General features: G+C 48.9%; 51 protein-coding genes, 5 pseudogenes, 1 riboswitch and 1 other annotated feature (2 of these 58 running past the window's edge). Of the genes and pseudogenes, 7 read left to right on the top strand and 49 right to left on the bottom strand.

All coding sequences use genetic code 11. The annotated features are described in order from the left end of the window. The 12 genes and pseudogenes from L0M14_RS04740 to L0M14_RS04685 form a co-directional block, all read right to left on the bottom strand. A protein-coding gene (locus L0M14_RS04740; protein WP_235121071.1) for a class I adenylate-forming enzyme family protein crosses the window boundary here: on the bottom strand, positions 1–333 show its beginning. Its footprint begins 1,290 nt before the window's first position; only the first 333 of its 1,623 coding nucleotides appear in the window; it begins with the start codon at positions 331–333; its stop codon lies beyond the left edge, outside the window. A 1-nt stretch (position 334) separates the two neighbouring features. Beyond that, positions 335–595 carry an acyl carrier protein gene (locus L0M14_RS04735; protein WP_235121070.1) on the bottom strand — a complete coding sequence of 87 codons (261 nt, stop codon included), beginning with the start codon at positions 593–595 and terminating at the stop codon, positions 335–337. Positions 596–607: 12 nt separating this feature from the next. Further along, entirely contained in the window at positions 608–1,735 is a 1,128-nt protein-coding gene (locus L0M14_RS04730; RefSeq protein WP_235121069.1) for a BtrH N-terminal domain-containing protein, read from the bottom strand. An 8-nt stretch (positions 1,736–1,743) separates the two neighbouring features. After that, a pseudogene (locus L0M14_RS04725) lies at positions 1,744–3,155 on the bottom strand (bifunctional metallophosphatase/5'-nucleotidase). 220 nt (positions 3,156–3,375) lie between these two features. Next, a complete protein-coding gene (locus L0M14_RS04720; RefSeq protein WP_235121068.1) occupies positions 3,376–4,200 on the bottom strand; it encodes an ABC transporter permease in 825 nt (274 codons plus the stop codon). A 6-nt stretch (positions 4,201–4,206) separates the two neighbouring features. Next, positions 4,207–5,979, bottom strand: a complete 1,773-nt coding sequence (locus tag L0M14_RS04715) for an ATP-binding cassette domain-containing protein (RefSeq protein WP_235121067.1) — start codon at positions 5,977–5,979, stop codon at positions 4,207–4,209. After that, complete coding sequence (locus L0M14_RS04710) at positions 5,970–6,254, bottom strand: acyl carrier protein (protein WP_235121066.1); 285 nt, start codon at positions 6,252–6,254, stop codon at positions 5,970–5,972. Before L0M14_RS04710 ends, L0M14_RS04715 begins: the two co-directional genes overlap by 10 nt. A gap of 215 nt (positions 6,255–6,469) precedes the next feature. Beyond that, on the bottom strand, positions 6,470–7,120 hold the full coding sequence (locus tag L0M14_RS04705) for a response regulator (RefSeq protein ID WP_235121065.1): 651 nt from the start codon (positions 7,118–7,120) through the stop codon (positions 6,470–6,472). A 132-nt stretch (positions 7,121–7,252) separates the two neighbouring features. Beyond that, on the bottom strand, positions 7,253–8,902 hold the full coding sequence (locus tag L0M14_RS04700; RefSeq protein WP_235121064.1) for an alpha-amylase family glycosyl hydrolase: 1,650 nt from the start codon (positions 8,900–8,902) through the stop codon (positions 7,253–7,255). Further along, positions 8,899–9,747, bottom strand: coding sequence for a sugar ABC transporter permease (locus tag L0M14_RS04695; RefSeq protein ID WP_235121063.1), 849 nt, complete (start codon positions 9,745–9,747; stop codon positions 8,899–8,901). The genes L0M14_RS04700 and L0M14_RS04695 overlap by 4 nt, the downstream gene beginning before the upstream one ends. Then, a pseudogene (locus L0M14_RS04690) lies at positions 9,744–11,077 on the bottom strand (carbohydrate ABC transporter permease). The gene L0M14_RS04695 and the pseudogene L0M14_RS04690 overlap by 4 nt, the downstream one beginning before the upstream one ends. Before the next feature lie 249 nt (positions 11,078–11,326). Continuing rightward, positions 11,327–12,652, bottom strand: coding sequence for a sugar ABC transporter substrate-binding protein (locus tag L0M14_RS04685; protein ID WP_235121062.1), 1,326 nt, complete (start codon positions 12,650–12,652; stop codon positions 11,327–11,329). Positions 12,653–13,249: 597 nt separating this feature from the next. Here L0M14_RS04685 and L0M14_RS04680 point away from each other — a divergent pair. After that, positions 13,250–14,275: a LacI family DNA-binding transcriptional regulator gene (locus L0M14_RS04680; protein ID WP_235121061.1), complete on the top strand. Its 1,026-nt coding sequence runs from the start codon at positions 13,250–13,252 to the stop codon at positions 14,273–14,275. 14 nt (positions 14,276–14,289) lie between these two features. Then, positions 14,290–16,263, top strand: a complete 1,974-nt coding sequence (locus tag L0M14_RS04675) for a glycoside hydrolase family 15 protein (protein WP_235121060.1) — start codon at positions 14,290–14,292, stop codon at positions 16,261–16,263. A gap of 161 nt (positions 16,264–16,424) precedes the next feature. Here L0M14_RS04675 and L0M14_RS04670 read toward each other — a convergent pair whose 3' ends face one another. The 31 genes and pseudogenes from L0M14_RS04670 to L0M14_RS04525 all read right to left on the bottom strand — a co-directional run bounded on the left by L0M14_RS04670 (position 16,425) and on the right by L0M14_RS04525 (position 45,141). Beyond that, positions 16,425–17,687 carry a glycoside hydrolase family 18 protein gene (locus tag L0M14_RS04670; RefSeq protein ID WP_235121059.1) on the bottom strand — a complete coding sequence of 421 codons (1,263 nt, stop codon included), beginning with the start codon at positions 17,685–17,687 and terminating at the stop codon, positions 16,425–16,427. Positions 17,688–17,878: 191 nt separating this feature from the next. Continuing rightward, entirely contained in the window at positions 17,879–18,070 is a 192-nt protein-coding gene (locus L0M14_RS04665) for a CRISPR-associated endonuclease Cas1 (RefSeq protein WP_235121058.1), read from the bottom strand. Between the two features lie 151 nt (positions 18,071–18,221). Beyond that, positions 18,222–19,403, bottom strand: a complete 1,182-nt coding sequence (locus tag L0M14_RS04660) for a DNA sulfur modification protein DndB (protein ID WP_235121057.1) — start codon at positions 19,401–19,403, stop codon at positions 18,222–18,224. Next, entirely contained in the window at positions 19,403–20,539 is a 1,137-nt protein-coding gene (locus L0M14_RS04655) for a DNA sulfur modification protein DndB (protein ID WP_235121056.1), read from the bottom strand. Before L0M14_RS04655 ends, L0M14_RS04660 begins: the two co-directional genes overlap by 1 nt. Positions 20,540–20,609: 70 nt before the next feature. Then, positions 20,610–21,785, bottom strand: coding sequence for an LL-diaminopimelate aminotransferase (locus L0M14_RS04650; protein WP_235121055.1), 1,176 nt, complete (start codon positions 21,783–21,785; stop codon positions 20,610–20,612). 34 nt (positions 21,786–21,819) lie between these two features. Continuing rightward, positions 21,820–22,941, bottom strand: a complete 1,122-nt coding sequence (locus tag L0M14_RS04645; RefSeq protein WP_235121054.1) for a site-2 protease family protein — start codon at positions 22,939–22,941, stop codon at positions 21,820–21,822. A gap of 4 nt (positions 22,942–22,945) precedes the next feature. Continuing rightward, positions 22,946–23,310, bottom strand: a pseudogene (locus L0M14_RS04640) (arsenate reductase family protein). Positions 23,311–23,655: 345 nt separating this feature from the next. Next, positions 23,656–24,600 (bottom strand): RluA family pseudouridine synthase, encoded by a 945-nt coding sequence (locus L0M14_RS04635; RefSeq protein WP_235121053.1) that lies wholly within the window; start codon positions 24,598–24,600, stop codon positions 23,656–23,658. Then, positions 24,597–25,166 carry a cob(I)yrinic acid a,c-diamide adenosyltransferase gene (locus L0M14_RS04630; RefSeq protein ID WP_235121052.1) on the bottom strand — a complete coding sequence of 190 codons (570 nt, stop codon included), beginning with the start codon at positions 25,164–25,166 and terminating at the stop codon, positions 24,597–24,599. The genes L0M14_RS04635 and L0M14_RS04630 overlap by 4 nt, the downstream gene beginning before the upstream one ends. Before the next feature lie 18 nt (positions 25,167–25,184). Next, positions 25,185–26,816 carry a cobyric acid synthase gene (locus L0M14_RS04625; protein ID WP_235121051.1) on the bottom strand — a complete coding sequence of 544 codons (1,632 nt, stop codon included), beginning with the start codon at positions 26,814–26,816 and terminating at the stop codon, positions 25,185–25,187. Further along, the gene (gene cobD / locus L0M14_RS04620; RefSeq protein ID WP_235121050.1) at positions 26,806–28,047 is read right to left on the bottom strand and encodes a threonine-phosphate decarboxylase CobD; all 1,242 of its coding nucleotides are present in this window, start codon (positions 28,045–28,047) and stop codon (positions 26,806–26,808) included. The genes L0M14_RS04625 and cobD overlap by 11 nt, the downstream gene beginning before the upstream one ends. A gap of 19 nt (positions 28,048–28,066) precedes the next feature. Then, positions 28,067–28,219, bottom strand: coding sequence for an adenosylcobinamide-GDP ribazoletransferase (locus L0M14_RS31400; RefSeq protein WP_311198834.1), 153 nt, complete (start codon positions 28,217–28,219; stop codon positions 28,067–28,069). Positions 28,220–28,269: 50 nt separating this feature from the next. Further along, positions 28,270–28,947, bottom strand: a complete 678-nt coding sequence (cobS, locus tag L0M14_RS04615) for an adenosylcobinamide-GDP ribazoletransferase (RefSeq protein WP_311198833.1) — start codon at positions 28,945–28,947, stop codon at positions 28,270–28,272. Continuing rightward, complete coding sequence (gene cbiB / locus L0M14_RS04610) at positions 28,923–29,885, bottom strand: adenosylcobinamide-phosphate synthase CbiB (RefSeq protein WP_235121049.1); 963 nt, start codon at positions 29,883–29,885, stop codon at positions 28,923–28,925. Before cbiB ends, cobS begins: the two co-directional genes overlap by 25 nt. Then, positions 29,885–30,244: pseudogene (locus tag L0M14_RS04605) on the bottom strand (bifunctional adenosylcobinamide kinase/adenosylcobinamide-phosphate guanylyltransferase); the annotation flags it as partial. The gene cbiB and the pseudogene L0M14_RS04605, both read right to left, overlap by 1 nt. A gap of 357 nt (positions 30,245–30,601) precedes the next feature. Continuing rightward, positions 30,602–30,709, bottom strand: a pseudogene (locus tag L0M14_RS32195) (bifunctional adenosylcobinamide kinase/adenosylcobinamide-phosphate guanylyltransferase); the annotation flags it as partial. Positions 30,710–30,809: 100 nt separating this feature from the next. Beyond that, the gene (gene cobT / locus L0M14_RS04595; RefSeq protein WP_235121048.1) at positions 30,810–31,862 is read right to left on the bottom strand and encodes a nicotinate-nucleotide--dimethylbenzimidazole phosphoribosyltransferase; all 1,053 of its coding nucleotides are present in this window, start codon (positions 31,860–31,862) and stop codon (positions 30,810–30,812) included. A gap of 24 nt (positions 31,863–31,886) precedes the next feature. Beyond that, a complete protein-coding gene (locus L0M14_RS04590) occupies positions 31,887–32,663 on the bottom strand; it encodes an ABC transporter ATP-binding protein (RefSeq protein WP_235121047.1) in 777 nt (258 codons plus the stop codon). A gap of 5 nt (positions 32,664–32,668) precedes the next feature. Beyond that, positions 32,669–33,706 (bottom strand): FecCD family ABC transporter permease, encoded by a 1,038-nt coding sequence (locus L0M14_RS04585; protein ID WP_235121046.1) that lies wholly within the window; start codon positions 33,704–33,706, stop codon positions 32,669–32,671. Further along, positions 33,707–34,762 carry an ABC transporter substrate-binding protein gene (locus L0M14_RS04580; RefSeq protein ID WP_235121045.1) on the bottom strand — a complete coding sequence of 352 codons (1,056 nt, stop codon included), beginning with the start codon at positions 34,760–34,762 and terminating at the stop codon, positions 33,707–33,709. A gap of 163 nt (positions 34,763–34,925) precedes the next feature. Next, positions 34,926–35,122, bottom strand: a riboswitch (cobalamin riboswitch). A gap of 63 nt (positions 35,123–35,185) precedes the next feature. Next, positions 35,186–35,716: a hypothetical protein gene (locus tag L0M14_RS04575; protein WP_235121044.1), complete on the bottom strand. Its 531-nt coding sequence runs from the start codon at positions 35,714–35,716 to the stop codon at positions 35,186–35,188. A gap of 66 nt (positions 35,717–35,782) precedes the next feature. Beyond that, positions 35,783–36,049, bottom strand: a complete 267-nt coding sequence (locus L0M14_RS04570) for an aspartyl-phosphate phosphatase Spo0E family protein (RefSeq protein WP_235121043.1) — start codon at positions 36,047–36,049, stop codon at positions 35,783–35,785. A gap of 67 nt (positions 36,050–36,116) precedes the next feature. Continuing rightward, positions 36,117–37,316: an aminotransferase class I/II-fold pyridoxal phosphate-dependent enzyme gene (locus tag L0M14_RS04565; protein WP_311198832.1), complete on the bottom strand. Its 1,200-nt coding sequence runs from the start codon at positions 37,314–37,316 to the stop codon at positions 36,117–36,119. A gap of 14 nt (positions 37,317–37,330) precedes the next feature. Further along, the gene (locus L0M14_RS04560; protein ID WP_235121042.1) at positions 37,331–37,822 is read right to left on the bottom strand and encodes an Lrp/AsnC family transcriptional regulator; all 492 of its coding nucleotides are present in this window, start codon (positions 37,820–37,822) and stop codon (positions 37,331–37,333) included. Between the two features lie 192 nt (positions 37,823–38,014). Next, on the bottom strand, positions 38,015–38,275 hold the full coding sequence (locus L0M14_RS04555; RefSeq protein ID WP_235121041.1) for a hypothetical protein: 261 nt from the start codon (positions 38,273–38,275) through the stop codon (positions 38,015–38,017). Between the two features lie 126 nt (positions 38,276–38,401). Then, a complete protein-coding gene (gene cysK, locus L0M14_RS04550; RefSeq protein ID WP_235122816.1) occupies positions 38,402–39,358 on the bottom strand; it encodes a cysteine synthase A in 957 nt (318 codons plus the stop codon). Positions 39,359–39,384: 26 nt separating this feature from the next. Then, the gene (locus tag L0M14_RS04545) at positions 39,385–40,704 is read right to left on the bottom strand and encodes an MFS transporter (RefSeq protein ID WP_405030819.1); all 1,320 of its coding nucleotides are present in this window, start codon (positions 40,702–40,704) and stop codon (positions 39,385–39,387) included. Positions 40,705–40,808: 104 nt separating this feature from the next. Beyond that, positions 40,809–41,345, bottom strand: a complete 537-nt coding sequence (locus tag L0M14_RS04540) for a hypothetical protein (RefSeq protein WP_235121040.1) — start codon at positions 41,343–41,345, stop codon at positions 40,809–40,811. Positions 41,346–41,459: 114 nt separating this feature from the next. Next, entirely contained in the window at positions 41,460–41,879 is a 420-nt protein-coding gene (locus tag L0M14_RS04535; RefSeq protein ID WP_235121039.1) for a DUF350 domain-containing protein, read from the bottom strand. Positions 41,880–41,959: 80 nt separating this feature from the next. Continuing rightward, complete coding sequence (locus L0M14_RS04530) at positions 41,960–42,637, bottom strand: PspA/IM30 family protein (protein ID WP_235121038.1); 678 nt, start codon at positions 42,635–42,637, stop codon at positions 41,960–41,962. Between the two features lie 137 nt (positions 42,638–42,774). After that, positions 42,775–45,141, bottom strand: a complete 2,367-nt coding sequence (locus L0M14_RS04525) for an endonuclease MutS2 (RefSeq protein WP_311198831.1) — start codon at positions 45,139–45,141, stop codon at positions 42,775–42,777. Between the two features lie 245 nt (positions 45,142–45,386). On the opposite strand from L0M14_RS04525, the gene L0M14_RS04520 reads away from it, so the two are divergent. Beyond that, the gene (locus L0M14_RS04520; protein WP_235121037.1) at positions 45,387–45,752 is read left to right on the top strand and encodes a phage holin family protein; all 366 of its coding nucleotides are present in this window, start codon (positions 45,387–45,389) and stop codon (positions 45,750–45,752) included. 188 nt (positions 45,753–45,940) lie between these two features. Then, entirely contained in the window at positions 45,941–46,318 is a 378-nt protein-coding gene (locus tag L0M14_RS04515) for a cupredoxin domain-containing protein (RefSeq protein ID WP_235121036.1), read from the top strand. A 238-nt stretch (positions 46,319–46,556) separates the two neighbouring features. Here the strand turns inward: L0M14_RS04515 and L0M14_RS04510 are convergent, their stop codons facing one another. The 4 genes from L0M14_RS04510 to pheS all read right to left on the bottom strand — a co-directional run bounded on the left by L0M14_RS04510 (position 46,557) and on the right by pheS (position 52,526). Further along, complete coding sequence (locus L0M14_RS04510; protein WP_235121035.1) at positions 46,557–47,114, bottom strand: CvpA family protein; 558 nt, start codon at positions 47,112–47,114, stop codon at positions 46,557–46,559. A gap of 3 nt (positions 47,115–47,117) precedes the next feature. After that, positions 47,118–48,914, bottom strand: coding sequence for a cell division protein ZapA (zapA, locus tag L0M14_RS04505; protein WP_235121034.1), 1,797 nt, complete (start codon positions 48,912–48,914; stop codon positions 47,118–47,120). Between the two features lie 92 nt (positions 48,915–49,006). After that, on the bottom strand, positions 49,007–51,463 hold the full coding sequence (gene pheT / locus L0M14_RS04500) for a phenylalanine--tRNA ligase subunit beta (protein ID WP_235121033.1): 2,457 nt from the start codon (positions 51,461–51,463) through the stop codon (positions 49,007–49,009). Positions 51,464–51,491: 28 nt separating this feature from the next. Then, positions 51,492–52,526 (bottom strand): phenylalanine--tRNA ligase subunit alpha, encoded by a 1,035-nt coding sequence (gene pheS / locus L0M14_RS04495; protein ID WP_235121032.1) that lies wholly within the window; start codon positions 52,524–52,526, stop codon positions 51,492–51,494. 165 nt (positions 52,527–52,691) lie between these two features. Beyond that, positions 52,692–52,958, bottom strand: a binding site (T-box leader). Between the two features lie 202 nt (positions 52,959–53,160). Between pheS and L0M14_RS04490 the strand changes: the two genes are divergently transcribed. Continuing rightward, the gene (locus L0M14_RS04490) at positions 53,161–53,589 is read left to right on the top strand and encodes a MarR family winged helix-turn-helix transcriptional regulator (RefSeq protein WP_235121031.1); all 429 of its coding nucleotides are present in this window, start codon (positions 53,161–53,163) and stop codon (positions 53,587–53,589) included. A gap of 24 nt (positions 53,590–53,613) precedes the next feature. Further along, the gene (locus L0M14_RS04485; RefSeq protein ID WP_235121030.1) at positions 53,614–55,227 is read left to right on the top strand and encodes an MDR family MFS transporter; all 1,614 of its coding nucleotides are present in this window, start codon (positions 53,614–53,616) and stop codon (positions 55,225–55,227) included. Between the two features lie 66 nt (positions 55,228–55,293). Here the strand turns inward: L0M14_RS04485 and lepB are convergent, their stop codons facing one another. After that, positions 55,294–55,815: a signal peptidase I gene (gene lepB, locus L0M14_RS04480; protein ID WP_235121029.1), complete on the bottom strand. Its 522-nt coding sequence runs from the start codon at positions 55,813–55,815 to the stop codon at positions 55,294–55,296. Between the two features lie 163 nt (positions 55,816–55,978). On the opposite strand from lepB, the gene L0M14_RS04475 reads away from it, so the two are divergent. Then, positions 55,979–56,902, top strand: a complete 924-nt coding sequence (locus tag L0M14_RS04475; RefSeq protein WP_235121028.1) for an aldo/keto reductase — start codon at positions 55,979–55,981, stop codon at positions 56,900–56,902. Positions 56,903–56,932: 30 nt separating this feature from the next. Here the strand turns inward: L0M14_RS04475 and L0M14_RS04470 are convergent, their stop codons facing one another. Then, positions 56,933–57,671: the 3' portion of an energy-coupling factor ABC transporter ATP-binding protein gene (locus tag L0M14_RS04470; RefSeq protein WP_235121027.1), read on the bottom strand. It continues 92 nt past the right edge of the window; only the last 739 of its 831 coding nucleotides appear in the window; its start codon lies off the right edge, out of view; the stop codon is at positions 56,933–56,935.

Genomic DNA, 57,671 nt, shown 5'->3' with positions numbered 1-57,671 from the left:
TTCCGACAATGTCACAAGCACATGCGGTCTCGTCTGCTGTATGATCTGGACGCACCTTGCTTCGCCATACTTGGCGGCGAGCGGCACGATGACCATGTTCAATGACAAGCAGGCCAGCACCAAACAGGCTTCATCCACAGGCCGATTCTCAAGAATCGCCACCCTGGCGCCGAAGGGAAGCTGCTCCCTCAATTGATCGGCCAAGCTCCGCACATAGGCGCCCATCTCCCCATAACGAAGCGTCGTTCCGTCAGAGTAAGACAATGCAGGACGTGCCGCATGCTTATGAAATGCTGCTTCCATCAGCCCCCAGAGACTCAGCCGATGGCTCATGTCAGCTCACTTGCCCCGCTAGTGTTTTCCCAACGAGCGCCGTCAAATCGCCAATGCTTCGAAGACCCTCCATGCCCAAATCCGACTCATCAAACGTAATGCTGCAGCCCTCTTCAATGAGTACGAGCAGCTCCACGTATTTAATGGAATCCACACCTAAATCGGACAAAAGCACTTCGTCGTTCAGCTCTACCTGCTCTACACCTGCTGCTAGTCCTTGCAGCGCCTCTTTAATTTGATTTTTAATCTCCATATTCGTCATCGTATATCCTCCTTAGATTGCTAATGATCCAGCACCTATACTCTGAATAGCACGCTTTTCCAAATCCATAATCGCTTGCAAATGTTTATCCAAGTCATCAATCAGCTTCAACGATTTCGTGATTCCCAGCTTCAGACAAACGTTTGCACAAATGTCCCAACGCTTTGCTGATTCTTCCAATGCCTCGCAGGCTGCATTCGTCGCCGCTTCCGGGAGCAGCTCGCGGATCGTCTCCAGATACACCTTAAAGCGTCTTCGGCTTCTGGCGATTACTTTGAGGTTTTGATTCAAGTACGAACGGAAGAAGTAGACAAAACGTTCATCCACAGCGCCTTCCTTTCGTCTCAACAGCCCCTGCCGAAAAGCATCGATTCTCTCTAGCCCGCAAATCTGTCCCAAAATGACCTCTCCACCCTCCATCCGTCGGCAGCTGCGGTTTACTACATCCAACAGCCTTTCTCTCGTCAGTTGAACAGGACGAAATTCATCCATCTCAATCCAAAGATTTCGAACCGGCCTGTTATAGCTCCCGGCAATCGGATTGGAGCACGGGGTCAACGCTTGTCTAGATCTGCGTATGTCCTCCTTCGGGATCGTCCCCAAGAAGTTCGTTCCGCTCGAAAGCTCATATCTGTCGAACACCTCGTACACGCCCTGCTCATCATCATAGCCCGTTATGACGATCGCATGAAGTCCATGCTCCTTGCCGCAAGCAGGATGATAAGGCATATCGTACAAATCTACAAAGACAATGACTGGCTTGTTCTCATCCAGCAGCTCTCTAAGCCGCTTGTCTGCAGCCTCACCGTCGTCGTGAATGTTCATGCTGATCTGAATGCGGTCATGAACCGGCGGTAATTCCCTTCCTTCCCGGTAATACTGAGTTGCAGGCAAATAAATAAATTCGAAGGAAGTGTTCAGCTGTTCCTCGGAGAACTCAACCGAATTGGCAAAATGGAATAAGAAATTTGTTCCGATAAATCCGGTTTCTTGCTCGTACATAAACGATAAGTAATCCGCCAAAACCAACCGAGGGTCGTAGCCCATCCGGGTTAGCAAGGAACCATATGCATTGTTAAAGCAATCGCTCACATACGGCTCAAAATAGCGCGGCACGTCTTGAACAGACTTTTTCCCCATATTCCCTCCTATTTGTATCTCTCATTGGTAATCGTGATTCTTCCCTCCGTTTGCGGCGACACTGTCCCCTTGCTTTTCACATATTCTGCCAGTACATCCCGCAGCAGTCCTCCACGGCTGATCATTTTGGCGCCCTCGAATTCCTTGTAGTTATCGCCTCCATTGACCAGATAATCGTTAACGGCCACTTTGTACAGCTTATCTTTATCAAGCGGCTGTCCATTCATGGTCACGCTGATCAAACGCTTACCTGCTTGCTTGGAGCCGTCAAAGGAATAGCTGATTCCGGAGACCTGCAGGAAACCGCCGTTACTGGAACCGATCGGCCACTCTCTGAGTCCTCTTTCGAGCGCTTCGTACACCTTTTCGCCTTTCACCTCGACGGTTACAAGTGAATTAACAAACGGCAGCGGCTTGCCGATCGTGTACAAGGACAATTCGCCTTTCGGGATACTCTCCCTGATTCCCCCCCATTGAGCAGGGCTAGATCAGCTTGTCCTATCTCCTTCATAGCATCCGTGATGAGGTCCGCCAAATTCGTTTCCTTCGATCGGACTTGGGAGCGAATACCGTTAAGCTGCACATCGCTGGAGCCCACGACCTCTTTCCCTTGCTCAAGCGCAATCGCATGATATTTATTGGCAACTTCAGCTACTGCTTGGTCCTCTTTGGACCGGTCTTTCGTTTGATAGGTGCTCCACGCGACCTTGGCGACCTTACCATCCTTGAAGTACATATCAGCTAAGCCCACATGCGTACTGTAAGAGCCTGGTTCCGCCAGATAGGTTTGGTTCACCTTGTCTGCCTTTTCATACAGCCAGTGATGATGACCGCTTAGGATAAAATCGATACCGGAAACCTTCTTGATCAGCTCTTTATCCAGATCATCCCCCAGGTGCGACATCAAGATGATGGCATCGACATGCTGTTCCTGCAGCTCAGCGATGACCCTGCGTGCCGCCGTCTCTTGATCCTCGAACGTAACGCCACTGGGATCCAACACGTTCATGTTCGACAATGCTTCAGGGACCGTCAACCCAAACAGACCGATTTTTTTGCCGCCTACTGTAACGATCTTGTAGGACTCGAAGGCCGGCTTACCGTTCTTGTAGACATTCGCTGTCAGCATAGGAAATTTCAGTTGATCCTTGATTTCCATGGCCCGGTCGAAACCGAAATCCAAGTCGTGATTGCCGAGAACCATCGCGTCGTACCCCATCAGGTTAGCTGCTTCAACAACACCCTCACCCTCATTGATGTTCGCTTCATTCGTACCGTGGAACATGTCTCCGCTGTCCAGAAACAAGGAGTTCGGATTCTTGGCGCGAAGCTCGTCCGCAATTCCTTTCAGCAGCGGCATGCCCATCTCCGTACTGACTTCATCCAGCGTATAATATCCGCCGTTTGCTTCGTCATACATCAAATGCCCGTGAACATCTCCTGTGTTGATAATGCTGATTTTTTCATCGTAGTAGCCCAGTGCTAGTAGCACGTCTTGAACGTTTACTTTTTTTACGGTGTAGTACACGGAAACTCCAATTAAAATCACAGCAATCACGATGATATTCGTATATTTTTTCAAAATTCATGATCCTCCCACTAAGCTTCCATCAAATAAACCCCTCTGTATAATCCTCTTCCTAGAACAAAGCGTTCCCTGAGCTCGAATATCGCTTAGCCCCCGTTTTCCAAAACCAGTATACGAGGATGAACATGACAACGCCGACGAGCGGCGACAAATACATACAGCCTTCCCAGAATGAGCCCATCTCACTTTTTCTTAAAAAATATTGCGCAGGGAAATAATTGACGAACGAGAATGGCACAACAAAAATGAGCAATTTCTGTATCAGTCCAGGATAAAAGCTGATCGGATACCCGGCAATCCTTCTAGAATTAAAGAAAATGAGATTGCGCAAATTCTCCGTACGTATCACCCAAAAGCTGAAGCAAGCCGACAGCAGGAAGATGGCTGCCTGTATGATCGCACCGCCAATCAAGGCCGCTATGTAGTACAGACTGTTCTGCCAAGTCCACTCGATGCCGACGGAGAAAGCTGTATTCATAAAGAGCAGCACACCTACGATGCCGTGTCCCAGTGTAGCCGGATAATCAACCCTAGAAGCAATAATCTGGAACATCAAGCCCAGAGGCCGGATGAGCAGCCGGTCAAATTCTCCGGAGTAGACCATCTGATCGAAGTCTCTGATTCCCGAGAATAAGAACACAAACAAACTGTAGGATAAGAATAAAAAGCTGTATAAAAAGAACAATTCGTTCATTTCCCAACCCTTAATGTGAAGAAATCGAGTAAGAATGAGGAACATGACGATGACACTGATCATTTCCCTGAAGCAGATCGCAACCGTGATTAACGTCCGGTCGAATTTGTACTCCAGCGTTGTCTTCAAGCTCAGTATGGAATACTTATAGAACACGACCAGCAGGTCTAGTAACGACTTCATTCGAGATCACCCCCCTTGTACGACTAATTTTTTAGCAGCCGCTTTCCACAGTAGCTGCCCCAGTCCAAAAAGAATCAACACCCAAATGATTTGCCTTGTCATGGCCCCTATGATTTCTTCCTGGGGAATCATGCCCAAGTAGATACGGATCGGTGTATAGAACATGGAATCGAAGGGAGTGAGCTGAATAAAATCAGTGAGCCAAGAGGGCATAAACCACAGTGGGATTAATGCGCCTGAGAAGATCATCACCGCAGCATCCTTGATCGTAACGAGACTGAAGGTCCAGTAAAACCAGAAGGAGCTAATCCAGACCAGAAAGTTCAGCTGATACAGGACCAAATAACCTAGAATGGCGCTGAGTATGAAGTAGAGCAACATGGCGAGAGAGAAAGGAGGCAGCAGTTTGAATAGAAAAATGGAGATAATCAGTGCGGGTGCAAGCTGCATAATGAGACGGAACAGAGTTGTTCCGATGCTATGAGAGAGAACGTACATTCTGAAACTGATCGGCCTTAGTAAATCCGAGGAAATAAGACCGCTCCTAACCTTGGATTCAATCAGATATTCATCCATCATGTACACCACTTGCATGAGAAAGGAGAGCACGATGTACGTCGCCAGAATTTTGAATTGAACTCCATCCAGCGTCTCCTCTTCCTCATAAATCGCCTTCCAGATGGAAATGTTGACGAATATCATGACGAGCGCGTTGATGACCCCGGCGAAATAATCCATCCGGTAGACCAGGTTGTTCTGAAAGGATTTCTTAGCAAACTCCAGATAAACTCTTATCAAGGTGAATTCCCCCTGGTAAATATCCCGAATGACGCTATCGATTTCAGGCTCCTGCACCGTCAGATCGAGAATGCTGTATCTTTGGGAAATCTGATTGATAAGCTGTGAAACCTGAACCTCATTCTTTTCGAAGCGAAACCATTTCTTGTTATCCTTCTCTTCGATCAGTTCCGCGCCCGGCACTATGACCTGAGGATAACGTTCAGCAAATTCTACAGCCAAGATGCGGCTGCCGCCGTACAGATCTTTGATTTCCGCCACGCTTCCGTCGTAAATCTTCTTGCCATGGTCAATAATGATCATGCGTTGGCAGGTCTTCTCGATATCCACCATATCGTGGGTCGTAAACAGCATGGTTGTGCCTTTTTCCTTATTGACAGTTCGAATGAATTCTCGAATATTCTCCTTAGCGACGACGTCAAGTCCAATCGTAGGCTCATCGAAGAAAATAATATCGGGATCATGCAGCAGCGCAGCAGCGATATCGGCACGCATCTTTTGCCCTAAGCTCAGCTGACGTACGGGATGCTTCATAAATTCATGCAGGCCGAGAAGCTCGCTGAACAATTGAAGATTGCTCCGATAGACCTGATCAGGAATTTTATAAATATGCTTGAGCAAATCATACGTATCCGCCACAGGCAAGTCCCACCAGAGCTGTGTTCGCTGTCCAAACACGACCCCGATGCGGGAAGCATTCTTCTTGCGGTCCTTATATGGGGATAACCCGCCCACCTTAATCGTTCCGGAAGTTGGGACCAAAATACCGGTCAACATCTTCACGGTAGAGGATTTACCAGCTCCGTTAGGACCTATGAATCCGACAGTTTCACCTTTCTCAATCGAAAAGGAGACGCCGTCAACAGCTCGCTTGGTCTGATATTCCGGAATCAAAATACTTTGAATTGAGCCTAATAATCCCTTCTTCCTTACATTTAATTGGTATTCTTTGACCAGATCGACCACCTCGATCATCGGCATGCTTCTTCCTCCTTGATCCCCGCAGATGGCTTGTCCAGCTTTCGCATCACAATCTCACTCAATTTAGAAATGGTGTTCAACTGGTCCAGCAGAAGCTCGTCATCATGAAACACGACGCCAAAATGCTCCTCGATCTGAATGACAATGTCCATGCAATTGATCGAATCCATCCCTACGGTGTTTAAAGGTTCATCTGGACCCATACTTGAGACCTCTTGAGCCTCCAATTTTAATACGGATGTAATGATGCCCTTTATAGCTTCCGTTTCTGTCATTACCCCCTACTTCCTTTCTATCGAGTATGCCAGGTATTTGTGACCCCTCAGTAACCTGAGAAGCGATCACCTTACCTGTAGTACAAATTATACTTGCTTACCGAAAGAGAACTAGATGCCCTGCGTAACGATTCATTGTCCTTGTGGCCAATTCATACGCCTAAAAAAAGGAAACGCAGCTTATCCTTAGTCCTTGTTTCCTACGTATACTCCGTCTAACTAACCAGTCTGTTACGAATGGCATATACGACCAATTGGATCCTGTCCCTCACCTCCAGCTTTTTGAGAATGCCGGAAATCGTATTCTTGATCGTGCCTTCCGAGACAAATAAGCTCTTGGCGATCTCCCTGTTTTCCTTCCCCTCCACAATATGCCGGATGATGTTGATTTCACGCTCCGTAAGAGGAAGCGCAACTTTATCCTCACTCAGAAAGCTAGTCTGCTTATAAAGATTCACATGCTCGACGATCCCCTTTAGTGCATCCTTATGCATGATGCTTAGCCCTGTAACTGCACTTTTCACGGCCATGATTAGCTCATCGGGGCTGATATCCTTCAGAATATACCCATTCACGCCATGATGGATGGCTTGAACCATCAGCTCGGCATCGCTGCAGCCGGTAAAAATCATGATTTTTAGAGAGGGGAACTTGTCCTTAATTCGTTTGATCCCTTCTACACCATCCAGGCTTGGCAAAGAAATATCCATCACAATCATGTCGGGCTGCAGTTGCGTGCAGAGGTTCATCGTTTCCAGAGCGGTACGGGCGTACCCCACAACCTTAATTTCCCTTTCCCTTTCCAAAATCAGCTTAATACCTTCGCTCATAATTTTGTGATCATCGGCCAACACGATCTTAATCATATGTCCTCCTTTTGGTTACCCTCGTAATCTGACATGTAGGAAGCAGTTCAAGATTTTGTATAAACAAAAAAAAAGCAGCCCCAAAACTAGCAATGAGACTGCACCTCTAAGTTGTAGGAGTATGTAGTTAGGTTACGGTTTGAGTACAACCGTACTATAGGGAGGAAGCGTTACATTGTTATCCGCAAGGGCGGCTTCTGTGTTCGTAGAAAAGGAAAGCTGGTTAAAAGCATCTGTAGAACGATGATTCAAAGTAACCGTTAGCTTCTTTCCCGAAATATTGTGTAAGACAAGTACTGTTTCGTGGTCGGTCATACGCAAATAGGAAACAACACCTGGCGTGTTCACCTCATAGCTGCCGATGTCACCGTCCCGCAGAGCAGGCTCCTTCTTGCGTAAGTCAATCAAATTTTTGTAAAAGTTCCATAGCGAGTCCGGGTCCTTTCTCTGCACTTCAACGGATGGTCTGGATCTGCCTCTGTTGGACAGAATGGGCTCCCACGTCGTTTGGCCCTGCCCTTTTTCCGACTCACTCCATAGCATCGGTTCGCGTTTGTTCTCGTCCGCCCCTCTGCCCTGCATACCGATTTCATCGCCATAATAAACAAATGGATTGCCAGGCAGTGTCAATAATAGGGCCGCCGCCATCTTGGCATGTTCCAGATTGCCGTTAAAGCTGCTCATCACACGATCCATATCGTGGTTTCCTAGGAAAGTGGCATCCACGAAGCTGCCGCCGGATTCCTGATAGAATGGCTGATAGCTGCGCTTTACTAGTTCTGCCAAATCCTCGGTTTGTTCGGAACTTACAATTGTACGAAGTGTCTTATTGAGGTCGAAGTCGAAGGTTGAATTGAAGGCGTGGTTAACATAGGGGGCAGCGACGGAAGCGCTATCCCATACTTCCCCTACCAGGTAAGCATCAGGATTGACCTCATTAAGGCCTTTACGGAATTCCTGCCACCATGCTTGGTTCTTGGCGGCAATTTCTTGGCTGCCCGAGGATGATTTCAAGTCGTCGTACACGTGCTTAGCCGCATCCAAACGGAAGCCGTCAAAGCCCAGCTTCAGCCAAAACTGTCCCACCTGAACGAGCTCATGGCGAACGTCCGGATTATCGAAATTCAAATCAGGCATCCCCTCGGAAAATACGCCCAAGTAGGAATCGCTGCCTTTCTTATGCCAGGCTGAACCGCCTGTAGCGCTTTGTTCGCCTGAATTGTATGCGTCCAAACCCTCCTGCCAGGTATACCAATTTCGGTGCGGGCTGATCTTGTCTGCGGCCGAATCGAGAAACCAAGGGTGCTTCGAGCTCGTATGATTGACGACTAAATCCATGATTACCTTGATGCGGCGTTTATGCGCCTCCTGAATAAGATGTTGGCAATCGTCCATGGTGCCGAATTGTGGATTGATGCTGTAATAATCCGTAATATCATAACCGTGGTAGCTCGGAGAGGGCTGAATCGGTGTCAACCAGATCCCTTGTACACCAAGATCGGATAAATAATCCAGCTTCTCCTCAATTCCCTTGAGATCACCGATCCCGTCCCCGTTGGAATCATAGAAGGATCTTACAAAGATCTGGTAATAGACAATGGAGGGCTGCACATCCAGAATTGAATCGAATCCAACCTCATCTGGAGTCTTACCAGGAGACTGTCCTGCAATCAGATCGGGAGCCTCTGTCGGTCCCATCGTCCCACAGCTTGAAACGAGCCAAGCAGCGAGGACGAGGGAACCGAGCACAGCCCCTTTTTTTCGAGACCTTATCCGCTTCATCCTTTATTGGCTCCAGCAGTCAAGCCATCAACCAAATTGCGCTGCAGGAAGATGAATAAAATTGTGATCGGAATCGCAATCAGCACGGACGATGCGGCGAACAATGTGAAGTTCGAGCTTTGATTATTGCCCACTACCTGATCAAAGAGGCCTACGGCCAACGTCCATTTGTCTCTGGAACGGAGCACCAGACGTGCAAAGATAAAATCAACCCATGGTCCGACGAAGGAGGTCAAAGCAACATAGGTGATCAAAGGCTTCGATAGAGGCAGCATGATCCGGGAAAAAATCGTCATGTTGTTGGCTCCGTCAATCTTAGCCGCCTCATCCAGGCTGCGTGGAATGGCGTCGAAGAAGCCTTTCGCCAGAATAGTGGTGAACAGTGGTGCTCCTGCCGCATACACGATAATAATAGCCAGGTGAGTATTTAATAAGCCCATTTCCTTAAGCAGAATAAATAGCGCAATCAAGCTGAGGAACCCCGGAAACATATTAAGAACTAGAATCATGGACAATGTAAGGCTGCGCCCTTTAAAACGGAAGCGTGAAACCGCATAACCGCACAGCAAGACCAGGAAGGTGCCAAGCACCATGGAAATGGTGGCGATTTTCAGCGTATTCAGATACCATTGACCGAACAAAAAGCTCTTGGAAGTAAAAAGGATTCGATAGTTATCGAGCGTAAAGCTTTCGGGAATTAATGTCTTGCTATAAAGGGACCGACCAGACCGAAACGAGCCAAGAACGATCCATAACGCTGGATACAAGCTACAGATAGCCAGAATAATGAGCACAATATAACTGAGACTTAGCCGTGTGAGGTTTGCGAGTCGTTGACCGATCATTGAATCATGTCCTCCTCTCTGAATGAACGGGATCTGCGGAAATTCCAGATGGAGAAGGTTGCTACAATAAGGAAAATAATGATCCCAATAGCTGAGGCAATATTATATTTCAACTGATTCAGCGTCAGGTTGAACAGCCAGGTCACAAGTAGGTCAGTGGCCCCCGCGAACTGATATTGCCCAACTGTAGGACCTCCCTGTGTCAGCAGGAAGATGGCGTTGAAATTGTTGATGTTACCCGCAAATTGTGTAATTAGAACAGGCCCTGTAGTGAATAAGACTAAAGGCATCGTAATGACCTTGAACTTCTGAAAGCCCGTTGCCCCGTCGATATCGGCTGCTTCATATAAGTCTTTTGGAATGGTTGTGAGAACACCCATAATAAGAATCATAGAAACCGGAATCCCTACCCACATATTGACAAGAATTACTGTGAATTTGGCCCAAACCGGGTCTGTCAACCATTGAGGCTGGTAAATGCCTAAATAGCCCAGATATTGATTGATTGGACCGAACTGGGCATTGAACAAATTGCGCATCATCAGCAGCGAGATCAAGCTCGGAATCGCATAAGGAACAATTAGAATCGTTCTCCAGAAGCCTTTAAAGCGGATCCCTTTTTGTTGGACCAGCAGTGCGACCATAAAGCCTCCAAAAAAGTCGTAATGGTCGCAGATACTGCCCAAATGATGGTCCATCTTAACACACCAAAAAACGTAGCGCTCCAGGATTTAAGCAACAGCAGGTCCTTAAATGTTTGTAAACCTACCCAATCGACAAGCTTGGCAGGCGGGACGTGGTCGGGCGCGGAATAATTGGTAAAAGCAATCATCACCATGAAGATGATCGGCAGTACAGTAAAGAAAAGAATGCCGACTCCCGGAAGGATCAGCAGCATCTCTGCAAATTTCTTGTCCAGCATATAGTGAAGGGATTGCATGAAGTTGTTTGGCTTCTTCCCTGCTTCGCGTTGCTTCCCAACTTCATATGCATCCCTTACATTCATAATGTAAATAGTGGCGAGAAGCAGAAAAGCGAGCACGATTGAAATGCCCTCTAGCATCAAAAAGATGGAATGATCACCCGGAACGTTCTTGAAAACACCCTTAACCTCGACCTGTCTGGTCGGCGTACTACCTAAGGTCATGAGCCCTACAACCGCATTGAATAATTTGTCATGAAAATAGGTAACACCCGCCGCTTGTAAGGCGGCTAGCAGCAGGCCCTTTATGTACTGCCGGTTATACCATTGGCCCAGCCCGGACCATAACACAGACAGAATAGCTGCAAAGAAGCGTGAACGAGACAGTCTAGCTTCCTTTTCCTGCATCGTTACCATGCGCATCTGACTCATCTCCTTGCTCCTCTCACGTTGAAAATTATTGAATTCACCCGCCTATCATCCAGCGGGTGAATTCATACAGACTGTCGATAAAGTGAAGTGTAGGGCTCAGTAGTTTTCGGAGATTAGTGCGATCGGAGAAAATCTACTGAAGCTCGTAACGGTCATCAGCTTTATCGGCAAATCGTATGAATTCACCCGCCTGCTACCCAGCGGGTGAATTCATACGCGCACCTCTTATTTGGCTGAGCTGCTGTTCGCGTCTTTAATTTGCTTCACGGCGTTATCCAGCGCTTCCTTCGGATCTTTGCCGGAGTTCCAAATGTCGCTTAGCGCTGCTCCGATTGGGGACCATACACTTTCCATTTCCGGAATGGAAGGCATTGGAATCGAGTTCTTGGATTGCTCTACGAAAGCGGACACGTAGGGATCATTTTTGATTTGAGCGTCACCTTGCGCTTCCGTATTGGTAGGTACGGAGCCGATAATTTTATAAAGCTGCAGCTGCGCTTCTTTGCTTGTAGAGAATTTAGCATACAGCTTCGCCGCATTCGGATACTTCGAATACGCGTTGACTACCACTTCTTGAATACCTGCGAAAGTAATTGCCGGTTTGCCATTAATTTGCGGGATTGGCGCTATGCCCAGGTCATCGCCCAGTGCTTCCTTGTATGCCGCCATTTCCCATGGTCCGGTAATGTCCATAGCAGCGTCGCCTTTCGTGAACAGCGATCTTTTAATATCCGGGTTAATGTCTCCTGCATTAATAGGCAGAACATCGTTCTTCAAGCTGGCGTACAGCTTTAAGCCTGCTACAGCGCCATCGGTATTTAGCCCGATATCATGAGGATCAGTACCGTTTTTGCCAAATACGTATCCGCCGCCTGCTGCGAAGAACGGATAGTTAAAATAGAAATTCCCGCTTTCCCAGATTAATCCGTATTTGTTCTTTGATTTGTCCGTGAACGTTTTGCTGAAAGCCACAACGTCATCGAACGATTTCGGCGGCGTTGGCACCAGCTTTTTATTGTAGTACATGGCGATCGTTTCAGCGGAACGAGGATACGCATAAATTTTGTCCCCGCTGGTCGCCCCTATGACCGCACTTTCCGTATTGCTTTTCTTCGTCACATCGCCAAAAATATCATTCGGCAGTACGAGTCCTGCGTTTACCGCTCTGCCAAGGTGATTGTGAGGAATGACGAATACATCGGCACCGATTCCGGCAGGTCCGTCATTGCTCATGCGATTCACTGTATCAGGCGGTCCTACTTCTTCGATTTGAACTTCCACGTTATATTTGGCAGAAAATTGTTTGGCAATTTCTTCTTCAAAAGGCCGCTCTTTTGCACCATCCCAAATTAGCAGCTTTGCTCCTGGTTCAGGTGTGATCCCTGCATCATCCGCCCCAGCTTGAGCACCTTCCGTATTAGGAGCTGCCGTCTCTGCGGATACCGGAGGATTCTCCTTATCGGTCGAGCCTGGTGAAGCCGCTCCACATGCTGCCAAAGCCAAGCTAGTAGTAACAGCCGTTACAACCACCAACATTTTTTTCATTGTCATTCGAAAACCACCCTTCAAAAATTGTTTGCACTATCTCTAAATCACCTGCACTGTTCTCTAAGCCCACCCATGGTTAATTCGACACCGTTCGGGAAACCGGTTTTCTAAATGGGTATAGCTCACTTGTAAACGCTTCATTTCTTCCTTTATCATACATTTGAGAAGAAACAAAGTACAAACGTTTGCACAATTCAAATTAACCGATTATTGGCGATAATTCCATAGCTTTCTCCGAATCGCTCTTTTTTTCTCAGTTTCACAAGAAATTTTGGAAATTATTTGGCAAAGAGGGAAGTTCCTGAGATGGATGCCATTTATCACATGCCTAACTTCTTCTCCTCTGTAACTTCGAGTGGACTGCTTCCCTCTGTGTACTCTGAGTTTATTGTGGTTTTATAGCTCTGTTGCTTTACAGCTTTCCATCTGCAACTTTGAGCTTCTTTTTATTCACTACAACACCTTTTTAACCGCTTCTCACACCTAAATCATTAACACCGTTAAAATCAAATATTTACTTTTCTATATCAAATAAGATAACATGAAAAGATAATGTATTTATGCTAGATTCAATCGTTTGCACACAGGAGGATCTTTCACATGTCAGTCACGATTATCGACGTTGCCAAAAGAGCTGGGGTATCCCCTTCAACCGTATCTCGCGTTATCTCCGGACATCCTCGGATTAGCCCTGCCACGACCCGTAAAGTCAAAGAGATTATGCAGGAAATGGGATATCATCCGAATGTCATGGCGAAGAGCCTTGTATCCAAAACAACACAGACAATCGGCATTTTGCTGCCTCGTTCTGCAGAAGAGCTGTTTCTTAATCTCTTCTTCTCGGAAATCATCCGAGGTGTTGTCACCCAATCCACACGAAGCGGATACGACCTCATGATGACGACCGGCACGTCGGAAAGCGAGGAAGTGGAGGCCGTCACCCGGCTTGTTAAAGGCCGCCGCGTAGACGGTGTGATTCTGCTCTACTCCCGTAAATCGGACCCTGTCATTGCCTTTTTGAAAGAACAGGATTTTCCTTTTGTGCTTGTCGGACGCAGTGAAGACTACCCCGATATTTTGGCAGTGGACAACAACAACGTGCAGGCAGCCTATGATGCAACCCGCCATCTGATCGCCCAAGGACATAAGCGGATCGGCTTTGTCAGTGGACCTCCGAATCTGATTGTCTCCAGAGACAGGATGATCGGGTACAAGAAGGCGATGCAAGAAGCGAGTCTGGACATTCAATCCGAATGGATTGTTGAGGGAGAGTTTCTGCAGGAAAGCGGCTATAGAGCCATGTCTTTCTTTATGAATCTGCCGCATCGTCCAACCGCACTTGTAGCCATTGACGATATCGTTGCCTTCGGTGTGCTTCGCGGCTTGACCGAGCTGGGATACAAGGTACCGCAGGATCTGAGCCTGGTCGGATTTAACAATATCTCAATTTCAGAGCTTGCCTCACCTCCGATCAGTTCCATCGATATCGGGATCTATCAGCTGGGCTACACCGCCTCGCAAACTTTGATTCGAGCTGTAAAAGGCGAGTCCATTCATCAGCGCCATATTATTATTCCGCACCGTCTGGTCGCTCGTGAATCCTCTCTTCATACCAACCAAGAATAAGGAGTTGTTCTCTTATGTCACAAGACAAAAAGCCTTACTTGATCGACGCCATCGCAGGAAATTCCCGCTTTTTGGCTTCTCTTGGCCGTACAGGCAGAATGTTTCGCCTTTGGTGGCCGCATATCGATTATCCGCAGCACGTTGATGAAATCCGTACCGGTCTGTTTGTAGACGGTTTGACGGAACGCACTTCCTGGTTCGACAGCGCTGAAGAAGGCTGGGGCCATGAAGCCGGCTATGTAAGCCGCACGAATATATTCCGTGTCCTGGCAGAACATGCGACTATCCCCGTTTCTGTGCAATCCCTTGACTATGCGGTACCAGGTCAAAATGTGTTCGTTCGTCATTACAGCTTTACGAATCGCTCCGACTCACCGGTATCTTTCCGTTTCATGTATTATTCCTCGTTCCGTTCCATGGAAACGAATTATTATCACACGACGCAGTTTGACGAAGCCTTGGACGCTATCACTCACATGCGCCACGAGTATATTTTTTCGGTCTCGAGTTCAAACGTTTGCACAGGATTCCAAGCAGGTCAAGCATGGGCTGGGGCTAATACCGGTCAGCTTAACGGTACTGACATTGATATGCAGCCTGACGGAGCCTTAAGCTGGAGCTTTACTAGCGTTCAACCGGGGCAAACGGTTGAAGTACCGGTATATATTGCAGCAGGCTCTACCCGTCAAGAAGCTGCTGAGGCTCTTGCCCTTGCTAAAAGCCAACCTGCCGCATACTGGTACGATCAAACGGCAGCCTACTGGCAGCAATACCTGGCAGACGCGGTGCCCGCTCCCGAAGCGGCTGAAGACATCCGTGAGCTGTATGAGCGCTCCCTGCTCACGATGAAGCTGATGTCCGACGAGCAGAGCGGCAGCGTCGTCGCTGCGCCGGAGTTCGACGAAGGCTTCACACGCTGCGGCGGCTATGCCTACTGCTGGGGTCGCGACGCAGCCTTCATCACGACAGCCCTCGACCGTGTCGGGCTGTCGGATCTGTCCACTCGCTTCTACGAGTGGACCCTGACTGCCCAGGACGCCGACGGGTCCTGGCAGCAGCGCCACTACCATGACGGGCGTCTGGCGCCGTCATGGGGCCTTCAGATCGACGAGGGCGCGTCGATCCTCTGGGGGATGTGGCAGCATTACAGCCACATCCAAGATGCCGCCTTCGCCGAGCGGGTATGGCCCGCCGTGGCGAAGGGCGCCGATTTCCTCGTCAGCTACATCGACGAGGAAACCGGCCTGCCTGCGCCAAGCCGCGACCTCTGGGAGGAGCGCTTGGCGGAGCACACGTACTCGGCCGCTGCCGTGTACGGCGGTTTGACGGCCGCAGCCGCCTTTGCACGGCTGCGCGGTCTTGAAGAGCAAGCGTCCGCATGGGCGCTTGCAGCGGAAGGCATCCAGCAGCGTATCGGCGATAGCTGCTGGAATGAAGACCGCGGATCGTTCTACCGCGGTCTGAAGCTGGCCGTCACCGAGCCGGAATTCCGCTCGGCGGAGGAGCAAGGCGCCGCCACTTCGGTGAAGGTGAGCGCGAAGGGCTATCCGACGTATCTGCTTCAGCATGATCCGGTTATCGACATCAGCCTCCTGGGCATCTCCGTGCCATTCGGCGCTGTGGACGTCCACGACCCTCGTATGGCCCGCACCGCTGAAGCGATCGAGCGTGAGCTGACCGTACCTGTCGTAGGCGGAATCAAACGATACGAGGACGATCCTTATATCGGAGGAAATCCTTGGATTCTGACAACGCTATGGCTCAGCCATTACAAAATCGCCGTTGGCCAATACGAGGAAGCCAGAGCCCTGCTTCAATGGGCTGTCGATCACCGTACCGATATGGGACTGCTTCCGGAGCAGATCGACAAAGTCACTGGAGAAACCGCTTGGGTTGTGCCTTTGACCTGGTCTCACGCGATGTTCATTTTGGCCGTCTCCATGCTGAGTGAAGTTGATCAGCTGAGAGTCCGTCAGCTGCAGCAATAAAGCAATAAGACGGCAAGCCCCGAACTATAGCGCAAATGCGCACAGTTCGGGGCTTTATTGTTGCCGATTAAGTAGAGTCCCTAACCTGCTGCAACAGACGCTTTACATGCCTCCAGATTCTCCCCAAACACTATCAGACAGAATCCTAGCTTCCTCCCCTCTTATAGCTTTCGAATCGTAAAAAATTTTCTCAACAGCCAAGTTCCCGGCGCGAAGCCTAGTGTTAACTGCCACGCTCCCAAAGCTTGCAAGCCGTATTCCCGGACCAACAGCATTTTACCGCTCATGCTTCTCACATCTTCGAACCACACCTCATGAAGCATCCCTTGTTCGTTTCGGTACTGGTAATAAGGAGTCTGTGCTTCCCGGGAATATTGGATAGGAGCCTGATATCTCATTGCCGTTTGAATCGCATTCTGATTAGATATTCCCGGTGCCACCATTCCGGGCTGATAGGGTATACTCCAGCTGTATCCATATAGTGGAACCCCCAGAATAATTTTCTGACGCGGGACATATTTAAGTGCAAATTGAATCGTATTCTTGACCTGATCGAGAGGGGCGACAGGACCTGCCTCACTTACAGAGTGATGCCAGTCATACGCCATGATAAACATAGAATCAACTACAGACCCGATAGCGCCATAATCATAGCCGAGCATCCAAGGAATATCCTCGCTGGTTTTGGGAGGAACTGCAATGGTTAAGGCAAAGCCGCCTGGTTTCAAGCGATCTCTCAATTGGCGAAGAAAACCGCTAAATAGATCCCTGTCCACAGCTCTGACCAGCTCAAAATCAATGTTTACACCGCCGTACCCCTTGCGTAAAACTAACTCAGCTATATGATCTACCAGATTGCTTCTTGCAGCAGGGTTATTCAATACTAGGTGAACAAGCTCCGAATCAAACCCTGCTTCCGTGAGATTGGTAATCGTAACTAAAGGGGTAACCCGATTCTTCCAGGTTGTTTCAATGGCTGCGTAATCCTCTAACTGATTTACAATATCCCCATTACTTGCAAAATGATATTCAAAGATCGAAATAGAGGAAGAATAGGGAGCATACTCCCGAATCAGTGCCTGATCTAACTCCGGACTTCGCACTCCGTAATAGCTCAGCGTATCTGCGATATAATTGGATGTATCAGGAATCTTGATTATCATTCCAGGCTGAAGGGTCTCCGGCTTGATCATAGAATTGGCTGCTTCCAATTGTCCAATCGGTACAAAGGCCTTGTGCGCGATAAGGCTATACGTGTCACCAGGCTGCACGACATAGGTATATGAGTCTATAAGTAAAGCTTGCCCCGGGACGATATTCGTTTCCGTGAGACCATTTACAGTTTGGATTTGATTTACCGGAATTCGATATCTTTTGCTGATCTCAAATAAAGATTCGCCAGCTTGAACAGTATGAACAAACAAGATTCTTCCTCCAATCTGAGGCTGTTTTTCATCAAAGACGCATGTGATAAGTGTATTTATCGGGACAGCTTATTTATAACCTTAGATACTTTGTACCACTCAAGACCTTGTCCTACATGTTGCCATCGAAACAAAAAAGCACCCCAAAGCTGCTATATCCAGCCTTGGAGCGCTCTTTCGTAATGAACAAATTAAGGAATGTGGATGACGGAGATATGACCGATTGGGTAGTAGTACACAGTGCCTCCATTACTTACGATAACGACATTACCGTTTTGAATACCAACGTATCTTCCTGTGTGGTTAGGAGTAGTTCCACTGTGAACAGTGATTACTGTACCGATGCTGATTTGGGACAAAGTAGCTAATATAGAGCAGCTCATGGACAATTCCTCCTTTCAAACTTGATACTCTATATAATGCAGCGATCCTATCATTAGCTTGGACGATTCTATTGATGAATTCGTACAAAATGCAAGAAACCCCTTTCTTATTCAACCTGCCGGTTGATAGAAAGAGGGTTATTCTCATTGTTTATGCTGGGGATGCCACATCATCTTCATTGGAAGAATCCGAGTCGTTTCCTTCGAGGAAGAACTGCACCATTTTTACATGTTTCTTCAGAGATTTCTCATGAATAAGATTAATCTTGCCGTTATCCAGAGAACCAAATACGTATATCAGCTCTTCGTTATCATGGGACCAATCAAATCCATCTAAGATCTGCAGGCATTGCGTCCATTCTTCGTTATACTCCCCATTCGGGAAGAGGAAGCGATTTGCGTACAATGCAATGCTTTCCTGTACGACGCGGTTGGCTGAGGTATATGTGGCAATCCCGGGCTGTTCCGGCATCATAGGCAGAAGCGTATTGAAGAACTGATGTAAGATCTCCACATAGGTCGAAGGATCATGACGGATTCTCCGCTGAAGCTCATAGGAAGGCTGCATTCTGCCTGAAAAAAGCATGGTGGCAATCGAATAGAGCCAGCTGAAACAAGTGAAATTGCGATTGAACGAGGTCAAGTTGCTTCGGCGCTCGACGCCTGCTGCTTTTAAATAGATGTTATGATCCACAACCTGTTGAATAACTAGATTAAGCGGATCGATCGAGTCGAAGGAGTGACCCAGTTCTTTACTGACGAGTTGAACCTTAGAGTTAATGTCGCCAAATAATTGCTGCTCTTCCTCTTCCGTTAACCCGATGTAGATTTGAACAGCCAGCTGCGTATCCATCAAATCCAGACGTCTGCTTTCCAGTTGATTAATCACGCCTTCAAGCTGGTCTACTTCCTGCTTCAGCTCCGTATCATCCGGAAATTTACGCTGTTTAATTTTTAATAGCGCTAATTTTTTCTCATGCCGCTTTACTTCTTTCTGAAGCTGTTCATTTACATAACCAAGAGCAAGAATACGATGCTGTCCGTCGAGAATACTCAATTTGCTGCCGTGCTTTAACATGAATTCGTTCTCGCCTTTAGACAACTGATTCACTTCTCGTAAGGAAAGCGTTACAGGCCCAAAGAAGACGTGGTCTAACTCCCGCTCTTGCAAGTAGGTCGAAATTTTTCGTCTTTGCATATTGCTAAGCTTACGCTGAACCATCGGATCAATCATCGTGTAGTTCAACAAATCCTGTACTCTCAGCGCAACGGTAGAGAGTCCGAATTTATCGCAGAACGGATGAATCGTCATTTGTAAACGTAGTCCTTCCATTAGCCGGCATCCTCCTTATCACTAATGAGAAATACATTTTGTTCTTGATAGAAGTTCTTGATATATTGATAAGCTTTCATAATTCGAGAGCGTCTAGGCAGCCGGTCCTTTTCATCACCTACATAAATCGCGTTCCAATTCAAATGCGGCAGAATTTTCAAAGCATGCTCCAGTGCATATCGATTAAACTTACCTGTTTTGGTTGCTTCTTCATGGAAGAATAGCGCTAATGCGATTTGAATATTTTCTGACCAGACCAGCTCACCCTTTGCAGGTGTAGGCAGGTAATGAAGCAATCCATTAAAGTACGATGCTGCAAGTGATACCTGATCTTGAAGCTCTTTCTCTTCATATTGATAACCGTTATTTCGTGCCGCAGACTTCATTCGGCCTTCAAAGAGAGCTACTAGAATCTCGATAAGCAGATGGTACGAGAAGAGGTATTCCGGCGCCTTGCCGCGTTCGGAGAACATATCGACCGTTAATGTCTGCATAGCCGGAGCCTTCGTCGCCAGCTCTGTCGCAGCCACATGATAGAATCTGCGCTGGTCCCGAAGAACAGCCAGATTCCCTCCAATTTTTCGCGGAAGCTTATTGATATCTGAAAATAATTGGCGTTCTTGACGAGCATTAATATCAATGTATGTCATTGTCGAAATCGGGAACGCATATAATCTGCGAAGCTTCTCCGTAATTTCTTCCATTTTGTCATATTCCCGTCTATCTTTCGCTCTTGCCATTTGACTCTGAAGTGTTTCCATAATACGCTGGAACGCAGCCAACCGGTGCTGTCCATCTACGACATATAGCTTCTCAATGGGCTGCAGACGGAACACGTTATTTTCCTCATCGTAATGTCCCGCTCCACGGGCAGAAAATATGATGCCAGGGAAATAGATCGGCTGACGATCTTCTAAATACAAGTTGATATAGTCGATCAGCTTGGAAAGATTACGCGGTATGATCGCCCTTTGAACTTCCAAATCTACTTCATAAATCGAGAACAGCTTGCTCATGGGCAAAGTGGCAGCAATCGTCGCCTGACCGAAGGTCTGGCCCAGTACTCCCGGTATTTCCACAAACGATGAATGTTTCTGCTCAGCTAAGAGCTCGGATAATGATGAAATTGCATCCATATGCGTACCCCTTTCAAATAATAACTCGATACGTCTCTCATTCTCCTATTTTTGCCAAAACTTCTTTATTTCATTCTATCGAACGAAACCAATCTCCAATTCGACGAGCAGCTTCCAGTAATCGTTCCTCACTCTGTACGAGTGCAATGCGCACAAATCCTTCCCCTTCAGCTCCAAATGCATCACCAGGGATTACGACAACTCCGGCATGATAAAGCATTTCCCGGGAAATTTGTCGAGATGTCCAGCCTTTCGGAACCGGCGCCCATATGAACATTGTCGCTTTAGGAGGTCGAATGTGCCAACCTGCTTTTGCAAGTTCTGCAAGAAATACGTCCCTTCTGCTCTGATACACCTCCGCTACCGAGTGATCGTTTTCCATATCCTCTTCCAAGGCTGCTATCCCTGCTGCTTGAACCGCTTGAAATACGCCGTAATCTATATTCGATTTTAACGTCTTAAGCGCTTTTACAGCACTTTCATTGCCAGTTAAAAAAGCAATCCGACAGCCCGCCATATTAAAGCTTTTTGACAAAGAATGGAATTCGACAGCAACCTCCTTAGCTCCTTCAATTTCTAAAATGCTCATAGGACGATATCCGTCGAACGCCATTTCGGAATACGCTAGATCGTGCACAATCAAGAGCTCATGCTTTCGGGCATATGCTACCAATCGTTCAAAAAAAGATCTGTCTGCCACGGCCGAAAGCGGATTGCTAGGATAATTAAGCAAAATAAATTTCGCCTTTGCAGCGACATCGTTTGGAATCTCCGATAGGTCCGGCAAATAATCATTTGAAACGCGCAATGGAAGCAAATAGGGCTCAACCCCTGCTAAAACAAGGCTCGCCGAATAAATCGGATACCCCGGATCGGGAACAATCGCTGCATCACCAGGATCACATAACGAAAGTGCTAGATGTGCCAATCCGTCCTGAGAGCCCATTAACGTTAATATTTCGGTTGCGGGATCTAGCTCAACGCCGAATCGGTGCCGGTACCACTTGGCTACTGCAGTGCGAAACTCAAGGCTTCCTTCTGAAGAAGGATAGCCGTAAAGTCCCGGATTTCGTACCGCCTCTGTGATGGCATCGATAATTCGTTCCGATGGAGGCAGGTCAGGACTTCCTATTCCTAAATCTATGACATCTACCCCTTGGTTCATAACCTCTCTCTTCCAATCCGCTACCTCGGAAAATATAGCCGAGCCTAGCTGTGTAAGACGCTTGGAGCCTGTTAGTTTCATATGTGCAGTCCTTCTTTTTAATTAATTAACGTCATTAAATACCCAATTGATGTACTTCACGAATCATGTAAAAAAGAAATGCAGCGAGAGCTAGATACGCTGTCCCCATCGTCCAACGAGTTCGAACCGGAACGTCAAAATACTCGTCAAGCTCATCTAACGGAATATAGTCAATTTTCACATGAATCCCAAGATAAAGCTCTTGGCCTGATCCTTCTCTGCTCAATTCCGTATTTTGAATTTGAATTTCCTTATACAGATGCTCCACTTTCACTACAGAAATCTTCTTAATCAGCGACTGCCTAGGAAAATTCAAAATTCCCTCAAAACCAATCGCATGCCACCACATGACAATTTTTTGCCCGTCTTCTTCTTGCTGCGCTAGCTTGGAATATGTCGTAAACTCCAGATCGCGTGTATGCCCTTCACCAGGAATGAACATGCCCTGCTTATGGAGATGCTCTGCGTTCCATTCGAATCGGGTTATGGCCGAAAGAACGCCTCCCGTCTTCTTGTTCTTTATATATTTCTTATACATATCGTAAGCAAAAAGAATCCAAATGATAAAGAATAGTATGCTTTTGATGTAATAAATGACGACAATTCCGCCAATGAGCCCGACTATCCATAGCCAGCGGGTTATAGCGGTCGAGATCCTTCCCCCATCCAGAGGATGTATGGGAAGAAGATTGATGAGATTAAGAAAAAATCCCATGTATGACACGGAAACCAGTACAGGTGATTGCAGCCATAAACCGATCAAATAAGCCGCCAACGCACCAACGGTGCCTAAGACAGGTCCGCCGATTCCAATAAATGCTTCTGTTGCAGCATCCCTAGGATGTTTCTTCATTGTGATTAACGCCCCTAGAAAAGGAATAAATACCGGAGCCGAAACGGGGAGACCTTTAATCCTTGCTGCAAGAACATGCCCTAATTCATGAATGAGGATCATCACGACAAGACCGATAGCAAACTGCCAAGGTGCGATCAGTGCATAAGCGCCCACACTAATGAACATGCTGATGAGAACTCCGCCGAATTTACCGAATTTTAAAGCGGAAAGCAGCAATTTCCCTTGGGACAAAAGAAACATGCCGACCGCACCGAAAATCCATAGCGGATTTTTTCGATTCGGCTTCTTATGCTGCGTCATGCAGTCACCCCTTTCCCCATACAGCCTCGTATTCCTCTTCCTTATAACCAACCGTTACCTTAGACCCGTCCGTCACAATAGGTCGTTTGATCAGCCTACCGTTGGAAGAGAGCAGCTTCAGCATGTCTGATTCGCTCATATTGGCAAGCTTATCCTTAAGTCCCATCTCTTTATACACCTCACCGGATGTATTAAAAAACTTTTTGATCGGCAGCCCGCTATGATTCCATAGCTCAGCAAGCTCCTCCGCCGAAGGGGGGTATCAAATAATGGGACATTCTCTTTGATATCAACCTCATGGTTTTTCAACCATTTGATGGCGTTGCGGCAGGTTCCGCATTTATCGTAACCAAACACTTTCACTTCCACGTGCAAATTCTCCTTTTTTCTCTGTTTTTTAATTGGTTTTCTTCAAATTTTGGGCTATACCGTCTTGAATGTCAAGCTATGAAAACAGCTCCTACATAACAAAAAACCATCCGAGAATTCAGATGGTTAATTTGTTGATAAAGTAGGGTTCATTACGAGCTTCAGTAGATTTTCTCCGAGCGCTGTTGACATTTTGTTATTCGATTGAAATAAGAACCTTATAAGGTGATAACAAAACTGTCAAAGGCGCACGCTACGCTTCTCCGAAAACTACTGATCCCTCCATTTCCCTTTATCAAAAGTCTGACCATTTGAGAATTCAGGTGGTTTTCACAGCTCTCAAGCTTACTTGGAATTCTCCTGCAGCCTAGCCTGCAAGGCTGCCAAATCGGCTGGCAATGGCGCTTGGTACTCCACCCATTCCCTGGTGCCGGGATGGATAAAACCGAGTTTGTACGCATGCAAAGCCTGTCTCTCGAGCAGTCCGGCAATTTCACGCACAGCAGGGCTTTCTTCATAGCAAGGAAGCGTGTACATCTTATCTCCGAGCAGTGGGTGTCCCAGATGCTTCATATGCACACGAATTTGGTGTGTTCGGCCGGTTTCCAACCGCAGCCTGACCAGAGCGGCTTCCGCATACTGCCGATCAAGCTCAAAATGAGTAACGGCCGGATATCCGTCAGGCCTTACCATGCGAACATGAGGCTGCTCTGGATCGCGGTCAATGGGCTCGTTAATGGTGCCTTGCGGTCCCTCTACCGTCCCCCAAACGAAAGCCATATACTCCTTCTTCACCTCGTGGCGAATCATTTGCTCCGAAATTTGTTGATGCACGTAAGGGGTCTTGGCGATAGCAAGCACGCCGGATGTCTCCTGATCGAGCCGGTGCACGGGCCTGAACCGGCAGCTTATGCCGCTCTCACGCCAGTGATGTACCACGGCATTCGCAATTGTATTCGTGTAATGCCCGTGAGTCGGATGGACGATGATTCCCGCATCCTTGGCTACGATAAGCAGATGCTCATCCTCATGCAGAATGTTCAGTGGCAGGTCCTGAGGAAGAATATCGTCCGATTCTTCTTTCTCCATCCGAACCTCCACACGATCCCCGGCTGCAACTTTTACGTTGATGTATTTCCTTTCTCCGTTCACCGTAATACCTTCTTCTGTCAGCTTCAAACGGGATAAAAGCTTACGCGATACCATAAGCCGGTTTTGTAAAATCGTCTTAAGCAGCATACCTTCATCTTCCGGCGGAACGATATAAACAAGCGGTTCGTAATAGCTCATGATTTTCTTCTAAATACATGCGCGCTGCGTTCATATTCCACATCAGCAACACCTTCACGGAAATTAGCCGTTCTCGCAATGGTAAAGAAAAGGTCCGAGAGCCGGTTCAAATATTTGCGCACTTCAGGGTTAATCTCTTGTGTCCGTGCCAATGTAACGACTCTTCGTTCAGCACGTCGGCACACAGTCCGGCAAATATGAAGTGCAGAGGATACTTGGCTGCCGCCCGGCAAAATAAATCGGGTAATATCCGGCGTCTCCGCATCATATTTATCGATCCAGACTTCCAGAGCGTCCACCATTTCTGCCGTCACTTTATAAGGTCTAGCCTCTTTCTTCAGGACAGCCAGATCCGAACCGCAATCAAACAGCTCATGCTGAACCTTCAGCATATCCTCTAACAAATCTTGAAACCGCTCTGGGTCCATGAAGCTCATAGCCTGACCCAAAAAACAATTTAGCTCATCAACAGTCCCGTACGCCTCTACACGCTCATCATCTTTATCCACTCTGCCGCCGATTACGCCCGTTTGCCCGGCGTCCCCGGTACGTGTATAAATTTTCATAAAACCCAGCCCCCTTCTCTAACGTTTCGATACTTTCATCATCTCATAAATACGAGTGATATCCAAATAACTTCGCACGTGATCAGCCAACTTGTCAAATGCCATGTCCCGCTTTTCTTTAAAACGGAGACCTGCTTCCACAGGCTGCAATCCTTTCCATTTGCGAATCTCATTCAGCCACGACAGCCGAAGGGAATCATTGTGCAAAATGCCATGCAGGTAGGTCCCCCAGACATGCCCATCTAAGGCAGAGGCTCCGTCTCCATGAAATTCAACTTTGGACTCTGGAGCATGATAAACTTCCTTAGCCCTAATCTGAAATGGCGGGTCTAGAGGCTTTACATATCGGGTGCGACCCATATGAATCTCATAACCGTCAATATCAATCCTTTGACTGCCCTTGGGTACAAACAACTCGCTATAGCCCTGTACTTGAAGCGTACGTTTGTCCGAGATGAATACTGTTTCCGTCGGAAGGAGTCCAAGCCCGGCCAGCTCCGCTATATCCGATTCCAGGAGATCAGGGTCAAACAGCTTCTCGCCCAGCATCTGGTAACCTGCGCAAATTCCTATTACCCAGCCCTTCTGATCTCTTGCAAAGCGTACAATTCGCTCGGCAAGCCCAGATTCTTGTAAGAAGAGCAAATCAGCCATTGTGTTTTTGCTTCCAGGCAGCAGTACCGCATCCGGTGTGCCCCATTCGGACAAATGCTCGATATAGCGAAAATGAACATCCTGCTCCTCCTGCAAAGGATCAAAATCCGTAAAGTTCGACAGACGTGGCAAACGAATCACTGCGATATCCAACAGGTGGGGCGCCGAGGTATGATTATTGGAAGCCATATGGCGCTTCACTCTTTTGGAATCCAGGGAAGCCGAATCTTCATCTTCAATGCCCAATTGGTGCAAATAAGGAATGACCCCCAGCACAGGTTTTCCCGTTCTCTCTTCTAGCCAATCCAGCCCTGGCTTCAGCAGCGTTACATCACCGCGAAATTTATTAATGATAAACCCCTTTACTCTGTCACGCTCTTCAGGAGTCAAAATTTCGAGCGTACCGACAATGGAAGCAAACACACCGCCACGGTCGATGTCGGCCACAAGCAGCACAGGGCTGTCCGCCCATCCGGCTAAGCGCATGTTGACGATATCGCGGTCCTTCAGGTTCACTTCAGCCGGGCTGCCCGCTCCTTCCATGACAACCAGATCATAGCTGCTGCGCAGCCGCACAAGAGCATCTTTGACAATCTGTTCCGCCAAAGGCAAATATGTCTCCCGGTAGCTTCTGGCGTCCAAATCCCGAAGAGGCTTGCCGTGTACGATTACTTGGGCGACCATGTCCTGCTTAGGCTTCAGCAAAATCGGGTTCATATCCGTGGTTGCCAAAATCCTGCACGCATCTGCCTGTACACCTTGTGCTCTGCCGATTTCCTTACCATCATAAGTCACGTAAGAATTTAGCGACATGTTCTGGGATTTGAAAGGAGCCGTCCGAAAGCCATCTTGAACAAAGATGCGGCATAAGGCCGCTGTCAAAATACTTTTGCCAACGTCCGAGGCTGTTCCTTGTATCATAATGGTAGGGGCGAGTTCTGAACATAGGCCTGCGTCGGCAGCACAACGCTCGCCCGGAACGCCGCTATGACTCACGAAGGTTCCCCCTTTTGCTCATGTCGTTAATATTCAGCCCCGTCCCATTCTCCAAACGTTCAGGCTGCTCAGAGTCTACTTGTCGATCATGAAACACACGCTCAAGGGGCTCGTCCTCTTGCCCCGCATAATGGCCAGACAGAAGCTTATTTTGATGGTCGGACAGCATTCCCCTAAGCTCTGAAACCAGCTGTACATTATCCGCTCTCAGCCGAACAGCTACACGGCAATACCGATCATGCAGACCCTCGAATAAGGAGGCATCACGAATTAGAATGCCCTTTAGACCCATTTCACGCTGTACTTCCTTCACCGTTAAGCGTAGCTCCTCGGGAAAGGAGAAAAGAAGAAAGTTGACATCGCTGTTTGTGACTCGAAGGCCTAACTTCGTCAGTTCATTTGCAAGCCATGGCGCTTCTACCGCCAGCCATTCCCTGCTTTTCCGTTCGTAGTCAGCATCGTCTAATACAGCGCACCCGATCAATTGAGCTAAATAGTTGACGCTCCACTGGACCTGCATCGCCTTTAGCTTTCGGATCCAGTCCGGATGAGCGACGATAAACCCCAGACGAATCCCCGGGACCGAGTAAAATTTAGTCATGGATCGAATGACAAATACATCTTTATTCACTGCTGCCAGCTTGATCATGGAATGTTCTCGTTCATCCGGGATAAAATCCATGAAAGCCTCATCCAGTACGACCCGTTTACCGCTGCTCACCAGCTCCTCAATAACCTGTCTCGGAATCAGTTGCCCTGTCGGATTATTCGGGTGCCCCAGGAAAAGGAGATCGCACGAATCGTAGCTAGATATTAAATCCTCACTACGAAGAATAAACGAGTGCTCAGCTTGAAGCGGTATCGAATGAATGCGTCCCCCTGCTTGATGGACAGCTTCCTCATACTCCGAAAAAGAAGGCCTGCACAATCCCGTTACACTCGGCTTCAACAGCTTTACAACAAGATCAATCAGCTCGGCCGCACCATTCCCGACTAGAATACTCTCTGCAGGAATATCGTATTTGTGCGACAGCTTGCTGCGCAGCTCCCGAACATCCGGGTCCGGGTATTTGACAATATCTCTCCAATGCGTAAGCATGATCTGCTCCACAGCAGACGGCGGACCAAGCGGATTCATATTTGAGCTGAAATCAAGAAACTTGTCTGCAGGATGTCCAAATGCTTCAGACGCTGTCAGCAGATCCCCTCCGTGACCATATCGTTCCAACACACGATTTCCCTCCATTTTTTCACATCCATAGAATAACAGCTAACAGCAGCAGCAAGGACTCCAGCAATTCGTTTAAAGCCCCATATGTATCCCCTGTTAAACCGCCAAGCTTCCTGCTTATGAACTGAGCCATGGTTGCTCCGAGCACCCACGTACAAATACCCGTTAACAACGGAAAACTCCAAGCATGGATGTAACCCGAGTAGTGTGTAAAATCTCTAGCTATGCACAAAAAAACAGCCAATTTGTAACCAGCGCCGCAAGAGCCGAGAACACGACATGGGACGCACGAACCGTTTGAAAAAGCCCTCCAAGCCCGGATTCCTTCCTCGCATAGGGCCACATATAAATGGACGCAGCCATAAACCACCGGCTCCAGCAAGGAATGATCACGAGTACAAAGCTGACACTATTGCTTATCCCGTTGCTGACACTGTTGCCGACACTGCTATCGACAAAGATACTGGCATCCCTGTCCGCTTGCAGCAGCGTATACAGAAGCGAGAGCTTTAGCAGCAAGTGCAGGACGCAAACGATCACGCCCATCGCTCCGACACGGCTGTCTTTCATAATTTCGAGCATTTTCTCGCGTGAGCGGTGGCTGAGAATACCGTCCGCCGTATCCATCAAACCGTCTAAGTGCAGGCCTCCGGTAATTCCTACCCACATGGCCAAGAGGATGACAGCTGCCGGAAAAGGAGGCAGCAGATGCTTTAAGACCACCTCTGCTCCCCATAGCAACAGACCAATAACAGCACCGGCCAGAGGGTAAAAGATCACGCTGCGGCGGAAAATTCGCTCCGTATATTCAAAACGCAGCGGAACGGGCAGCCGAGTCAAAAACTGAAAGGCTGCCGCCAAAGCATGCAGCCAGCCTACAACAACCATGCGAGTGCGCATAGCAGCCCTCCCATCGCAACAAAACTGACGCCGTACAGCATCCGTACGGCGGCTGCAATATCCCGCTGCGTCCGCGGTCGCAGCGGCCAGCCCAGGCGTGCGCGCTCGCTCGCGACGCCGCTGTAGACATTCAGCCCGCCCAGCTCAATCCCGAGTGCCCCGGCTACCGCCGACTCGGGAATTCCGCTGTTCGGGCTGGGGTGCAAGTGCGCGAAGCGGCGAATCGCAGCCGCCGCTCTTCTGGCTGAGGCGCCCGGCTGCAGCAGGGCGACGATCACAAGCAGGATCCCGGCGATACGGGCCGGGACCCAGTTCATCACGTCGTCCCATCTAGCCGACGCCCAGCCGAACCGGCGGTACTTCTCGCTCTTGTAGCCGACCATCGAATCCATCGTATTCGATGCCCGGTACAGCATCGCAAGCGGCGCCCCGCCGATAAGCGCGTAGATCAGAGGAGATACGAATGCGTCCACGATATTCTCCGCCACCGTCTCTACGACGGCCCGGGTCAGCTCTTCCTCGCCAAGCCGTGTCGTATCCCGCCCTACAATGTAGCCTGTATAAGTGCGTGCGTCCTCCAAATTACCGCTTTGCAAGGGTGTAGCAACTAAATAAGCCGCATCTTTTAGACCCTTCACTGCCATGGTCGTGGAGATCAGCCAGGTCGAAACCAGATAGCCCAGCCATTCATGAACAGATTTGGCTGCGATTACAAAAGCCAGCGTAACCGTGAAGCTAAGAAGCACCGTTGATAGCGTTAGCAGTACACCTTTGGCCTTTAGCGCGCCCCCTTGCAGCAGCCTGCGCTCCATAAAGCTGATCCATCTGCCGATATAGATGACCGGATGCGCCAGCCATTTGGGATCGCCGATCATCCAATCGACGACGATTGCGGCAGCTGACATCAACACGAGCTCCTGCCACGAGTACAGCCACATCAGCAATCACCCGAATTCGCAGTAGCGTCAAAGCTGTACGCCAGCCGCTTCAGCTCGACTGGAATGCCCGCTGTGACGAGGAACACCTCGTCACAGACCGCAGCCAGACGCTGATTCATGCGTCCGGCGCAATCACGAAAGCGTCGTCCCAGCGGGTACTCCGGCACAATGCCGTCACCCACCTCGTTGGTGACGAGCACCAGGTGTTCTCTGTAGGAGGACACCGCCTGAACAAGCTCCTCGATGCGCTCATCCACCTCGCGCAGCCCGTCCTCACGGCTCTCGCAGCGCAGCATCCAGTTCGAGAGCCACAAGGTCAAGCAATCGACCAGCACCGCCACCGGCTGTTGGTCCTGTACGCCTCCATACGGCACGCCAATCCCGCCCTTGACCGCTTCGCCTTCGCTCACGCCTCCGTCAACCTGCCGACAGGACTCCGCCCCCGCTTCAGGCACGCTAAATGGCACTTGCATTGATGCACCTTCATCAATACGTCCAGGTTCATGCTTACAAGACGACTTCTCCGCGTCAGGCACACTACATGCGCCTTGCATCGATTCGCCTTCACCCACTCTTCCGGCTGTATGCCAACTAGACACTGCCCCCGCGTCCGGCACGCTACATGCGCCTTGCATCGCTTGACCCCAACCGCTCGCCGCCTGCAGCTCGCGCAAAAGCTGCGCCAGCTCATACGGCTCTTCCCGGGTTTCCCAAGGAAACCCGGATTCCAGCCGCTGCCGGCGGTGCAAATCGACCCGCTCCCTCATCTCTTCATCGTAGATGTGCGAGGTCGCGATATAAATGCCGCTCTGGCAGCGATGCATCGCTAGCCTCTCAGCAAAGGCACTCTTACCGCTGCGAGCGCCGCCAGTCACTAACACTGCCATATATGTTCCTCCGTTTCCTTCATCCGCCTCCGGGGGCTTAAGAGCGCGATACACCGGCGCTCTCGAAGGTTGCCATTTCCCGCATAATTTTGCCTGCAGCGTCAATCAGGTTGAAGCAAAGCACAGCGCCTGTACCTTCGCCAAGGCGCATATCCATGTGCAGCATCGCTTCCAGTCCGATCGCCTCCAGCAGCCTTCGATGTCCTTGCTCCTGTGAGAGGTGCGAAGCAATCAGATATGCTGCGCTAAGCGGAGCCAAGCGAGTCGCGACAAGAGCTGCGGCGGATGATATAAATCCGTCAATCACGACCGGACAACCATGCTTAGCCGCACCTAGAATCACGCCGACCAGTCCGGCGATCTCCAAACCGCCAATCTTGGCGAGCACATCCAGGACATCCTCACCAAGCGGGTCATGGACCTCCAACGCTCTTTGGACAACAGCTTGCTTATGAAGCCATGTCTCGTCATTGATCCCAGTCCCCCTGCCTACAGCAAGTCCGGCTTCAAGGCCGGTTAAAGCGCACAGCAAAGATGAGCTTGCCGTCGTATTCCCGATTCCCATGTCTCCCGTCGCAAACAAGGTGTAGCCTTTACGAACGAGGTCCTCCACCACCTCGACTCCGGCCATAATAGCCCGCTCTGCTTCCTCGCGAGTCATCGCAGCCTCGCGCACCATATTGCGCGTACCTTTACGCACCTTTTTCGAAACTAGCTGGGGATGCTCCAGATCGGCATTCACACCGACATCGACACAGACGACGTCTGCCCCAGCTTGTCTCGCCAATACATTGACCGCTGCTCCTCCTGCCAGGAAGTTCATAACCATTTGGGGGGTTACCTCGGCGGGAAACGCACTAACTCCCTCTTCGCATACGCCGTGATCTCCTGCCATGACGACGACAGCCTTTTTCTCAAAAACCGGCATCGTCTCCCCAGTTATACCCGCCACCTGTCTGGCTATCTCCTCCAGTTTACCCAAGCTTCCTGGCGGTTTGGTCAGCTGATTCAGATGTCCCTCTGCACGTGCGATGGCCTCCTCTTGAAGGGGCCCAATCCCTTGAATCACTTGTTCTATGTTTGACATCATGCATTTCTCTCCCTTTCAAGTTCATCACTTACCAGGCTGAAGCAAAATTTGCGGAACCTGCACCACCGGATGACGCAGCACCACCGGCTCCGTATCATAGATGCTTTTAATCATCTCACCTGAAATCATCGCCTCGGACGTTCCAATTCCAGCGATTTTCCCATCATGCAGCGCCATGAGGCGACCGCAATATAAAGCAGCAAGATTCAAGTCATGCAGCACCGCTACCACGGTTAGTTCCGTTTCCCGCTGCCATTCTTGGATATAGTCCATCATCTGGATCTGGTAACCGATATCCAAATAGGTCGTTGGCTCATCCAGCAAAAGCAGCCTCGGCTGCTGAGCCATAACCTTTCCCAACGCCACACGCTGCCTCTCTCCTCCGCTAAGCTGTTCCAAGGTGCGACCTTGAAGCCGCTTTAGATCCAGCTTTTCCAAAATCGAGTCTACTAGCTGCCCGGCCTCAGGGACATCATCTCCAAGCCAATTTTGAAACGGGTATCGGCCCATCTCGACGATTTCTCTAACAGTAAATCCCACAGGGGGCAGAGCATCTTGCTGCAGCACCGCTACACACCTGGCAAGCACTTTGCGCGAGTAGTTTCCTATCGGCTTTCCCTCTAGTCTAACGCTGCCCTTCATGACAGGAATAACGCCCGATAGCGTGCTGAGCAGTGTCGTTTTGCCGCTTCCGTTCGGTCCGATAACGCCAAAAAACTCACCTGGGTGAATATAGAAGCTTACTCCTTCCAGAACATTCCGCTTCTGAAAGCTTTGCGTCAACCCTTCAACCTGTATCATGAGATTCACCCTCTTTGCTTCTTTTTATCGCGGTGGAGCAAATAGGCAAAAAACGGGGCTCCTAAGCACGCGGTGATCACACCTAAAGGAATTTCTGTGGGACTTAGCAGCGTCCGTGCCAGCGTATCGGCCCAAAGCACATATATGCCTCCACCGATCATGGAAAGCGGTATAATCAACCGGTAATCCGGCCCTACAAGGAGTCTCACCAAATGAGGAATAATCAGTCCGACAAAACCGATTACACCAGCCACCGATACCGCAGCAGCCGTAACAAATGTAGCGACAATCAACACAATCAGCTTAGTCCTCTCGACGTGAACACCTACATGAGCCGCTTGCCTTTCTCCGAGTGACAGCACATTCAAAGACCTTGCGTACCCTGCTAGAATGCAAATACCGATCATCAAATAGGGAGTGATCGTCAGCGTATAGGACCATCCCCGCATCGCTAAGCTTCCCATCAGCCAAAACACGATTTCATTAATGACCTGCTTCGATAACGAAACCATGAAAGAAACAATCGCTCCCAAGAAAGCCTGCATAATCACACCGGACAAAATGAGCGTCTCCAACTTCAGCATTCCGTCCGTTTGTGCCAGCTTCAATACAACAAGTAGGGAAGCAAGCCCTGTAGCAAAAGCGACGATAGGAATCGACCACTGCCCGAACCAAGCATATTGTAGCCCGAAATAAATCAGGAAGGCCGCACCGACTGAAGCACCTGACGAAACGCCCAGCGTGTACGGATCTGCGAGCGGATTGCGCAGCACACCTTGGAAGGCAGCGCCAGCAATGGACAGCGAAGCCCCGACGAGAATGCCAAGTATAACCCTGGGCAGCCTTACCTTCAAAATGATTTGCTCCGAGGAAGCCGGCCAGTTGGTCTGGATATAATCTCCGGACCACGGGAGGTGCTTGCCTATAATTGCCGCTATCTGCAGCAAAGGCAGCTGTGCTGTTCCGATAGATAGACTGACTAGAATAGAAAGAAGAAGGAGTACACTCCCTACTCCTCCCCAAATCGCCAGTTTTCTTTTCATTTATTTCACCAATTCAGGATAAATCGCTTTCGCCATGGCAACCAATCCATCCGTCATTCTCGGCCCCGGGCGGCTGAGCAGATTTTGATCGATTCCGACTACGCGATTGTTCTTGATAGCGTCAATTTGGTCCCATCCACTGCGGCCGCGAATAATTTGATCGAGCGATTTTCCGCTTTTATCATCAACAACCCCTTTAGAGAATAGAATCACATTGGGATTTTGCTGAATGACCTTTTCCTCACTGATCTGATGCCAGCCTTTGACATCCCCAGCTGTATTGACGCCCCCGGCAATTTGAATCAGCTCGTCCATAAACTCGCCGCTGCCGACCGTCCAGCCTGCGCTGAATTCAATGTATACTTTCTTCTTCGATTCCGGCTTGACACCTTTCACAGCATCCTCGACCCTTTGACGGTCAGCATTCATTTTTGCCGCAACCTCTTCCGCTTTCTCCTGATGGTCGGTAATCTTCCCGAAGGTCAGCACATCGGCGATTGCATCATCCAACGTTTTCGGCTCCACCTTGAATACTTTTAGATTCATAGCCCGCAGCTTCTCCACCACATCCGTCTTCATGGATACACCAGTAAAAATGATATCCGCATTGGCCGCAATCAAAGCTTCTTCGTTCGGTTTTGTGATGCCTCCCATTTTGGGCTTGGTTGTCGCTTCAGCCGGATAGTCATCAAAATCCGATACGCCCGCAATCTGATCGCCTAGCCCAATTGCAAATAACCCTTCGGTTTCAGCAGGCGACACGGACACAATGCGCTGCGGCGCTTTTTCGAAGGTAAACTCTTTTCCTGTAGCATCCTTAATCGTGAGCGGATACTGCGTTTTCTTAGCTGCAGACGGCGCAGCACTCGCTGACGTGTTTACCGGCGGAGCGGACGATGCTGGGCTCGCTGACGCATTTGCGGCCGAAGCCGTTTCCGTTGATGGTGCAAGCGGCTCCTTCTTCGTCTCATTCGAATTACCGCAGCCGGCCAAACTAATTGCAGCCACAGCGGCTAATCCTATGAGCGCCGATTTCTGAAGGTACGGTTGTTTCATTCTCTGTTTCCCCCTTTACTTTGCTTTTTCTTCCTTCTCCACACGCAAAACCGCACAAAAAAACCCTCCGTTCCTATGAACGAAGGGGACGATAAATCGAGTCAGATGCCTATAAGGCTGCCACTGTTACCAGATTTAACGCCAACCTTTTCCTCGAAGGAAGTCGTGTACGGCACTACAGGCAGGTCTCCTGACTTACGGGCATCTGGTTCCCCGCCTTCCCGTTGTACAACAGTGGCATTAGGGGGAACTTTCCCGATTTTACAGTGGCGGGACCGTGCCGGATTCACACCGGCTTCCCTATTAAGCGGCAGTACTTTCATGAAGAATACTGCCCGCACCTATAGCTGCATATTATGAATGACCATAAAATCTCTTGTAAATTATAGATGAGTTCTTTCGAATGTACAAGCGGGTCTTCTGCTATTTTTCGGCAAGAATCTTCATGACCTGCTTGGCCTCATCCACTTTTTTGAAATTCTGCGGAATGAATGCGACCAGGCCTTTGCCATCCATGCCTTGTTCTTTCAGCCATTTGTTGCCTTCAAGCGGAATCCCGTACAGATGCTTCTCTGCAGGCTTTCCTTCTTCTTCGGCTATTCCCAACACTCCACCCGGGTAATCCTCGGGACTCACGATATCATCTAACTGCACAAAGCCGGCTTGCTTTGCCAGCAGCTGAAACTGCTCATCGCCCAGTATAAAGATTCCGTTACCTGCTGCTGCAAGCTCCACAATCATTTTTTCCATAGAAAAGATCGGAACCGCAACGACTTGAATGGTGGGTGCCTGTCCGATTTTTGCCGTTAGAGAAGTCTGCAGCTTTTCGCCGACATCACTTGGGAATCCATTAGGTCCCATTGCAAAAATCGGAACATCTGGTTTAGGCCCTCCGCATCCGGCTAACAGAACCATCATCATTACAATGCTTACCAGCAGCAACTTGATTTTCATACCTTTTCTCTACCCTCCATAAGTGTAAGCACGATGCTTCCTCATACGGCAATAAAAGCCGGCTTATCACCGACTTTTACGACCTTTGTTCATATATTCGTTTATTTTATGATCGAGCACGGTACTGAGCTCAACCACCACATCCGAGGTCATTTCTTTACCTTCGATAACTAGCTGCTCCAGCATAAGCCTAAGCGTATGAATCTCTTCTTCGAGAGGAGTAAGGGAGGCGGGTTTCTTCGCATGCTTGAATAACCAACTGCGACCCGAATCGTTCTCGCGAATTTGAAAATGTTTTTTATACGACGTAAGTTGATATTCCATAAAAGCCATGCTCATCCCTCCTTACTTCCAGAATACCAGTTTTTGTCCACAAAGAAAATAATTTTTTTAAAATATTTTACAATTTTTTGAGAAATTGTCCAATTCTCTCAAGCGCTTCGTTAAGCTGGGATACACTATACGCATAAGAGCAGCGCAGGAAGCCTTCTCCACCTAATCCAAAGACATGCCCGGGAACAGCCGCAACCTTAGCCTCATACAGCAAACGCTCAGCGAATTGTTCGGAGGTCATGCCCGTTGCAACAATGCTCGGGAAAGCATAAAACGCGCCCTGCGGTTCATGGCATTCCAAACCGACCTCGCGGAACCCTTTCACAACCAAGCGGCGGCGCTGATTGTACGATTCCATCATACGGTCCTTCTCTTCCAGACCATGCTTGAGCGCCTCATGCGCAGCTACTTGACCCATAACGGGCGCACACATCACCGTATATTGATGAATTTTGAGCATGGCCGAGATCAACTCGGAATGTCCGCAAGCATACCCCATACGCCATCCAGTCATCGCGAATGCTTTGGAGAAGCCGCTGACCAGAATCGTACGGTCCTTCATCCCCGGCATGGATGCGAAGCTGACATGCTTGTATCCGTAAGTAAGCTCAGCGTAGATTTCATCGGAAATAACAATTAAATCATGCTCTTCTACGACTCTAGCGATTGGCAGCCAATCCTCGTAAGTCATGATTCCGCCCGTTGGATTACTTGGATAACATAAGATCAGGATTTTCGATTTAGGCGTAATAGCCGCCCTCAAAGACTGCTCCGTCAGCTTGAATTGATCCTTGGCAAACGTTTCTATCCCTACTGCCTTGCCTCCGCTGATGCTGGTGATCGGCGAATAGGAGATGTAGCAGGGCTCGGGAATTAGAATTTCGTCTCCAGGGGTGATGAGCGCACGAAGGGCAAGATCGATAGCCTCGCTTCCCCCGACGGTAACAAGCACCTCATCACTCGGTTCATACGTGACTTGGAACGAATTATGCAGATACTCAGCAATAGCTTCGCGAAGCTCAGGTATCCCTGAGTTTGGTGAATATTTGGTCTTGCCCTGTTCCAAGGAACGAACGGCCGCTTCCCGGACATGCCACGGTGTGGAGAAATCCGGTTCCCCAACACCGAGTGAAATAATGTCTTCCTTGCTATTGCTGACCAGATCAAAAAATTTACGTATTCCGGACGGGGGAATCGACCTCACCGCGGGGGCCAGATATTCTTTCATGGATTTAGCTTGGCGTACGGTTGGTTCCTCTTTAATCATGGCGCACCTCTTTCTTACGGTGAGACGAGCAGTCGATGATCATCTTCCTGATCCTCGAATATGATGCCGTCTTGTTTGTATTTTTTCAAAATAAAGTTCGTTTTCGTTGACAGAACCCGATCAATCGGCGAAAGCTTATTGGAGACGAAAGAGGCAACTTCTTTCAGCGTCTTTCCTTCAATCTCCACCAGCAGGTCATAGGCGCCGGACATCAAGTAGACGGATTTCACTTCCGGATATAAATAAATCCGTTCAGCAATCGCATCAAAGCCGCGACCGCGTTCCGGTGTAATCTGCACTTCAATAAGGGCCGTAACCTTCTCGTCGTCCACCTTGCTGCCATTAACAACCGTGGCGTACTTAACGATGACCTTTTCCGCTTCCATCTCTTTGATCGCTCGCGCCACCTCGGCCTCCGCCGTTCCTAACATCGTGGCAATCAGCTCCGCGCTCCGGCGGGCGTCTTCTTTCAGTATTTCGAGAATTTTAAGCTTCAAAGCATCCATGGTTAACCCTACCTTTCATTCCATTGGTTAAATGTTCATCTTCCCATCTTACAATGAACTGCTGTCCGATTCAATCTGTAAGCGCAGAAGGACGAGGAGAATTTTTTTATAATCATCCTTTCGGCCCGTTCCCGACATCCAGACATAAAAAAACCATGAGACTGAACACGTCCCATGGGCTCCTCTAATCCATTATTTATGCAACAATGTGCTGAACTTAAGCTCCGCCTTAAGCAGCTTGCACACATTTCCTTCAATTTCCCGGTGTCGGTATGCAGGCAGTACATGAACTTCAATGTCTTCCTTCATACTACCAATTCCAATTAAGTCTTGTTCATCGTACACCGAGATCACATTTTTACAATCTGGAATATCAAATTTATTTGTATATGCTTGTATAAACATCTGGAGTTGATTGTCACCGGGAATTTCGTTAACGTAAGCAATTTTCATGGATAACATCCGCCTTCCATTTCATTAGACTCCTTATATAATTATACGAACGGTTGCATAATTATGCAATATAAAATAAAAAAATGGTTCCTAAGAACTGTAAGCCCATTCTCGGAACCCTTAGCTTTAAAATATATCCATGCTCAGATAACGCTCTCCCGTATCCGGCGCTATGCACAGCACCCTTTTACCTGCGCCCAGCTTTCTTGCGACCTGCAGTCCCGTCCAGACGGATGCTCCTGCAGAAGGACCTACCAGAATCCCTTCCCGTCTTGCCAAATCCTTCGTCACCTGAAGAGCGTCTTCATCGGCAACTTGCACAATCTCATCGTATACCTGCGTATTCAAGTTCTTCGGTACAAAACCGGGACTCGTTCCCACCAGCTTATGCGGACCGGGACTCCCTCCTGAGAGCACAGGAGAGCCCTTAGGCTCTACCACATAAATCTGAATGTCCGGTAGCCGATCCTTCAGCACTTCACCTGTGCCTGTAATGGTTCCGCCTGTTCCCGATGTGGCAACAAAAGCGTCCAGCTTGCCTTCCATCTGCTGTATGATCTCTTCGGCCGTCGTCGAACGGTGAATGTCCGGATTAGCAGGATTTTCAAACTGCTGCGGGATAAAGCTGCCCGGGATCTGGTCTCTGAGCTGCTCGGCCATACGGATGGCGCCTGGCATCCGCTCCGCTGCGGGTGTTAGCACAACCTCTGCTCCATAAGCCTTCAGGAGATTTATTCTTTCCTTCGTCATATTGTCAGGCATGACCAGGATCGCTTTGTACCCTTTAGCCGCGGCATTCATAGCGAGGCCGATCCCTGTATTGCCGCTCGTGGGCTCTATGATGGTGGATCCGGGCTTCAGAAGCCCGTCTATTTCCGCCTGCCTAATTAGATTGTAAGCTGCCCTGTCTTTCACACTGCCGCTCGGATTCAAATATTCCAGCTTGACATAAAGCTCCGCGTCGCCTTCTTGCACAAGGCGGCGAATCCGTACTGCAGGCGTATCGCCAATTAAGTCCGTGATACTGTCGACCATTCTCCGATGTGCCACAATCCGTTCCTCCCTTATCCAATGCCTACCCATCATTTTTCATGGGTTCAGGCGGGAAGTCAAGCCTTATTTGGTGTTAGCTGCTTTCTCATAAACAACCAGCTTACGAGCGGAGAGCTTCCGATGATAAGCAGCAGTACGTTGAGCACCATCGGTTTTGTGCTAAAGGAAACCACCACGATGAAGAGCAGAACCCCCAATATACGTCCTGCATTCAACCCCAGCTCCCTGAGAACTACGTACTCTTCACGCTGTTTGACACTACATTCGTCCGATCCGATCAAATCAAACACAGCGGACACCATCGGAATCGTATACATCGGCAAAAACAGCGACACACCTACGCCAAATACAAGCAGCGTAGCGAAGTTCAGCTTCCAGAAAAAAGGGAGAATCACAAGAACCATCATAGATGCTCCGACTAGCATAGCTGTTTTGCGATAGTGAGGCTTAATAAATCTTCCAGCCGCCCAAAAGCTGATTAAGGAAACAGCCGAGTTGATCAGCACAAAATTCCCCAAGCTTCCTTCACTGGATGTAGAAATATAAACCAACAGCCCGATCATGAAGCCAAACACACCCTCACGGAACCCTTGGGCCACAAGAGCCATGAACACCCTTTTCCATGGTGTATCCTTTTGCTTGAGACAGCGGACTGTCAGAAACCATTCATACTTTCCTTCAATTTTCCTCTTCTTTAAGAAGAAGCTGACTACAACACCTAATAAGAAGATGCCGAGTGAAATAGAGAAAATAAGCCGGTAGCCTAGAACATCGCCTAACGTTACGATTAATAAACCTGATATCCATGGAGCAACAATGCCCGACATAGCTCCCAGAAGACCGGCCCACCCGTTAAATTTGTCTCTGCTGTCCGGGTCGGTGACCTCGAAATAGACGACATTGAAGGATACCCAAAATAGGCCTGATGAAATTCCCTGCACCATACCCAGAGGAACAATATGATTGACGCTGCCGCTGCCAAGCCATAAAACCATCATGTAAAATCCGGCCGACACAGCAACACCTACACGCAAACAGTTCATCTTGTTATATTCTTTAACCCACTTACCCGCAAGCCAAAACGTAAGTGCCATCGCTAGATAGGTAACGAGTGTGAACCAGCCGATAATGGCGTAATCATTCTTTGCCTTCCATAAATAAACACCTACAAACGTGCCCGATAACACGTTGGCGATTCCGAACAAGGCATTAACCGCCAGCAGAAGGATCCCTTGGGAATCCAAATGTCCGCCTTGTTTCGAACCATGTCCTTCGCCTTTATTAGAGACGCTTCCATGTCCTTGGAAGTAGTTGGTGCTCGCCGAACCTTTGCTCCAGCCAGGATGAACCCGACTGCCATTATGATTGTGCTGCAAGCTGCTCCTCACCTTTCCCCTGGATTGAAATAGCTCTAGTTAACCTTCCCCAATCCAGTGAAAATATAACGGGGGCTGCCACAAAAAAGACAAAAGCCCGAATCCTAGGCGGATTCAGGCTCTGTTGTATCCTCTTTGATCGTATCAACCATTCGAATGCGATCCTGTTCGGATAAGGTTCTTTCTACTTTAAAGCAAGAAGGGCATATGTACACATTCAGTGAAAAAGGGCCTTCGATGAATGACTTGCCAAGTGATTTGGATATATGAGGCGCGAATGTTGGCTGCGTGATTGTCTCTTGTCCCGACAACAACATAAATTCATGACAGCTGGAGCATTCAGGAGCAACCTCCTGCTCATCCATCATACTCTGTACGACTTCCCCATAGCGGTCCAGGGGCTCTTCCTCCAGCTCCCATGCCATGAATGCATCATCGTCTTCCAGTTCCTCTACATCTTCTTCCTCCGAAGCGTCTTCGAATCGAAGCGGCTGACCGGTTTGCTTGACCGTTAATTGAATGCTGCGGTAATCGTTCAACTCATTAAAACAATGCGGACACTCTTCCTCAGGACCAATCTCCGGGTCCCACACAATATCGGTCTGACACCACGGACACACGGTTACGTCGCTTTCACTCATCTACAATCCTCCACGAATCCAGCTTACTTCATAACATAATATACACCTGCGACTACAAATACAAGTGCAAGGGCGAACAGGCTGCCCCACAAATACTTCATCTTCCTCTACCTCCTAGGTGACGCATGCTCCAACCACATAGGAGATGGAAATGGAAATCATCATGGAAAGCAACCCTACTGCGCGGTTGTCTTTTTTGATTTCTTCGTCAATTTTAAAATAAGGTGTTAAAAACTCAAAAATAAAATAAGCGACAAGCAGGAGCAAGAATCCATAACCTGCCCAGACCAAAGAATGAATCATCGTGTCGTTGTTAAGGATGGCAAAACGGAACAGGTTACAAATTCCAAAAATTTTGCCGCCGGTGGCCATCGCTACAGAAAGGTTGCCTGCTTTAATCTCGGACCAATCGTCATACTTGGTAACCAGCTCAAAGATTGTCAGGAACACCACCAAAGCAATAATGGCTACGGCAAAAAACGCAAGCGTACCTAAATACGGATTACTCAGCAATACATCCACCTCTTCGTTCATATGACTCCTGCCTCCTTACAAAAGGTAGAAGAGACTGAGTCAAGTCTCAGTCTCTCGCAGGTGCTGCTATGATTATACCATTAGGATTGTTTTTTTTCAGCCAGCTTCGCTTTCAAAGCGGCAAGTTCGTCATCGACGCCATCTGATTTGCCCAGCTGATCCAATTCATCGTCGAGGCTGCGGCCTTTTGCACGAATTTCTCCGCTCGCTTGCGCTTCCGCTTCCATTTGCATGACTTTTTCTGTCATGCGGTCAAAGCCTTTAGCGGCATTATCCGTACCGAAACCGGACATTGCTTGGTTGATTTGTTTTTGCGCCTTGGCGGATTCTGCGCGGGCGATTAGCAAATCCTTTTTGTTTTTCATCTTCGAGAACTCGTCTTTCATCTCGGAAAGCTGGTTGCGAAGCTGATCCGCGTTCGTTTTTGCGATGTCGTATTGACGTTTCAGCTCATCGAAACGCTCTTGATGCTCTTTCTTATCTTGAAGCGCACGGCGGGCAAGATCCTCGTTGCCTTGCTCGAGAGCCTTCATTGCTTGCTCCGTACGCTTGGTTACCATATCTTCCGCTTCTTCGAACTGCTGCTTGAATTTCATTTCAATCGCGATTTGCTTCGCGACCGCTGTTTCGGCTTCCATGATATCCTCTTCCATGTCACGCAGGAACTGGTTCAGCATCTTCACCGGATCTTCCGCTTTGTCCAGCAAATCATTGATAGAAGCCATTGTCATGTCACGCAGTCTTTTAAAAATTCCCATTTGTAAATTCCTCCTAATTTTTGAACATCGTCTATGATTGGGTGTTGCAAATACTTGTATTCGTCACCGGTGCTTACACTTATTACATACGCAGCTTCAAAGACGGAGTTTCAAAAAAGATGAACAATTTTTTGGGCTTATTTCAATTCTACAACGGTAACACCCGCGCCGCCTTCATTATAGTTACCCATTCTATATGATTTGACATGCTTGTGACGTCGGAGGTATTCCTGCATACCTGTTCTCAGCACGCCGGTGCCCTTACCATGAATCAAGTACACCTGGCCCAGATTGGACAGGAACGATTCATCCAGAAAGCGGTCAGCCGCAATCAGCGCTTCCTCCATGTTCATACCGCGCATGTCGAGCTCCATGCTGACATTCTCATCACGCGTCCTCTTCACCGTGGTCGCAGTTTTCTGAGCAGGCTTCTTGGCAGCGGGTGCAGAGCCGATCTTCTCCAGGTCACTGAGATTGACCTTCATCTTCATGATTCCGAGCTGCACGAAGGCTTCCGTGCTGTTCGGAATTTCGACGACGTGGCCTTTCTGCCCAAGGCTCACGACACGCACTTCATCGCCGGCCTCGATTTGCTCAGGCCGCTTCTTCGCCGCGCGAGCTTCGCGCTTCTCGCGCAGCTCCGGCGCCGCCTGATCCAAGCGGCGTCGCGCATTCACCAGCCGGTGGTCCTTGACCCCGCCGGCTTCCTCCTGCGCCATCCGCCGCAAATCGGCGATGACTTCGTCCGCCTCGCGGCGCGCCTTGGCGACAGCCTCGCGAGCGTCGCGCTCGGCTTTCTCGAGCAGCTTGTCGCGCTGCTCGTCGAACTTCTCCTGCCGCGCTTCCAACTCCCGGCGCAGCACTTCCGCCTCCCGCCGCAGCCGCTCAGCGCTTTCGCGCTCAGCCGCTGCTTCGCGGCGGTTCTCTTCGAGCGAGGCGATCATCGACTCGACTCGCAGATCCTCTTCATTGACCTGCCCCTGGGCATGTTCAATGATTCGCTTCGAAAGCCCGAGCCGCTCCGCGATGGCGAAAGCGTTGCTTCGGCCTGGTACGCCGACAAGCAAACGGTAGGTCGGGCTAAGCGTTTGAATGTCAAATTCCATACTGGCATTAATGGTACCCGCACGCTGGAAGGCGTAGGCCTTAAGCTCCGTATAGTGCGTAGTCGCGATAATGCGGCAGCCCATTTTATGAATATATTCCAAGATAGCAATAGCAAGCGCTGAACCTTCCGCGGGATCAGTACCCGCCCCCAGCTCATCCAGCAGCACAAGGCTCTTTGGCGTCATATCCCGCAAGATTCGGATGATGTTCGTCATATGACTGGAGAAGGTACTGAGGTTCTGCTCAATACTCTGCTCATCGCCGATATCCGCAAAGATGGCATCAAATACGCAAAGCTGCGTACCCTCTTCAGCAGGAACAAACAGTCCGGACATCGCCATCAGGCTGAGCAGTCCGACGGTTTTTAGGGAAACCGTCTTCCCCCCTGTATTTGGCCCCGTGACAATAATGGATTGATAATCATTGCCTAGCTCCAGGTCAAGCGGCACGACGACCTCAGGATCGATAAGGGGATGACGACCGCGTTTGATTTTCAGGAAGCCCCGGTCATTCAATCTTGGTCTGCTAGCCTTCAATTCTCTGGCGAGACCGGCTTTGGCAAATATAAAATCAAGCTGCGCCAGCAATTCGACGTCTGAAGCAAGCATTTCGACACATTCTGCAACCAGTCCGGTGAGCATGCGCAAAATTTTCTCAATCTCGACTTCTTCCTTCAGCTTGAGCTCCCTGATTTTATTGTTCAGCTGAACAACGGATTCTGGTTCGATAAAGAGCGTAGCTCCTGATGCGGATTGATCATGAATCATACCGCCGAAGCTGGAACGATACTCTTGTTTGACTGGAATGACATACCGGTCGTTACGAATAGTAACAAGTACATCCTGCAGCATCTTCTGAATGGAGGGAGTGCGTATCATCTGCTCCAGCTTCTCACGTACTCTGGCCTCTCCTGTCCGCAGCTCACTTCGAACTCTGCCCAGCTCAGGGCTAGCGCTGTCCAGCACCGCAGCATTCTCATCGATGCAGCTGTTGATTTTGTCTTCAACCGGTTTGTTCTCCGAAAGAAGCTCAACCTGCTCCTTCAGCATTGGAACCGAATATTCTTCGTTCACCGCGAGGATAAACCGCTTGAGCCTCCTTGTTCCAAACATCGTAGTCGAGATATCAAGGAGCTCTGCTGTGTTGAGCATGCCGCCGATTCGGGCCCGGTGGATCGCAGAGCGAATATCACGGATCCCTCCGAAAGGAGCATTGCCTTTCAAACGTTCTACATTCACGGCTTCATCCGTTGCTTGCAGTCTTAGCTTCACATGCTCGAATTCGCCAATTGGTTCCAGCTTCTCTACGGCGTCCTTCCCCAGCGAAGTGGAAGCGTGATGGCTTAATTTATATAAAATCTTCTCATATTCCATGGTTTTTAGAATTTTGCTGTTCAATTTATCTCCAACCCCTTTTCGCTAACCTATATTATAAACCAAAGCTGCAAGGATTAGCTATGGAGACTATGGTTATATGGAAGATCCTGCTTGCCATATTCCCGGTAGGAAGGGACATACTAAGCTGTGCACCTAAGCCAAAGGGAGTCAAACCTTCAAGTCTTCAAGCCGTCAAGCAAAATGCTCGTTTCAACACAGGAGTTACCCAACGCATCGTTTCAACCCAACATGAAGGAGGGATCGGTATGCATCTTCTTGGTCATTTGGTCAGGTTTATTGTATCCGCTCTGGTATTAATGTTTGTTAGTTGGCTGGTGCCTGGTTTTCAAGTCGGCGGGTTCTGGAGCGCATTTTTCCTTGCGCTGGTTATCGCTGTTGCCGCATGGATCATTGAAGGGATCTTCGGCAAACAAATCACTCCTTTTGGCAGAGGTATTGTTGGTTTCCTTGTAAGTGCTCTTGTGATATGGGGAGCACAATTCATCGTCTCCAACGTCTCTTCCAGCATGATAGGTGCGATTCTAGCTGCTTTGGTTATCGGGATTATCGACTTGTTTATTCCGGTGAAAACGCCTTTCGAGCAAGGCATCTCCGGTCGTGAACATCGATAGTAGCGTACTTTGCGTATCATTTTCCGATGGCAAGCGCACAAAAAGATCGGTCTGCTTGCGTAGTTCTTACGCCGGGCCGATCTTTTTCTGTTTTTTGCCACAAACCCTTCACCAGTTTGTCACTGCTTTTTGCATGAGCCTCATGTACAATACATCTGTAACAAAAAATAGTTGTACGGAGGGTCCATATGAAAAAACTACTTGCCTTACTGATGGGCGTCAGCCTGATTCTTGCCATGACAGCCTGCGGCAGCAAAACAGATAAATCCGCGGATGCCGCTAATGAAGCTCCTCCCGCAAATGCGCAGCAGGTCACGTTGAAAGCGACCAATTTTCAATATGATCAAGCTGAATACCATGTAAAAAAAGGTGAGCCCGTCACCATCACCTTGGACAACGAACAAGGTGTTCACGGCGCCGCGATTAAAGATTTCAACGTAAATCTGGATAACAGCAAGAAAACGATGACGTTCACTCCAGACAAAGCCGGTTCCTTCCCAATTGTATGCTCCGTTATGTGCGGAAGCGGCCATGCCAATATGAAAGCTACTTTAGTTGTAGAATAAATGGTTTAAAGAGCTCTTGCTGCAAATTTCTGCAGCAGGGGCTTTTTTTAATTTGAGCTGAGACCTGAAAGCCCTACAACAATAGAACAGCTTCGTAGAGAGTTAACTTGCGGTTAGTAAAAGCACCAGACGCTATATTTAATAGAAACCCATCATCCATTCAAACCATACAAAAACCAGATGCAAACCATAAAAAGCTGCTTCTTGCACCCAAACATTCAGGTGAAGAACCAGCTTTCTATACGGCAGGATTCTGCTTCCACAATTCCTGAAGCTTGCCTGCCAATTGAGGAAATTCGTTAATGCAATATGGCGCTATCACGGATCCTGCCAGTTCACGCTGCAGCATGTCCGAAGGTGTGATCGTCAGCACGTTCACTGCGATGACGACGATAAGCAAAGCCTCTACGAGACCAAGCAGCGCTCCTGTCCATCTGTTTATGGCGTTGAGCCCCGGCATTTTGGCAATGATATGCAGGGTCTTACCAATCAGACTAATTCCCAGCTTCGTTCCAAAAAATAACAAGGCGAATGAAACAGCATTGAATACGTATGTATCCAGATTGAGCCCTTTAACAATAAACTCATACTGCTGATAGCTCTCATAGGCAGGAACAGGCAGCGCTGAGCGAAGGACGGGTGAGACATTTTTATAGAAACAAAAGGCGACGATATAAGCTAAAACAAAACCGGATATCGAGATGATCTGGGCGATAAATCCCCTTAAAAAGCCTATAAGCAGTCCGAGTACTGCTATGGCGATAACGGCAACATCGATGTAATTCAGAGATGTCACCGACTACCTGCCCGGGCTGTCCGCTTCGACAAGCTCAATCCATTCATTATATTCCGTCTGCAGCTTGGCGTATTCCTCACGAAGCTCTTTATATTCCTCCTGAACCCGATTTAGTTCGATACGAAGCTCATCATCCAGGAGCTTTTTCTGAGCAAGCTCTTCTTGTTCCTTCCTCATCTGTTCCAATAGACTGTCTCGTTCAGCGATATAACGATGCGCAAGCTCTTGCTGCTGCTCTTGATGAGCCCGGATCAATTGCTCGATTTGGCTTTGGTATTGCTGAATGGCAGCCTCAAGCTGAATTCTTTGCTGCTCAAGTGCGCTATCCCGCTCGGAAACGATAAGTGATATAGCCTTTTCACGTTCGGAAAGCACTTTTGAAACCGTGCTATCCCGCTCGGACCTTGCCTGCGCAACAGCTTCATCCCGCTGAGTCTGAGCCTCCGCGATCGCCCTGTCTCTTTCGGCTTGTACCTGTCCGGTGAAGCGATCTCTTTCTTCTTGCAGCTGCCGGATTGCTTGATCACGCTCAGCTATACTCTGTTTGACAGCAGCCTCCAGATCGATCTGCGCTTGCTTAACCGCTTGCTCTTTTTCCGCTTGAATGAGTTCAACTTCTCTGTCGCGCTCGGCAAGTGCCTGCTCCAAATCGTTCAAGGCTTGCGTAATATCCCTATCACGCTCCGCTTGAATACGGGCTATAGCTTGCTCCTTCTCAGACTGTGCTTTGGCAACAGCAGCCTCCATTTCCGTTTGTGCTTTAGCTAGAGCCTCCGTATGATCGGCTTGGGCTTGTTTGATTGCATCCTCTTTCTCAACTTGCGCTTTTAATGAAGCTTCAGCTTGTTCTGCTTGTAGTTTCGCGATTGCCTCCGCTTTCTCCGCTTGAGCTTTCGCGATAGCGTTATCTTTCTCGATCTGAGCCTGCTTAATCGCATTCGCTTTTTCCGCTTGCGCCTTGGCAATCGCGCTATCCTTCTCGGACTGAGCCTGCTTGATGGCGTTTGCCTTTTCGGCTTGCAGCTTGGCGATCAGGTTCTCTTTCTCGGCCAGGGCCTGCTTGATCTCAGCTTGCGCTTTGGCAATAGCATTCGTTTTCTCGGATTGAGCCTGCATGATCGCCGCTTCTCTTTCCTTCTTCACTTGAACAATCGCTTCGTTCATTTCTGCTCTAAGCTTCGCAAGCATCTCCTCTTTAGCAGCAATTTCGCCAGACAGTTTCGCAAGCGTCTCCTCTTTGGCGGCATTGTCGCTAGTCAGCTTAGCCAGATTCGCCTGATTCTCCGCTTTGATTTGCTCGATCAGCTTATCTCTTGCATCCTTATTCAGCTTGTCAGCCGCTTCTTTCTCCTGAGCGTGCTTAGCAAGAATACCTTCCTTCTCTTCCAAATGCTGACGAACCAGTTCTTCCCGGTGCTTGCGCTCCTGAGCCAGAATTTGATCCTGTTGGGCGCTGTGCTCTTTAATTTGCCCCGTCTTGGTTTCGTTATCTTGCTTCAATTCATTGTATGCCTGCATGAGTCTATCGTAGCGGCTTTGCATTTCCTCATGCTTCTTCTGCTCTCTGCGCAGTTCTTCCATCTCTTCAACCATGCGGAAGCATTCGTCCGCCATATTAACCGCGGCAAGAACGGCGATGCGCTGCGAATCCAAACGCGGATAGCCTTGGGCTATTCGAAACATTTGCTCATTCACATATTCGGCGACACGCTTCATGTAGCTAGTGCTGGTGCTGGCCATTAACTTATACTGGTTTCCATATATCTCAACGGTAATTTTTGTTTTTTCTTCAGAGCTCAACTCGATATCCTCCCTTAGATGAAAGGCTGGTCCTATCGACAATAATTCGATAAAACCAGCCTCTTTTCCTGCTATAAAGCCTGAAGTTACAACTATTTTCTTAGCTCTGCGGAAAACTCCTGTTCGAGCGCCTGAACTATCTTGCCGTGAAGCTCTGTTACTTCTTCATCGAGCAAAGTTCTATCCCCATGGCGGAATATCAGAGCGAAGGCTACGCTCTTCTTGCCGGCGCCTAGACGATCTCCGGTGTAGATATCGAATACGGAGATGGACTCCAGCAGCTCACCGGCAGCAGCTCGAATCGTTTGCTGCATATGTCCTACCGGCGCACCTGCATCCACGACAACAGCGAGATCTCTCCCCACGGAAGGGTAGCGAGGAAGCAGTTTATAGGCAATCGTATGAGACGATGCCGCAATTAGCGGTTCCATCTCCACTTCAAGCACATACGTATCATCCAGATCACGCTGCTGCTGCAGTGCCGGATGAAGCTGTCCTGCCCGGCCAATCAATGTTCTGCCGGCGGCTGTGTTGATATACAATTCGGCGGTGCGTCCAGGGTGGAATCCTTCGGGAGCCGCGGCAGCAAACTCGATGCCTTCAATTCCCAGATAACCAGTTAGACGCTCGAAGATTCCTTTTAGATCAAAAAAGTCTACATGTTCCGCTTTTTGTCCCCAATGGGAAGCTGACCGTTTGCCTGTCATCGCGATGGAGAGCAGCAGCTTTTCTTGCGGAAGCGTTGTGAGCTGCGATTCTTCCGTAACGAAAACTTTAGCCAGTTCAAAGATCGCCACATTATCGATATTGCGGTTTCGGTTATAGCTGACCACTTCAAGCAAATGCGGCAGTAGGCTGGTACGCAGCTCGCTGCGGTCCTCACTCATCGGCATCGCCAGCGGAATTGGCTTGGCAGCAGGATATAATCCCGCAAGCAGGTTATTTTGCTCGGGGTGCGTGAAGGAATAGGTCACGACTTCATGCACACCGCTTTGTGTAAGCAGATTCCGCGTGATGCGGCGGATCGACTGCTCTTTGGTTAAAGAGCCGGGTGTCGTCACACCGCTCATCAGTGTCGTCGGGATGTTGTCATAGCCGAAGAGCCGTGCGACTTCTTCGATCAGATCGACATCCCGGGTAATGTCGCCGCGGCGGCTCGGCACGTGCACGAGCAGCTGTCCGTCATCCGTCTTCACGAAGGTGAAGCTGAGACGGTCCAGAATTTGCTCAATCTCGGCCAGCGTGAGCGCGGTGCCGAGGTAGCTGTTCACACGGTCCACCGATAGCTCGATGCGGACCGGTTTGTGTGAACCCTCGACGATGGCTTCTACGATACCGTCGGCAACTTGGCCTGCCGCGTACTGTGCCATCAAGGACGCGGCGCGGTTCAATGCCGGAAGCACCGCTTCCGGGTTGACTTCTTTCTCGAAGCGAAGGCTCGCTTCAGAGCGAAGTCCCAGCTGGCGCGACGTCTTGCGGATGGAGCTGCCCGCGAACTTCGCGGACTCTAGCAGGATCCGCGTTGTGCCTTCCGTCACTTCGGAGTTGGCTCCGCCCATGACACCTGCAAGCCCTACCGGCTTCGTGCCGTCGGTGATGAGCAGCATGTGCGGCTCAAGCGTACGCTCTACATCGTCGAGCGTGACAAGCTTCTCGCCTTCGCGGGCGAGGCGCACATCGACATGCCCGCCGCTCAGCTGGTCCGCGTCAAACGCGTGCAGCGGCTGTCCGTATTCAAGCATCACGAAGTTCGTGATGTCGACGACGTTGTTGATGGGGCGAATGCCTGCGGCCATCAATCGGTTCTGCATCCACAGCGGTGAAGTGCCGACGCGCACGCCCTCGATCAGACGGGCGGCATAGTGCGTGCACTGCTCCTTCGCTGTGATGTTCACGCTGATGCGATCAGCGGCCTTAACGGCTGCGCCTCCTGCAGCCTGCAGAGCAGTCTCCGCATCAGGCAGCTTGACGCTGCGGCCGAGAATCGCAGCGATCTCGTAGGCCGCTCCGATCATGCTGAGCGCATCAGAGCGGTTCGGTGTCAGATCCAGCTCCAGTACTTTATCGTTGATCGCAAGCACGTCCAGAATGGAGCGGCCTACTTCTGTATCTTCAGGAAGCACCAAAATGCCTTCCTGGATTTCTTTTGGCAGCAATTTATCGTTCAATCCCAGCTCCTTCGCGGAGCAGATCATGCCTTGTGATTCAACGCCGCGCAGCTTAGCGCGCTTGATTTTCAAACCATCCGGCAGCTCAGCGCCTACAAGCGCGACAGGCACCTTTTGCCCAGCCGCTACGTTCTTGGCTCCGCAAACGATCTGAAGATCTTCCCCTAGTCCCGCATCCAGCGTACATACGCTCAATTTATCGGCATCTGGATGCTTCTCGCGGGCTTTGACGTAGCCCACCACAACATTAGTAACTCCTTTGTTTCGGTCTTCCACGATATCGACTTCAATCCCGCTGCGGGTTAATTTTTCAGCTAATTCCTCGGCCGTAAAGCCCGTTACATCCACGTATTCGGACAGCCACTGATAGGATACTTTCATGGTTTCACTCCCTCAACTAATAATGATCTTACAGATGTACGAATTGCTTCAAGAAACGTAAATCGTTTGTATAAAAATGGCGGATATCTTCGATTCCATATTTCAGCATGGCGATACGCTCCACACCCATTCCAAATGCAAAGCCGGAATACTCTTTCGGATCATAGCCGCCCATTTCGAGCACACGAGGATGAACCATACCTGCTCCCAAAATTTCAAGCCATCCCGTTTGCTTACACGTTCTGCATCCTGCTCCTCCGCACATGGCGCAGCTTACGTCTACCTCTACGCTCGGCTCGGTGAACGGGAAGAAGCTTGGGCGCAATCGGATCCGGGTCTGCTTGCCGTACATTTCCTGTACGAACTGAAGCAAAGTTCCTTTCAAATCGCTCATACGGATATTGCGGTCGATCACGAGACCCTCTATTTGTGTAAACATATGAGAATGCGTCGCATCATCATCATCACGGCGGTATACTTTACCAGGGCAAATGATTTTAATCGGCACATCGCCTTTGCGCTTTTCCATGGTGCGAACTTGCACCGGTGAGGTCTGAGTACGCATCAAAATTTCTTCTGTGATATAAAAGGAATCCTGCATATCGCGAGCCGGATGGTCTTTAGGCAGGTTAAGCGCCTCAAAATTGTAATAATCCTGCTCTACCTCAGGTCCCTCGGCTACCGAGTAGCCCATTCCAATGAAGATATCCTCGATATCTTGAATGATTTTACTTAACGGATGAACTGCTCCTTGTTGAGAGGGCTTGCCCGGAAGCGTCACATCAATCATTTCCGCGCGCAGCCGATTATCTGTCTCCTGCTTCAGATACGCAGCTTGCTTCTCTTCAATTACACCTTCAATCGCAGCTCTCACATCGTTGGCAACCTGGCCAATGATTGGTCTTTCTTCTGCGCTAAGTGCGCCCATTCCGCGCAGAATCTCGGTTAACGGGCCCTTTTTACCTAAGTACTTAATTCGCAGATCATTTAATTCCTGCTGATTCTTTACTTGCTCGAGTTCTTGTAGCGCATCAAGCTTTAACGCTTCTAATCGCTCTTTCATGAAAACCCCTCCTGATAATAAGACTTATTAACCCGAACCTAGAACCTACCAAGGATAAACGTCTTCGTCGTCCTTAAGGGACGAGCGCGTTTGTCAAGGTTGATGCGAAGCAAAAAATAGTACTTATACTTTCTTATCAACGCAAAAAAGCTCTTCCATCCCAAAACAAGGGACGAAAGAGCCGCGGTACCACCCTAATTAGATTCGCCGAATGACAGATAGAGCGTCAGCGGCGATTCTCACTTCGTTCAGATAACGGACGACTGTGTCCGGTTCCTTCTACTTAAACTGTGCGGCAAACCGCAGCAGTTTGTTCAAAAGACAGCTCGGGAGCGAACTTCGGCAGCCTGATTCTTCGGAGCAGGCTCTCAATCTGCGGCCTGCCCTCCCTGTTAAGAAGCACTGCTTACTCTTCTCCGTCTTCGCATTTCCTCGTATATGTACCAGTAATTATATGCAAGATATGGCTGAGATGCAAGCATTCGAATCATAAGGGGGCTGATACTCCCATTGACAGAAAAGATGGTTTACAGTAAAATTTATTTAAGTTATTTAAATGTTATATAGTTTAAATATTAAATCATATAATTTCCTTCTTGTTTATGTAGTAAAGGAGGAGATATGGAGGAATGCTATGAATGAGGCAATGAGCTCTTATACCGAGCGTTTTCGGACTGCTTTTGATTCGACGTATCGAAAATTAAACCAAGCTGTTTTATCCAAGCTTGAATTTGATATTACGGGTCCTCAATATTTCATGCTTTTTATGATTATGAAGCAAGGCTCCGCAAAACAAACGCAGCTAGCTGAGTTAATGGGAGTCAAACCGAGTGCTATTACTGTCATGATTGATCGTCTTGTCCAAAGCGGCTATGTAGTTCGCAAGCATCATGAAACCGATCGAAGAGTCGTATTGGTTGAGCTAACGGAGGATGGAAGGCATGTTCTGCAAACAGCGGAGCAAACGCACAAAGAAGTAGCTGCACAAGGTTTATCCCAGCTTTCGCCGGAGGAACTGGATTTATTCATTCGTATGATGGAAAAGCTTGCAACTTATTATTAATTTTACTAAAAGGAGTGATAGATTATGGAACATTCTCAAGCTCAAGCTTCAACATCGGCTCCTAAAAATCGCGGACTCTTACTAACGGGACTCATCATTGCCATGTTATTCGGGGCGCTGGATGGTACCATTGTCGGTACCGCTATGCCACGAATCGTAGGTGAATTCGGCGGGCTTGGTCTAATGGCTTGGCTTACAACCGCCTATATGCTAACCTCTACCGTTGTCGTTCCTATTGCCGGTAAACTTGCCGACTTAATCGGCAGGCGGGTTGTCTATGTAACTGGCCTTCTGATTTTCATTGGCGCCTCTGCACTCTGCGGAATGGCGCAAAACATGACCGAGCTGATATGGTTCCGTGGGCTACAGGGAATCGGAGGCGGTATCATGATGCCAATGGCGATGATCATTATCGGGGATTTATTCACGGGTAAACAGCGTGCTAAATGGCAAGGTGTATTCGGTGCAATCTTCGGTTTGGCTACTGTCATCGGTCCCCAAGTCGGAGGATGGATCGTGGATTCCCTAAACTGGCGCTGGGTGTTCTATATTAATCTTCCTGTCGGGATTCTTGCAACCATCCTAATCGCACTCGCGCTTCCTAAACATAGAGCATCAGGCAACGTCAGATTTGACATTCCCGGTATTGTTACTATGATTGTGGGAGTCGTCAGTCTTCTGCTTGCCTTAACTTTCGGCGGCAAGGATTACCCATGGCTGTCTTGGCAAATTATTGGTTTGATTGTAGTTGCCCTAATATCACTTGTAGCTTTTGCCATTATCGAAAGCAGAGCACAAGAGCCTATTCTTCCCGTGCGTTTGTTTAAAAACAGAACATTTACTACGATCAATGGTGTCGGTTTTCTAATGTCCGTCGGGATGTTTGGAGCCATCATGTTCGTGCCGCTATTTATGCAAGGTATCGTTGGAATCAGCGCTTCTGCATCCGGTACCGTCATGACGCCTATGATGGTCACCATGATTATTGCAAGTATGGTGTCCGGCCAATTTATCCACAAGGTCGGTGTTCGCAAGCAAATGCTGCTCGGTATGATTGTAATGGCAGCAGGCTTCTATTTATTGTCTACCATGGGAATGGATACAACCAAGCTAACGGCTTCCAGTTATATGCTTATTCTTGGATTAGGCATGGGTCTTGTCATGCCGATTCTGACACTCGCTTTGCAAGAAAGCTTTCCGAAATCGGAGCTCGGCGTAGTGACATCTTCAAGCCAGTTCTTCCGTCAAATTGGCGGTACCTTCGGTATGACGATTCTGGGAGCAGTTATGAATCATAAATCAACCGTTCTATTGGAACAAAATTTATCACCGGTTGTGAATCAGCTGCCTGCTCAATCCGCAGAAATGGCAGCACAACTCAATCAGATGATTCACACGAATCCGCAAGGGCTCTACTCATCGCTGCTAAGCCCTGAGATGCTTGCTCAAATGCCTAAGGAATTTGTACTAAACCTGCTTCCAATAGTGAAAAACGCCCTTATCACGTCTCTGCATCAAGTGTTCTACTTCGGGCTGCTGTTCGTGATACTTGGAGCGGTTGTCACTTTGTTCATCGGCCACATTAAAGTATCTGACCGCAAATCAAAGCAGGAGCATTCCTCTCCGGAGCTTGCATAAACAAGAAAGCCACAATACAAACAGAAAGCTCCCCAAGGCTAATACCACGGGGAGCTTTCTTCCTATTTAATCAATTGTGCCGATATGGGTGAGCGGGAACAAGCGAAATACAGCCTTGCCGATTAAGTCCTTTTCCGGAACGAAAGGTGTTTTCCACAGGTGTGAGTCGTAGCTGTCATTCCGATTATCACCGAGAAAGAAGTAATTTCCGGCAGGAACGGTAACCTTCGTAAAGGTATATTTCATCGGGTCCTTCACGTAAGGCTCATCCACCTTCTCGCCGTTTCGGTAAAGCGCCCCGTCTTTGATCTCAATCGTATCGCCCGGGAGGCCGATCAGTCTTTTTACATAACGGTCCTTATTGCCTTCAATAGGGGGCCAAAATACAACAATATCCCCAAAGGCGAAATCTGTAAGAGGCTTCATCTTTTCTACAATCAGCTCATCTTGAAGTTGAATCGTCGGCAGCATGGAGCCTGTAGGCACCGTCATCGCTTGAGCCACATACGTGTTGATGACCAGTGCAGCTATGACGGAAATCGCTACACTCGGAACCCATTCCTTGACAAACGAGAGTATTTTGTTCATACGATTCTCCTTTACTGAGCAAGTTTTCATGCGCTTTTCTCAGCGTAAAGGAAATGGGCAACACAAACATTAATGCAGGATAAAAATTGTTTCACTCGTTTTGACAATGATTCGCCAATATCGTTTAATGAACTTGGACACCCTATAAAGGAGCGTGTAAACGATGAAGTATCGTAGACTTGGAAAAACAGAATTAAAGGTTTCCATCGTTGGCGTCGGCACATGGCAATTTGGCGGGGAATGGGGATTGGATTACACCCAAGACGAAGCAGATGCCATTCTGGATAAAGCCGCGGAGCTCGGCATTAATCTCATTGATACGGCGGAATGCTACGGCGATCACTTATCCGAATCATTCATCGGCAGTTATTTATCCAGACGCAAGCGTGAAGATTGGATTGTAGCAACCAAGTTCGGACATCACTTTCACGAACGCTTTACAAGAACGGATAATTACACAGCTCAAGACGTTGTTAAACAATTGGATGCTTCGCTTAAAGCGCTTCAAACGGACTACATAGATTTGTATCAATTTCACTCAGGGCCAGACTCGGCGTTCGATAGCGATGAGCTATGGAATGTATTGAATGAGCAGGTCAAAGCAGGTAAGGTAAGACATCTTGGGACTTCGATTGGCAGCAACAGCAACATTCATCAAACAGAAGCTTCCACAAGAGTGAATTCCCAGGCTATCCAAGTCGTCTATAACAGGCTTGACCGTGCTCCGGAGGAATTGGTGTTTCCTTCCTGCCAGCAGCAAGATCTAGGTGTATTAGCTAGGGTACCTTTAGCCAGCGGCTATTTGAGCGGGAAATACAAGCCCGGTGCTGTTTTTGACAAAACTGATGTGCGTCATCGCCACGATCAAGAGAGCACTATGAAAAAGCTGGAGGAAGTTCAGCGCATTCAGCAAGAAGAAGTGCCTGCCGGCATGGATATGGCGAAGTGGGCTCTTGCCTGGTGCTTGAAGCATCCGGCTGTGACAACGGTAATTCCAGGCTGCAAAACGCCTGAACAGGTAGCCGCTAATGCAAGTGCAGTAGAGCTTGTCAGTGACAACCATCCTCAGGCGTGGAAAGAGAGCTAATCCCTTCGAATCATGTGTAGAGCATGATATCTAAAGCTTCTCAATCAATTGTTTGAAAGCAGCAAGATCTCTGGGAGGAGCTTGCCCGGCGCGGACATGTTCAGGTAAGGAACGCCACAAGTCCAGCAGCATCGGAAGCTCCAGTCCCAGATCATGCAGCTGATCCCCTCTGCCAAATACATATTCCGGCGTTCCCTGCAGCACACAGGATCCTCGATCCATCACAAGAATCCAATCCGCCCAAGAATAAGCCAGATTCATATCATGCGTCGCCATCACCATGCCGATTCCCCGGCTGTGGATCCGATTCAGTTCTTCGATTAGCTGCTGCTCCGATACCCGGTCCAGATAAGCCGTCGGTTCATCCAAAATCAGCAAGTCGGGTTCAAGCACCAAGACACCTGCAAGCGCTACCCGCTTCTTTTGCCCCAAGCTTAATTGATGTATAGGTGTATCCGACAATTCGCTAAGGCCCATCACGCTTAATATAGCTGCGGTTCTTTCGTTGATTTCCTGCTCTGACACACCTGCATTGCGAAGACCGAAGGATACATCCTCAAGGGGCGTGTTCAAAATCAGCTGCTGCTCCGGGTCCTGAAACACAAGTCCGATCTGCCTACGCAAGCGTTGAATAGACTCCCTCTTGTAAGAAATCTCGCTGCCCTTCCACAACAAACTCCCTTTTGCAGGCTTATGAATACCGATTGTATGAAGAAAAAATGTTGATTTCCCCGAGCCGTTGTGCCCGCATATGGCGGTCTTTTTTCCC

This window comes from Paenibacillus hexagrammi (assembly GCF_021513275.1).
Taxonomy (GTDB): Bacteria; Bacillota; Bacilli; order Paenibacillales; family NBRC-103111; genus Paenibacillus_E; species Paenibacillus_E hexagrammi.
Note: the sequence above shows the minus strand (reverse complement) of the source record. Positions and strands in the feature narration are given on the sequence as shown.

What these genes read in the sequence shown, in the direction of transcription:
- L0M14_RS04735 (WP_235121070.1), bottom strand. Translation starts at nt 595, where the DNA reads ATGACGAATATGGAGATTAAAAATCAAATTAAAGAGGCGCTGCAAGGA.
- L0M14_RS04730 (WP_235121069.1), bottom strand. Translation starts at nt 1,735, where the DNA reads ATGGGGAAAAAGTCTGTTCAAGACGTGCCGCGCTATTTTGAGCCGTAT.
- L0M14_RS04720 (WP_235121068.1), bottom strand. Translation starts at nt 4,200, where the DNA reads ATGAAGTCGTTACTAGACCTGCTGGTCGTGTTCTATAAGTATTCCATA.
- L0M14_RS04715 (WP_235121067.1), bottom strand. Translation starts at nt 5,979, where the DNA reads ATGCCGATGATCGAGGTGGTCGATCTGGTCAAAGAATACCAATTAAAT.
- L0M14_RS04710 (WP_235121066.1), bottom strand. Translation starts at nt 6,254, where the DNA reads ATGACAGAAACGGAAGCTATAAAGGGCATCATTACATCCGTATTAAAA.
- L0M14_RS04705 (WP_235121065.1), bottom strand. Translation starts at nt 7,120, where the DNA reads ATGATTAAGATCGTGTTGGCCGATGATCACAAAATTATGAGCGAAGGT.
- L0M14_RS04700 (WP_235121064.1), bottom strand. Translation starts at nt 8,902, where the DNA reads ATGAAGCGGATAAGGTCTCGAAAAAAAGGGGCTGTGCTCGGTTCCCTC.
- L0M14_RS04695 (WP_235121063.1), bottom strand. Translation starts at nt 9,747, where the DNA reads ATGATCGGTCAACGACTCGCAAACCTCACACGGCTAAGTCTCAGTTAT.
- L0M14_RS04685 (WP_235121062.1), bottom strand. Translation starts at nt 12,652, where the DNA reads ATGACAATGAAAAAAATGTTGGTGGTTGTAACGGCTGTTACTACTAGC.
- L0M14_RS04680 (WP_235121061.1), top strand. Translation starts at nt 13,250, where the DNA reads ATGTCAGTCACGATTATCGACGTTGCCAAAAGAGCTGGGGTATCCCCT.
- L0M14_RS04675 (WP_235121060.1), top strand. Translation starts at nt 14,290, where the DNA reads ATGTCACAAGACAAAAAGCCTTACTTGATCGACGCCATCGCAGGAAAT.
- L0M14_RS04665 (WP_235121058.1), bottom strand. Translation starts at nt 18,070, where the DNA reads ATGAGCTGCTCTATATTAGCTACTTTGTCCCAAATCAGCATCGGTACA.
- L0M14_RS04660 (WP_235121057.1), bottom strand. Translation starts at nt 19,403, where the DNA reads ATGGAAGGACTACGTTTACAAATGACGATTCATCCGTTCTGCGATAAA.
- L0M14_RS04655 (WP_235121056.1), bottom strand. Translation starts at nt 20,539, where the DNA reads ATGGATGCAATTTCATCATTATCCGAGCTCTTAGCTGAGCAGAAACAT.
- L0M14_RS04650 (WP_235121055.1), bottom strand. Translation starts at nt 21,785, where the DNA reads ATGAAACTAACAGGCTCCAAGCGTCTTACACAGCTAGGCTCGGCTATA.
- L0M14_RS04645 (WP_235121054.1), bottom strand. Translation starts at nt 22,941, where the DNA reads ATGACGCAGCATAAGAAGCCGAATCGAAAAAATCCGCTATGGATTTTC.
- L0M14_RS04635 (WP_235121053.1), bottom strand. Translation starts at nt 24,600, where the DNA reads ATGAGCTATTACGAACCGCTTGTTTATATCGTTCCGCCGGAAGATGAA.
- L0M14_RS04630 (WP_235121052.1), bottom strand. Translation starts at nt 25,166, where the DNA reads ATGAAAATTTATACACGTACCGGGGACGCCGGGCAAACGGGCGTAATC.
- cobS (WP_311198833.1), bottom strand. Translation starts at nt 28,947, where the DNA reads ATGCGCACTCGCATGGTTGTTGTAGGCTGGCTGCATGCTTTGGCGGCA.
- cbiB (WP_235121049.1), bottom strand. Translation starts at nt 29,885, where the DNA reads ATGTGGCTGTACTCGTGGCAGGAGCTCGTGTTGATGTCAGCTGCCGCA.
- cobT (WP_235121048.1), bottom strand. Translation starts at nt 31,862, where the DNA reads ATGATGTCAAACATAGAACAAGTGATTCAAGGGATTGGGCCCCTTCAA.
- L0M14_RS04590 (WP_235121047.1), bottom strand. Translation starts at nt 32,663, where the DNA reads ATGATACAGGTTGAAGGGTTGACGCAAAGCTTTCAGAAGCGGAATGTT.
- L0M14_RS04585 (WP_235121046.1), bottom strand. Translation starts at nt 33,706, where the DNA reads ATGAAAAGAAAACTGGCGATTTGGGGAGGAGTAGGGAGTGTACTCCTT.
- L0M14_RS04580 (WP_235121045.1), bottom strand. Translation starts at nt 34,762, where the DNA reads ATGAAACAACCGTACCTTCAGAAATCGGCGCTCATAGGATTAGCCGCT.
- L0M14_RS04575 (WP_235121044.1), bottom strand. Translation starts at nt 35,716, where the DNA reads ATGAAAATCAAGTTGCTGCTGGTAAGCATTGTAATGATGATGGTTCTG.
- L0M14_RS04570 (WP_235121043.1), bottom strand. Translation starts at nt 36,049, where the DNA reads ATGGCTTTTATGGAATATCAACTTACGTCGTATAAAAAACATTTTCAA.
- L0M14_RS04565 (WP_311198832.1), bottom strand. Translation starts at nt 37,316, where the DNA reads ATGATTAAAGAGGAACCAACCGTACGCCAAGCTAAATCCATGAAAGAA.
- L0M14_RS04560 (WP_235121042.1), bottom strand. Translation starts at nt 37,822, where the DNA reads ATGGATGCTTTGAAGCTTAAAATTCTCGAAATACTGAAAGAAGACGCC.
- L0M14_RS04555 (WP_235121041.1), bottom strand. Translation starts at nt 38,275, where the DNA reads ATGAAAATTGCTTACGTTAACGAAATTCCCGGTGACAATCAACTCCAG.
- cysK (WP_235122816.1), bottom strand. Translation starts at nt 39,358, where the DNA reads ATGGGTAGGCATTGGATAAGGGAGGAACGGATTGTGGCACATCGGAGA.
- L0M14_RS04540 (WP_235121040.1), bottom strand. Translation starts at nt 41,345, where the DNA reads ATGAGTGAAAGCGACGTAACCGTGTGTCCGTGGTGTCAGACCGATATT.
- L0M14_RS04535 (WP_235121039.1), bottom strand. Translation starts at nt 41,879, where the DNA reads ATGAACGAAGAGGTGGATGTATTGCTGAGTAATCCGTATTTAGGTACG.
- L0M14_RS04530 (WP_235121038.1), bottom strand. Translation starts at nt 42,637, where the DNA reads ATGGGAATTTTTAAAAGACTGCGTGACATGACAATGGCTTCTATCAAT.
- L0M14_RS04520 (WP_235121037.1), top strand. Translation starts at nt 45,387, where the DNA reads ATGCATCTTCTTGGTCATTTGGTCAGGTTTATTGTATCCGCTCTGGTA.
- L0M14_RS04515 (WP_235121036.1), top strand. Translation starts at nt 45,941, where the DNA reads ATGAAAAAACTACTTGCCTTACTGATGGGCGTCAGCCTGATTCTTGCC.
- pheT (WP_235121033.1), bottom strand. Translation starts at nt 51,463, where the DNA reads ATGAAAGTATCCTATCAGTGGCTGTCCGAATACGTGGATGTAACGGGC.
- pheS (WP_235121032.1), bottom strand. Translation starts at nt 52,526, where the DNA reads ATGAAAGAGCGATTAGAAGCGTTAAAGCTTGATGCGCTACAAGAACTC.
- L0M14_RS04490 (WP_235121031.1), top strand. Translation starts at nt 53,161, where the DNA reads ATGAATGAGGCAATGAGCTCTTATACCGAGCGTTTTCGGACTGCTTTT.
- L0M14_RS04485 (WP_235121030.1), top strand. Translation starts at nt 53,614, where the DNA reads ATGGAACATTCTCAAGCTCAAGCTTCAACATCGGCTCCTAAAAATCGC.
- lepB (WP_235121029.1), bottom strand. Translation starts at nt 55,815, where the DNA reads ATGAACAAAATACTCTCGTTTGTCAAGGAATGGGTTCCGAGTGTAGCG.
- L0M14_RS04475 (WP_235121028.1), top strand. Translation starts at nt 55,979, where the DNA reads ATGAAGTATCGTAGACTTGGAAAAACAGAATTAAAGGTTTCCATCGTT.